At 73.6% G+C, this 44,905-nt stretch carries 45 protein-coding genes, 2 pseudogenes and 1 riboswitch (1 of these 48 cut by a window edge); of the genes and pseudogenes, 23 read left to right on the top strand and 24 right to left on the bottom strand.

The features are described 5' to 3' along the window. The 3 genes in view from ACFXPX_RS11925 to ACFXPX_RS11935 are tightly spaced (at most 23 nt apart) and all read left to right on the top strand, a layout consistent with a single transcriptional unit that may run on beyond the window. Positions 1-45: the 3' portion of an MBL fold metallo-hydrolase gene (locus ACFXPX_RS11925; protein WP_380640838.1), read on the top strand. The gene continues 708 nt to the left of window position 1, outside the view; 45 of the gene's 753 nt are visible here — the last part of the coding sequence; the start codon falls outside the window, past its left edge; its stop codon occupies positions 43-45. A 23-nt stretch (positions 46-68) separates the two neighbouring features. Beyond that, positions 69-713 (top strand): NAD(P)-dependent oxidoreductase, encoded by a 645-nt coding sequence (locus ACFXPX_RS11930; RefSeq protein ID WP_380640840.1) that lies wholly within the window; start codon positions 69-71, stop codon positions 711-713. Between the two features lie 3 nt (positions 714-716). Further along, positions 717-1,940 carry a multidrug effflux MFS transporter gene (locus ACFXPX_RS11935; RefSeq protein ID WP_380640842.1) on the top strand — a complete coding sequence of 408 codons (1,224 nt, stop codon included), beginning with the start codon at positions 717-719 and terminating at the stop codon, positions 1,938-1,940. Between the two features lie 13 nt (positions 1,941-1,953). Here the strand turns inward: ACFXPX_RS11935 and ACFXPX_RS11940 are convergent. The 3 genes and pseudogenes from ACFXPX_RS11940 to ACFXPX_RS11950 all read right to left on the bottom strand — a co-directional run. Next, positions 1,954-2,094: pseudogene (locus tag ACFXPX_RS11940) on the bottom strand (IS5/IS1182 family transposase); the annotation flags it as partial. A gap of 73 nt (positions 2,095-2,167) precedes the next feature. After that, positions 2,168-3,205, bottom strand: a complete 1,038-nt coding sequence (locus tag ACFXPX_RS11945) for a tyrosine-type recombinase/integrase (protein ID WP_380640844.1) — start codon at positions 3,203-3,205, stop codon at positions 2,168-2,170. Positions 3,206-3,674: 469 nt separating this feature from the next. Further along, on the bottom strand, positions 3,675-4,646 hold the full coding sequence (locus ACFXPX_RS11950) for a pirin family protein (RefSeq protein ID WP_380640846.1): 972 nt from the start codon (positions 4,644-4,646) through the stop codon (positions 3,675-3,677). 158 nt (positions 4,647-4,804) lie between these two features. Between ACFXPX_RS11950 and ACFXPX_RS11955 the strand changes: the two genes are divergently transcribed. Both ACFXPX_RS11955 and ACFXPX_RS11960 read left to right on the top strand, forming a co-directional pair. Then, positions 4,805-5,284, top strand: coding sequence for a carboxymuconolactone decarboxylase family protein (locus ACFXPX_RS11955; RefSeq protein ID WP_380398681.1), 480 nt, complete (start codon positions 4,805-4,807; stop codon positions 5,282-5,284). 211 nt (positions 5,285-5,495) lie between these two features. After that, positions 5,496-6,755, top strand: coding sequence for a serine hydrolase domain-containing protein (locus tag ACFXPX_RS11960; RefSeq protein ID WP_380640848.1), 1,260 nt, complete (start codon positions 5,496-5,498; stop codon positions 6,753-6,755). A 36-nt stretch (positions 6,756-6,791) separates the two neighbouring features. On the opposite strand, the gene ACFXPX_RS11965 is transcribed toward ACFXPX_RS11960, so the two are convergent. The 4 genes from ACFXPX_RS11965 to ACFXPX_RS11980 all read right to left on the bottom strand — a co-directional run bounded on the left by ACFXPX_RS11965 (position 6,792) and on the right by ACFXPX_RS11980 (position 11,991). Beyond that, on the bottom strand, positions 6,792-9,422 hold the full coding sequence (locus tag ACFXPX_RS11965; protein WP_380640850.1) for a CHAT domain-containing protein: 2,631 nt from the start codon (positions 9,420-9,422) through the stop codon (positions 6,792-6,794). Positions 9,423-9,456: 34 nt separating this feature from the next. Further along, the gene (locus ACFXPX_RS11970; protein WP_380586341.1) at positions 9,457-10,293 is read right to left on the bottom strand and encodes a hypothetical protein; all 837 of its coding nucleotides are present in this window, start codon (positions 10,291-10,293) and stop codon (positions 9,457-9,459) included. Between the two features lies 1 nt (position 10,294). Then, on the bottom strand, positions 10,295-11,059 hold the full coding sequence (locus tag ACFXPX_RS11975; protein ID WP_380640852.1) for a hypothetical protein: 765 nt from the start codon (positions 11,057-11,059) through the stop codon (positions 10,295-10,297). Positions 11,060-11,238: 179 nt separating this feature from the next. Continuing rightward, positions 11,239-11,991 (bottom strand): acetoacetate decarboxylase, encoded by a 753-nt coding sequence (locus ACFXPX_RS11980; protein ID WP_380524519.1) that lies wholly within the window; start codon positions 11,989-11,991, stop codon positions 11,239-11,241. Between the two features lie 173 nt (positions 11,992-12,164). On the opposite strand from ACFXPX_RS11980, the gene ACFXPX_RS11985 reads away from it, so the two are divergent. The 5 genes from ACFXPX_RS11985 (at position 12,165) to ACFXPX_RS12005 (ending at position 16,803) form a co-directional block, all read left to right on the top strand. Continuing rightward, on the top strand, positions 12,165-13,076 hold the full coding sequence (locus tag ACFXPX_RS11985) for a 3-hydroxyacyl-CoA dehydrogenase family protein (RefSeq protein WP_380586348.1): 912 nt from the start codon (positions 12,165-12,167) through the stop codon (positions 13,074-13,076). A gap of 102 nt (positions 13,077-13,178) precedes the next feature. After that, on the top strand, positions 13,179-13,838 hold the full coding sequence (locus tag ACFXPX_RS11990; protein ID WP_380524521.1) for a TetR/AcrR family transcriptional regulator: 660 nt from the start codon (positions 13,179-13,181) through the stop codon (positions 13,836-13,838). A 50-nt stretch (positions 13,839-13,888) separates the two neighbouring features. Then, positions 13,889-14,623 (top strand): leucine-rich repeat domain-containing protein, encoded by a 735-nt coding sequence (locus tag ACFXPX_RS11995; protein ID WP_380586524.1) that lies wholly within the window; start codon positions 13,889-13,891, stop codon positions 14,621-14,623. Between the two features lie 200 nt (positions 14,624-14,823). Further along, the gene (gene thrS / locus ACFXPX_RS12000) at positions 14,824-16,125 is read left to right on the top strand and encodes a threonine--tRNA ligase (protein ID WP_380640854.1); all 1,302 of its coding nucleotides are present in this window, start codon (positions 14,824-14,826) and stop codon (positions 16,123-16,125) included. Positions 16,126-16,254: 129 nt separating this feature from the next. After that, complete coding sequence (locus ACFXPX_RS12005) at positions 16,255-16,803, top strand: hypothetical protein (protein ID WP_380524523.1); 549 nt, start codon at positions 16,255-16,257, stop codon at positions 16,801-16,803. Between the two features lie 48 nt (positions 16,804-16,851). On the opposite strand, the gene ACFXPX_RS12010 is transcribed toward ACFXPX_RS12005, so the two are convergent. Continuing rightward, the gene (locus tag ACFXPX_RS12010; protein WP_380640856.1) at positions 16,852-17,262 is read right to left on the bottom strand and encodes a VOC family protein; all 411 of its coding nucleotides are present in this window, start codon (positions 17,260-17,262) and stop codon (positions 16,852-16,854) included. A 71-nt stretch (positions 17,263-17,333) separates the two neighbouring features. On the opposite strand from ACFXPX_RS12010, the gene ACFXPX_RS12015 reads away from it, so the two are divergent. Beyond that, entirely contained in the window at positions 17,334-17,795 is a 462-nt protein-coding gene (locus tag ACFXPX_RS12015; RefSeq protein ID WP_380586354.1) for a MarR family winged helix-turn-helix transcriptional regulator, read from the top strand. A 28-nt stretch (positions 17,796-17,823) separates the two neighbouring features. On the opposite strand, the gene ACFXPX_RS12020 is transcribed toward ACFXPX_RS12015, so the two are convergent. Further along, a complete protein-coding gene (locus ACFXPX_RS12020; RefSeq protein WP_380524526.1) occupies positions 17,824-18,495 on the bottom strand; it encodes a C40 family peptidase in 672 nt (223 codons plus the stop codon). A gap of 240 nt (positions 18,496-18,735) precedes the next feature. Here ACFXPX_RS12020 and ACFXPX_RS12025 point away from each other — a divergent pair, with 240 nt between their 5' ends. Continuing rightward, positions 18,736-19,140, top strand: a complete 405-nt coding sequence (locus ACFXPX_RS12025) for a RidA family protein (protein ID WP_380524527.1) — start codon at positions 18,736-18,738, stop codon at positions 19,138-19,140. A gap of 13 nt (positions 19,141-19,153) precedes the next feature. On the opposite strand, the gene ACFXPX_RS12030 is transcribed toward ACFXPX_RS12025, so the two are convergent. Further along, positions 19,154-19,648: an SRPBCC family protein gene (locus ACFXPX_RS12030; RefSeq protein WP_380524529.1), complete on the bottom strand. Its 495-nt coding sequence runs from the start codon at positions 19,646-19,648 to the stop codon at positions 19,154-19,156. Beyond that, the gene (locus ACFXPX_RS12035; RefSeq protein ID WP_380524530.1) at positions 19,645-20,091 is read right to left on the bottom strand and encodes an ArsR/SmtB family transcription factor; all 447 of its coding nucleotides are present in this window, start codon (positions 20,089-20,091) and stop codon (positions 19,645-19,647) included. Before ACFXPX_RS12035 ends, ACFXPX_RS12030 begins: the two co-directional genes overlap by 4 nt. Positions 20,092-20,472: 381 nt before the next feature. On the opposite strand from ACFXPX_RS12035, the gene ACFXPX_RS12040 reads away from it, so the two are divergent. From ACFXPX_RS12040 to ACFXPX_RS12055, 4 genes are all read left to right on the top strand, one after another. Continuing rightward, positions 20,473-21,189 carry a ScbR family autoregulator-binding transcription factor gene (locus ACFXPX_RS12040; protein WP_380640858.1) on the top strand — a complete coding sequence of 239 codons (717 nt, stop codon included), beginning with the start codon at positions 20,473-20,475 and terminating at the stop codon, positions 21,187-21,189. A 343-nt stretch (positions 21,190-21,532) separates the two neighbouring features. Continuing rightward, on the top strand, positions 21,533-22,345 hold the full coding sequence (locus ACFXPX_RS12045) for a BTAD domain-containing putative transcriptional regulator (RefSeq protein WP_380524539.1): 813 nt from the start codon (positions 21,533-21,535) through the stop codon (positions 22,343-22,345). A gap of 145 nt (positions 22,346-22,490) precedes the next feature. Next, positions 22,491-24,584, top strand: a complete 2,094-nt coding sequence (ligA, locus tag ACFXPX_RS12050) for an NAD-dependent DNA ligase LigA (RefSeq protein ID WP_380640860.1) — start codon at positions 22,491-22,493, stop codon at positions 24,582-24,584. A gap of 259 nt (positions 24,585-24,843) precedes the next feature. After that, the gene (locus ACFXPX_RS12055; RefSeq protein ID WP_380524534.1) at positions 24,844-25,635 is read left to right on the top strand and encodes a putative protein N(5)-glutamine methyltransferase; all 792 of its coding nucleotides are present in this window, start codon (positions 24,844-24,846) and stop codon (positions 25,633-25,635) included. Positions 25,636-25,823: 188 nt separating this feature from the next. On the opposite strand, the gene ACFXPX_RS12060 is transcribed toward ACFXPX_RS12055, so the two are convergent. Then, positions 25,824-26,261, bottom strand: a complete 438-nt coding sequence (locus ACFXPX_RS12060; protein ID WP_380524535.1) for a PPOX class F420-dependent oxidoreductase — start codon at positions 26,259-26,261, stop codon at positions 25,824-25,826. Between the two features lie 199 nt (positions 26,262-26,460). On the opposite strand from ACFXPX_RS12060, the gene ACFXPX_RS12065 reads away from it, so the two are divergent. Then, the gene (locus ACFXPX_RS12065; protein ID WP_380640862.1) at positions 26,461-26,907 is read left to right on the top strand and encodes a hypothetical protein; all 447 of its coding nucleotides are present in this window, start codon (positions 26,461-26,463) and stop codon (positions 26,905-26,907) included. Between the two features lie 113 nt (positions 26,908-27,020). Here the strand turns inward: ACFXPX_RS12065 and ACFXPX_RS12070 are convergent, their stop codons facing one another. Together ACFXPX_RS12070 and ACFXPX_RS12075 are read right to left on the bottom strand one after the other, a co-directional pair. Next, positions 27,021-28,445, bottom strand: a complete 1,425-nt coding sequence (locus ACFXPX_RS12070; RefSeq protein WP_380640864.1) for a pyridoxal phosphate-dependent decarboxylase family protein — start codon at positions 28,443-28,445, stop codon at positions 27,021-27,023. A 181-nt stretch (positions 28,446-28,626) separates the two neighbouring features. Continuing rightward, positions 28,627-30,165 carry an MFS transporter gene (locus tag ACFXPX_RS12075; protein ID WP_380640866.1) on the bottom strand — a complete coding sequence of 513 codons (1,539 nt, stop codon included), beginning with the start codon at positions 30,163-30,165 and terminating at the stop codon, positions 28,627-28,629. A 147-nt stretch (positions 30,166-30,312) separates the two neighbouring features. Here ACFXPX_RS12075 and ACFXPX_RS12080 point away from each other — a divergent pair, with 147 nt between their 5' ends. Both ACFXPX_RS12080 and ACFXPX_RS12085 read left to right on the top strand, forming a co-directional pair. Continuing rightward, the gene (locus tag ACFXPX_RS12080) at positions 30,313-30,768 is read left to right on the top strand and encodes a MarR family winged helix-turn-helix transcriptional regulator (protein WP_380398650.1); all 456 of its coding nucleotides are present in this window, start codon (positions 30,313-30,315) and stop codon (positions 30,766-30,768) included. A 157-nt stretch (positions 30,769-30,925) separates the two neighbouring features. After that, the gene (locus ACFXPX_RS12085; RefSeq protein WP_380531390.1) at positions 30,926-31,216 is read left to right on the top strand and encodes a hypothetical protein; all 291 of its coding nucleotides are present in this window, start codon (positions 30,926-30,928) and stop codon (positions 31,214-31,216) included. 122 nt (positions 31,217-31,338) lie between these two features. Here the strand turns inward: ACFXPX_RS12085 and ACFXPX_RS12090 are convergent. After that, a pseudogene (locus ACFXPX_RS12090) lies at positions 31,339-31,545 on the bottom strand (transcriptional regulator); the annotation flags it as partial. Positions 31,546-31,632: 87 nt separating this feature from the next. Here ACFXPX_RS12090 and ACFXPX_RS12095 point away from each other — a divergent pair. Together ACFXPX_RS12095 and ACFXPX_RS12100 are read left to right on the top strand one after the other, a co-directional pair. After that, positions 31,633-32,370, top strand: a complete 738-nt coding sequence (locus tag ACFXPX_RS12095) for a VOC family protein (RefSeq protein ID WP_380640868.1) — start codon at positions 31,633-31,635, stop codon at positions 32,368-32,370. A gap of 184 nt (positions 32,371-32,554) precedes the next feature. Then, positions 32,555-32,824 (top strand): hypothetical protein, encoded by a 270-nt coding sequence (locus tag ACFXPX_RS12100; protein WP_360232567.1) that lies wholly within the window; start codon positions 32,555-32,557, stop codon positions 32,822-32,824. 87 nt (positions 32,825-32,911) lie between these two features. Here the strand turns inward: ACFXPX_RS12100 and ACFXPX_RS12105 are convergent, their stop codons facing one another. The 7 genes from ACFXPX_RS12105 to ACFXPX_RS12135 form a co-directional block, all read right to left on the bottom strand. Beyond that, the gene (locus ACFXPX_RS12105; protein WP_380640870.1) at positions 32,912-35,848 is read right to left on the bottom strand and encodes a poly(A) polymerase; all 2,937 of its coding nucleotides are present in this window, start codon (positions 35,846-35,848) and stop codon (positions 32,912-32,914) included. Next, entirely contained in the window at positions 35,848-37,680 is a 1,833-nt protein-coding gene (locus ACFXPX_RS12110; RefSeq protein WP_380640872.1) for an RNA ligase family protein, read from the bottom strand. Before ACFXPX_RS12110 ends, ACFXPX_RS12105 begins: the two co-directional genes overlap by 1 nt. A gap of 182 nt (positions 37,681-37,862) precedes the next feature. After that, positions 37,863-39,287: a M1 family metallopeptidase gene (locus tag ACFXPX_RS12115; protein WP_380640874.1), complete on the bottom strand. Its 1,425-nt coding sequence runs from the start codon at positions 39,285-39,287 to the stop codon at positions 37,863-37,865. Positions 39,288-39,439: 152 nt separating this feature from the next. Next, positions 39,440-40,711 (bottom strand): hydroxymethylcytosylglucuronate/cytosylglucuronate synthase, encoded by a 1,272-nt coding sequence (locus ACFXPX_RS12120; protein WP_380640876.1) that lies wholly within the window; start codon positions 40,709-40,711, stop codon positions 39,440-39,442. 201 nt (positions 40,712-40,912) lie between these two features. Further along, the gene (locus tag ACFXPX_RS12125) at positions 40,913-41,317 is read right to left on the bottom strand and encodes an ArsR/SmtB family transcription factor (RefSeq protein ID WP_380640878.1); all 405 of its coding nucleotides are present in this window, start codon (positions 41,315-41,317) and stop codon (positions 40,913-40,915) included. Beyond that, positions 41,314-41,760, bottom strand: a complete 447-nt coding sequence (locus ACFXPX_RS12130; protein WP_380398667.1) for an SRPBCC domain-containing protein — start codon at positions 41,758-41,760, stop codon at positions 41,314-41,316. Before ACFXPX_RS12130 ends, ACFXPX_RS12125 begins: the two co-directional genes overlap by 4 nt. 137 nt (positions 41,761-41,897) lie before the next feature. Then, entirely contained in the window at positions 41,898-42,155 is a 258-nt protein-coding gene (locus tag ACFXPX_RS12135; RefSeq protein WP_380640880.1) for a hypothetical protein, read from the bottom strand. A gap of 257 nt (positions 42,156-42,412) precedes the next feature. Here ACFXPX_RS12135 and ACFXPX_RS12140 point away from each other — a divergent pair, with 257 nt between their 5' ends. Next, positions 42,413-42,808, top strand: coding sequence for a hypothetical protein (locus ACFXPX_RS12140; RefSeq protein ID WP_380640882.1), 396 nt, complete (start codon positions 42,413-42,415; stop codon positions 42,806-42,808). Positions 42,809-42,910: 102 nt separating this feature from the next. On the opposite strand, the gene ACFXPX_RS12145 is transcribed toward ACFXPX_RS12140, so the two are convergent. Continuing rightward, entirely contained in the window at positions 42,911-43,366 is a 456-nt protein-coding gene (locus ACFXPX_RS12145; RefSeq protein WP_380531422.1) for a MarR family winged helix-turn-helix transcriptional regulator, read from the bottom strand. Between the two features lie 8 nt (positions 43,367-43,374). Next, a complete protein-coding gene (locus ACFXPX_RS12150) occupies positions 43,375-43,668 on the bottom strand; it encodes a transporter suffix domain-containing protein (protein WP_380531425.1) in 294 nt (97 codons plus the stop codon). Positions 43,669-43,785: 117 nt separating this feature from the next. Then, a riboswitch (SAM riboswitch) is annotated at positions 43,786-43,928 on the top strand. 199 nt (positions 43,929-44,127) lie between these two features. Between ACFXPX_RS12150 and ACFXPX_RS12155 the strand changes: the two genes are divergently transcribed. Continuing rightward, positions 44,128-44,841: an IclR family transcriptional regulator gene (locus tag ACFXPX_RS12155; protein WP_380398676.1), complete on the top strand. Its 714-nt coding sequence runs from the start codon at positions 44,128-44,130 to the stop codon at positions 44,839-44,841. The last annotated feature ends 64 nt before the right edge of the window (positions 44,842-44,905 follow it).

A 44,905-nucleotide genomic window follows, 5' to 3' on the forward strand; every position in this document is an offset into this window, starting at 1 on the left:
GGCATCACCGCGGCCGTCATCGCCGACGGCCGGCCCGTCCTGTGACCATCGGAAACAAGGAGCAACACATGAGGATCGTCCTGTTCGGTGCCAGCGGCAACATCGGCCGGCCCACCACCGAGGAACTCCTGCGTCGCGGCCACACCGTCACCGCGGTCACTCGAGCCGGCCACGTCGACGGACTCGAGCACGAGGCCCTGACCGTGACCACCGGTGACGTCACGGACGCCGCCGCGGTCGCCGGCCTCGCCGCCTCCCACGACGCCGTACTGTCGGCCGTCGGCCCCCGGATCGGCCAGGAGAACGACCGCGCCACGATCGTCGGAGCCGCCCGTGCGCTGATCGACGGACTCCGCCGAGCCGGCGTCACCCGCCTGGTCACCATCGGCGGTGCCGGCAGCCTGCGCACGCCGACCGGCGCCCGGGTCATGGACGACCCGGACTTCCCCGCGCTGTGGAAGGCCAACGCCGAGGCCCAGTCCGAAGCGCTCGACCTCTACCGCGGCGTGCACGACCTCGACTGGACGTACGTGTCGCCCGCCGCGGTCATCGCAGCGGGCGAGCGGACCGGGGCCTACCGCAGCGCCGGGGACACCCTGCTCACCGACGACGACGGCAACAGCCGCATCTCGTACGCCGACTACGCGATCGCCTTGGCCGACACGATCGAGAGCGGCACCGCGATCCGCCGCCGCATCACCGTGGCGTACTGAGCCATGAGCAACGACGCCGCCGGCCGGCACACCCGATCCATCGTCCTGCTCGCAGCGCTCGCGGCCCTGGGACCACTGTCCATCGACGGCTACCTGCCCGGACTGCCGGAACTCGCCGGCGACCTGCGCGCCGGCGCCGCGGCCACCCAGCTCACCATCACCGCCTGTCTGGCCGGGCTGGCCATCGGGCAGCTGATCGCCGGGCCGCTGAGCGACACCTACGGCCGGCGGCGTCCGTTGCTGGCGGGCCTCGCCCTCTACACGATCGCCAGCGCGCTCTGCGCGGTGGCACCCGACGTCCGGACCTTCGTCGGCCTGCGCCTGGTCCAGGGCATCGGCGGGGGGTTCGGCATCGTCATCGCCAACGCCATGGTCCGCGACCGCACCTCCGGAACCCGCACCGCACGTCTCTTCTCCGCACTGACCTTGATCACCGGCCTGGCGCCCGTGTTCGCGCCGGTCCTCGGCGGCCAGCTACTGCGCGTCACGGCCTGGCCCGGAATCTTCGTGGCCCTGGCCGTACTCGGCGCCGTGATGCTGGCGGCCTCCGCCGCAGGACTGCCGCAGACCCGCCCCTCCGCGTCACGCCAGCCGCTGCCGGCTGTCGTCGGGCAACTGCTCAGCGACCGGGTCTTCACCGGGTACGTCCTGGCCAACGGCCTGGTCTTCGCGGCGATGTTCGCCTACATCTCCGGCTCGCCGTTCGTCCTGCAGGAAATCCACGGCCTGTCACCGCAGCAGTACAGCGCCGTGTTCGCCGTCAACGCCGCCGGACTCATTGCGGCCGCCCGGATCAGCGGCCGGCTGGTGGCCCGGGCCGGCGCCCGCGTGCTGCTGCTCGCCGGTCTGCTGGGCGCGACAGCCGGTGGCACCACGGTCCTGGGCGCGGTGCTGACACGGGCACCCCTGCCCGTGCTCCTGATCGGCCTGTTCGTCCTGGTCTCCAGCGTGGGCCTGGTCATGCCGAACGCCGCGGCCCAGGCCCTGGCCGACCACGGCGGACACGCCGGGTCGGCCGCCGCTCTGCTCGGCTTCAGCCAGTTCATGATCGGCGGGGCACTTGCTCCGCTGGCCGGCGCGGGTGGCGCCACCGACGCCTTGCCGATGGGAATCATCGTCGCCGTGCTGCCGGCGCTCGCTCTGCTCACACTCGGCGTCCTCACCCGGTCGATGCCCGGTGAGCGCACTCGCAGGCCGGCTCGCCAAGGACCCGCCGGACACCGGTGACCGCACCGGCACCCACGCGGATCTTCTCCATGACCGGCTCGAACTGGGTGCAGTCCGCCCGCTGTCCGGGTGTGACCAGCAGCGACAGCGGGCGGCAACGGCCATCCGCGCTCAGGTGGACCTTGGTGGTGAAGCCGCCGCGCGAGCGGCCCAGGCCCTCACCCGGAGCACCACCTCCTCCAGATGGCCTGCCAGGCCCGTCCACGCCGGATCGATCCGATGTTCCGTCACGGTCGGCGCGGTGGGCTCAGCCGGCGGTGATGATGCGGCAGACGTCGCCCTCGGTGCGGGTCGCAGGGTCGGCCGGGGGACGCGGGGCGGGTCAGTCCCTCGGGGCCGGCCGGTTCGAGTTCGATGGCGCGGCGCAGCTGTTCCATGCGTTGGGGCAGGGGGTGCCAGCCGGGTTCCGCGGCCATCTCGGTGTTGAGGTCGTGGATCGCGCGGGCGTAGGCGCGGGCGAGGCCCCGGAAGTGCAGGGGCAGGCCGGGGCGGGGGTGGCCGCTGGGGGCGATGCTCACCCACAGGGCGTCGGTGGTCTCGTTGCCCGGGCCGAGGGGTTGGGTGGTGTCGCGTGCGACGAGGTGGCTGCGGACGGTGAGCCAGTGGCGCATCGCGGCCCGCGTGGGGCGGGACAGGCCGACCGTCTCGGTGGCGGGCGTGGTGTGCGGGTTGCGGTGCTGGGGGAGGCGGGTGAGGCGGATCGTGCCGCGGTGCAGGTCGACGTCGTCCGTGCGCAGGGCGCAGAGTTCGCCGGCGCGGCAGCCGGTGTCCAGCACGGTGCCGATGATCGCGAGGATCCGGCTGCGGGAGTCGGACCGGTCGGGGCGGGCTGAGTGTTCCAGGTGGCCGAGCAGGATGCTGCGCGGGCGGGCGGTGACCACGGGCCGGAGCTCGACCGGCGGCGGGTTGCGGTCCGGGAGTATGACGGTGATGCCGGCCAGGGCGCCGAGGATGCGGAGGCAGTCCTCGCGGACGCGCATGGACGCGGGTGAGGCCTGGCCCGGTCGTGCGGCGGGCTTGCGCCGCAGCAGGCCATGCTCGGCGGCTGTGAGGTAGTCGGCGAGGGTGTCCGGCGCGAGGAGCAGGGCGAGTGAGCCGGTGGCCATGGGCGCGATCGCTCCGCGCTCCAGGGCGGTGCGCAGTTCGCCGGCGACCCAGCGCAGTTGCTTCGCCCGAGACCTGCCGGTCGGCGGTTCGCAGGCACGCTCGACGAGGGTGTCCAGCGCCTCGACGCAGGGTGCTGCTGTCGTCGGGGCGTCCGCCATGAGGTCACCCTAGTGCCGGGTCGGGGTGGGTCGGCGGGCTCTTGGCGGTAGAGGGGGGGTGGGAATGTCCCGCAGAGACCGGGTCTAATAACTGGCTTGAAGCAAGATCGTCAGTTACCAAGCGGACGTGACGGTGGCCGTCTTCTCCGGCCCACGCCGCTGCGGTGGTGACCGTCCTTCGGCAACTGGCGAGGGGGCCGTGGCAGGGCGTCCGCCGGTTCTCGCGGCGGAACCCGACGATGACGTCCCGGGCGCTGTGACTGCCCCGGTCGCTTCTGATGAACAGTCAGCAAACTCAGCATTGAGTCAGCATTGGTCCTGTCAGGCCCTGTCGCGGATGGTCGAACGGTGTCACGCGTCGAGTGCCGAGCCGAGTGTCGACAGGAGCGCTTCAAGGTGAGCGCAGGGGACTCCGGCGCGGGGGTGCGGTGGACTTGTTCGCCGCACCCCCGATTGCCTAACGCGTAGGTCAGCGGGTGCGTCCCCGGGGCTTGAGGGGGGTTCCCGGGAGCTCCGGGGCGGGCAGGCGGTCGCCCGGGTAGCCGTGGACCTCGCCAAAGCGGGCAGGGTCCGCGGAGCTCATCCACTCCTCGCGGGCTCGGGCGATGTCTTCGTGAGAGCGGCCGATGAAGTTCCACCACATGACGATCTCCTCCTCGAAGGGCTCGCCGCCGATGAGGACGAGGCGGGCCGGGGCGTCGGCGGTGTTGGTGAGGGTCAGGGTGGTGGCGCCGGGGGCGAGGTAGCCGAGGTCGCCCGGGTGGAGGGCGGTGGTGGCGAGGTGGACCTCGCCGTGGTCGACGAGGACGCCGTGCTCGAAGGCCGGGTCGACGGCCAGGGTGACGGTGGCGTGCGGGGCGAGGGTGAGTTCGGCGCCGAGCAGCGGGGTGAAGGTGGGGACGGGGGCGGTGCGCCCGGCCAGGGTGCCGAGGAAGACGCGGACCTCGGCGCCGTCCAGGGTGACGGGTTCGGGGACGTGGTGGTGGAAGTCCCGTGCCGTGTCGCGGTGTTCGTCGGGCAGCACGACCCAGAGCTGGACGCCGTGCAGCACGGTGGTCGCGGGGGTGGAGACCTCGGAGTGGCAGATGCCGTGGCCGGAGGTCATCAGGTTGAGCTCGCCCGGGCGGACGAAGGCGTGGACGCCGAGGCTGTCCCGGTGCTCGATCTCGCCGGTGAAGAGCCAGCTGACGGTCTGCAGGCCGGTGTGGGGGTGCGGGGCGACGTCCATGCCGCCGGTGTCGGCGACGTCGTCCGGTCCGTAGTGGTCGACGAAGCACCAGGCGCCGATCAGTCGGCGGGAGCGGTGCGGCAGGGTGCGGCGGACGGTCATCGCGCGCGGTCCGCCGAGCGGGACGTCCCGGGGGGACAGCACCTCGACGTACGGGTCCTGCTGGTCCTGCGGCACGGCGGCGGGGCGCGGCTCGGTCTCGGCGGTGCTCACGGCGGTGGTCCCTCCCTGGACGGTGTCGACCGGCGGTGCCGCCGGGCGACGTCGACTACTGGATAGTTCTAGATTCAACTATTATGGCATGGCAGAGTGTCGAACGGCAGCGGGCCAATGATCGCAGTGGGAGTCGAGGAGTCCAGGTGAGTGCTGACATGACGGTGGTTCCGGCGGAGCGGCGGGTGTTCATCGACAAGCAGAGCCCCAAGGCCTACAAGGCGCTGCTCGCCGCCGCCGAGGCGGCCAAGGAGGTCGCGGCCGAGGCCGGGCTGGACCGGCGGCTGGTGGAACTGGTCAACCTGCGGGTCTCCCAGATCAACGGCTGCGCCTACTGCCTGCACGTGCACACCCGGGCCGCCCTGCGCGAGGGCGAGACCACCCAGCGCCTGGGCGTGCTCCCGGCCTGGCGGGACACCGAGCTGTTCACCGCCCGGGAGCGCGCGGCGCTGGCGTTGGCGGAGGCGACCACGAACCCGGCGGACGCGGCCCTCCAGGCGGCCGCGTACGGCCTGGCGCGGGAGGTGTTCACCGAAGAGGAGCTCTCGGCGGCGATCTGGGTGGCGATCACGATCAACTCCTTCAACCGGGTGTCGATCATGAGCAAGCACCCGGTCCGGCCGATGCCGGGGCTCTGACCCCGCGCGGGTCCGGTCCGGTCCGGTCCGGTCTGGTCCGGGGCAAGGGCAGGGGCAGGGGCAGGGGCCGGTCGGCTCCTCCGTTCGGCGTAGTGTCTACGTTGGTGGGAGTACGACCGGTTCCTCCCGGTGGAGGATGACGGATCATCACGTCAGCGGCGAGGCTGTGGACTCGGAGGCGGGCGGGGCCCGCCGTGGACGAGGGGGTCGCATGGCACGTCGTACGGGTTCCTTGACGGTGGTGGCGGCGGCGGTCTGCCTGGCGCTGGCCGGGCCGGTGGTTTCGGCGGGCGCCGCCGAGCCGCCCGCTGCCGTCGCGGCCGTCGCGGCCGAGAATGCCGCGCGGACGGCGAACGCGGCGCGGACGGCGGCGCTGAGGGCGGTGACCGACGCGGGCGCGGCCGCGGCCATCGCCGAGGTCCGCGACGAGAACGGGGTCTGGCGCGCGGGTACGGGCGTCGCCGACCTCGCGACCGGCGCCCCGGTGCGGGTGGACGGCCGGTTCCGCGCCGGGAGCATCACCAAGACCTTCACCGCCACCACCGTGCTGCAACTGGTGGGGGAAGGCCGGCTCGGCCTGGACGACCCGGTCGAGCGCCACCTGCCGGGGCTCGTCCCGAACGGCGGGCGGATCACCGTCCGTCAGCTGCTCAACCACAGCTCCGGCCTGTGGGATCCGACCAACGAGCCGGGCGGGTTGTTCCCGCACACCACGGACCCGGTCGAGATCCGGAACTGGCTCGACCAGGGCGGGCTGACCCGCAGCATCACCCCGGCCCAGGTGGTGGCCGCCTCGGTGGCGCACGCGCCCAACTTCCCGCCGGGGGCCAGGTTCAGCTACTCCAACGTCAACTACACCCTGCTCGGCATGATCATCGAACGGGCGACCGGCCGCAGCTATGCCCAGGAGATCACCGCGCGCATCCTGCGGCCGCTCGGGATGACTGCGACGTACTTCCCCGGCACGGCCACCGACATCCGGGGCCCGCACGCCCACGGCTACTGGACGCTCACCGAGGGCCCGGCCCCGGAGGACCGCAGCGACCGGGACGTCACGGTGGAGAGCGTCACCTGGGCGAACTCCGCGGGCGAGCTGATATCCACCCTGTCCGACCTGAACCGCTTCCACCGTGCCTTGCTGGGTGGGCGGTTGCTGTCGCCCGAGCTGATGCGGCAGATGACGACCACCATCCCGGCGCAGTCCGGCAACGTGCCCGTGACCCTGTCGTACGGTCTGGGGCTGGCCCGGCTGGAACTGTCCTGCGGGCCGGTGTACGGGCACGACGGCGGGATGCCCGGGTTCTCCTCCCAGTTGTGGAGCAAGGGGGATCGGCAGGTCGCGATGTCCGTGACGTCCAGGGGTGACCAGGCGCAGGCGGTGCAGCAGCTCCTCGCGCAGGGCGGCTTCCTGGAGGAGGCCTTCTGCGGCAAGCACCAGGGCGGGGGTGAGGTCCGGCCGAAGCTCGGCTGAGTCGGCCCCGGCTGCCGAGTCGACCGCTGCGCTCCCTCACCACGGAAGCGGCCCGGGGTCGCCGAAGAGCGCGAAGGGTGCCCATGCGACGGGCTCCGGGAAGCGGCGCCGCACGGCCTGTTGGGCTCGGCGCAGCGCCGCGGTCCTGGAGGCCCCGCGACGCAGCGCGCGGTAGAACTCGCACATCAGCTGCACCGTCGGCTCACTGGGAACGTCCCAGACGCTCACCAGGACGGACCGGGCGCCGGCGATCTCGAAGGTGCGGCGAAGGCCGAACACGCCCTCGCCCGGATGATAGGAGCCGAGGCCGGTGACACAGGCGGAGAGCACGACCAACTCGGTGCCGAGCAGGTCGAGGTCGTAGACGTCGGAGGCGGTGAGGACTCCGGGGCCCAGGCCGTCGGCCGGCTCCTGTCCGGCGAGGAAGGTGTTCGCGCCCGCCAGGGCCAGGCCGGTGCAGAGGAGCGGGTCCACGGCAGGGCCCGGGGTTTGCGCCGAGTCGGGGGTGCGTGCCGGGTCGGGAGGCGGGGCGCCCGGCGGGCTGGGCGCGCGGCCAGGGTCCGGCCGTCGGGCGCCGGTCGGGCGCAGGGGCTCGGCCAGGGCGTAGCCGTGCGTCGCCAGGTGGAGGACCAGCGGACTCCGGGCCGTGCGCAGTCGGGATGTCGAGGCGTCCGGGCCGGTGTACAGCTCGGCGCCGATGTGGTCGGCGATCCACCGCCCCTCGGCCCCGGTCTCCGGCAGTGGTGCGAACGGGCCTCCGTCGAGGGCGGTGCCGCCGGCCTCGTAGTCGATGTCGGCGAACACGACCGGCGGCGCCGGGCGGGGCCCGTACCGGCCGCGCAGCAGGTCCCGGCCGGTGGTCAGGAAGCCGATCTCGAACGTGTCGAGCAGTCGGCTGCCGTCGGGCGAGGGGAGGGCGGCGAAGGGGAGGAGGTTGAGGCTCCCGTCCGGCGAGATGAGCAGTCGGTCGACTCCGGTCAGGGCGGCGTCGATCCGCCGGATCAGCACCCGGTGGAGCTCCAGGCCCAGCGCCCGTTCCCCGGTGTCCTGGTGTCGGAGGAACTCACGCCACTGCCGGACGCCCTCGTCCAGTGCGTCGGCGGTGCCGTGGGTGAAGAGCTGCGGCGGCGAGCCCGGGGTGAACACCAGGCTCAGTACGGCGGCTTCGTCGCCCAGCTCCGCCCGGTAGTACTCGACGAGTGCGGTACCGGGCGGGAGGGCGGCGGTCACCGCCTGCCAGGTCGGCAGGGCCGCCGGGGTACCGCCGAGGTCGGTGTCGGGGTTGGGGCCGGTGCCGGGGCCGGGGCCGGGGTGGGAGAGCCGGTCGGCGAGGAGCATCTCCAGCCGGCCCTGCCGGGCCCGGAGGTCGTGGACGTGCCGGTCCGGGTGCGGCCGGAGGGGCTCGCCGTCGAGCGCCAGGCGCCGCAACTCGTGCCGAACGGTGCGGAGTTCGGTGGCGACGGCCGCGATCCCGGGCTCGGGGCCGTTGGACAGCATCGCGTGGTCGCGGGCCACGGCCTCCGCGACGACGGCCTTGCGCCGCAGGACGGCGTTCGCCAGGAGCTCCAGCAGCTCCGCGCCGGGCTCGAAGCCGGTGGCGGCGAGCAGGACGACGACGAAGGCGTCCAGTCTGCCGAGGAGGGTCCGTGCGTAGGCCAGGCGCTGCACCTCGGAGGAGGCGGCGAAGACCTCGAGCAGGTGGGCGTCCTCGATGTCGAGCTGCTCCCGCACCAGGGCGGCGGCCTCGCCGAGCCGCCCGGTTTCGAGGCAGAGCATCCCGAGGCTGAACAGTGAGTCGGTCATCGCCACGCGGTTGGGGTCCGCCAGTTCGCGCCGGCGGGTGATCACGGCGCGGTAGAGCTGTTCCGCCTGGTCCCGCTCGTCCAGGGCGTGGTGCACCAGGGCGAGGAGGTCGAAGGTGTTGAGCTGCTCCTCGGTGGCCGTCGCCGGGGCGAGGTGCGCCGCGGCGGCCCGGGCGTACGCCAACGCCCGGGTGAGGCGTCCTTGGTGGCGGCACCGTTGCCCGATGCTGGTCCGCAGCGAACGCAGCAGTTCCGGTGTGGTCTCCGGGTCGTCGGCGGCCGCCGTGAGTGCCGCGTCCAGGTGCTCGTCCGGGACGTCCAGGCCGTACCGTGCGGTGGCGACCAGGGCCACCGCCGTCCTGAGCGGGGACCGGCGGGGGCGGGCCCGGGCCACATCGGCGGCCCGGAGAGCCAGTTCGAGAGCCCGGGCGAGGTTGCCCAGGCGGTCCTCCTCGGAGGCCTGTTCGATCAGCGTGCGGAAGGTGACATCGGGGTCGTCCGGTTCTCCACCGGCCTGCGGCCGGGCGTCGTGCGCGAGTTCGAGGAGCATCCGGCGGCTCGGGGACCGCCCCTCCTCCTGTTCCAGGGCCGCGAAGTTGCGCAACACGGCGGCGGAGGGCGCCATGCCTGCCGCCGCATCCCGCAGTTCCCGGTAGATCGACCGGGCGACGGCGGGGTCGCCGTGGAGCTGGTGGTAGGCGGCGAGGTTGCCGCGCGCCTCGGCGAGGTGTGCGGCGGCCTCGGGGCCGGCCGCGGTGAGGAGTTCGACGGCTTCGGTCAGGACGGCCTCGGCGCGCGGATCGCCGTCGAGGGCCAACAGCTTGCCCAGGTTGGCGAGGGTGATCCCCAGGTCGATGTCCGGCATCCGCGGGTCACACCGTGCCTCTCGACCGCACCGCTCAGGCCCCTAGGCGCCGGAGCTCGACCGCTTCCTCCAGCAGGGCCCTCGCCGCCGCGTCGTACCCCGCCTTGTGCAGGGTGACGGCGATCTGGTTGAGCGTCCTGGAGAGCTCGGCCGGATTCGAGCCGAGGATCTCCCGGGCGTAGCGTTCCGTGGCCTTCGCGGCCTCTCCCACCTGGCCGGGGCCCTCCGCGCGGCGCAGGGATTCGGTGTAGGCGGCGAGCCAAGGCGGCAGCAGGGCGACCGGTCCGTGCTCCTGGACGTGGTGCACGGCCATGCCGGCGACGGCGAGCGCGTCGGGGTGCGCGCCCGTCTCCTCGGCGATGCCGTGCATCGTGGCCAGGTGGCGCAGGCAGCCCTCGGCGTCCTGCATCCGGTGGCACAACTCCTGGGCCGTGCTGGTGTACTGCCAGGCCTCCTGGTGCCGGGACAGGTGGCGGGCCAGTCCGCCCATCCACTCGTAGCAGGTGGCCTGTCCCACCTCGGGCGGCCGGGACAGGGCCTCCCCGCTGGCGAGGAGCCCGGTCAGCAGGGCGAGTGCCTGCTCGTGCCCGCCCTGCCGGGAGAGTTCCCCGCACCGGGCGAGGGCCCGGTCGAGGGTCTGCGACACGGCGACGCCGGGCAGCGGGACGCCCAGGCGCTCGGCGACCGCGAACGAGGCCCGGCCGTACCGCTGCACCGCGGCCGGGTCGTGGCGGAGTTCTGCCGGTACGGTGAACCGGGCGGGGAAGTCGGCGCGCAGCCGGTCCCCGTGGAGCCGGCAGAGCCGGTCCAGCAGCGCGGAGTCCCCGGCGTCGACGGCTGCTTCGAGCTCGTACCAGAGGTGTCCGGTCATCTCATGCTCCGACGTCCTCGTAGGTGAGTTCCGCGAACACATGGCTCTCGGCCGTCCTGCTCTCTGCCGTCCTGCCCTCCGCCGGCCCGCCGACGGTGCTCCCCGCCGGGCCTCGGCCGCCGAACTCCTTGCGGCCGAACAGCCGGGGGCGTACGCCGGAGACGCGGAACAGCGGCGTGAGGCCGTCCGGGGCGATCACCTTCACGCCGACGCCCTTGGACCCGACGATGCTCAGCCCGGCGGACGCGGAGGCGAGCGGGATCGTCCCCGAGAGCGCCTCCGCGGAGGCGGCGAGGTCGACGCTGGCGCCCTGCTGCTGGGAGACGAGGATCACGGCGGGGCCGGTGGCCACCACCTCGGTCACCACGACCTGGGCGGCCGGCCACCGCCCGGCCGCCGCCAGGTCGAGCACGCGTCGGCCGAGCGCCTCGCGGTCGGCGATCTCGCTGATCCGGCACGACCGCGCCTGGAAGACGATGCCGTGCCGGCGGCTGAACGACACCGCGACGCGGGCGAGCGGTCCGCCGTCGACGTCCGTCGAGACGGCGACCTCGGCGGCCGAGCTGTAGTCCAGGTCCACGCCCCGCTCGCGCTCCCGCACCGCGAACCCGATGCCCACGTCGGCGAGCGAGGTCAGGCGCTCGAACCGGTCCCGGTGCAGGCGGCCGACGTCGCCGAGTTCGAGATGGGTGTTGGGGAGCCAGCTGGACAGGTAGTCGAACTCCGCGCGGAGTTCCTCCGAGTACTGCTCGTGGATCGCGGGCACGCACCCTCCCCCTGGACGCCGGAAGCGCCGGCAGTCGGCATCGTAGGCCAGTGCCCGGACCGGCGGGGTGCAAACGGGTACTCCCAACTTCTGCGCCCGGCAGCGGCGTTGCGGGAGCAACCGGTCCGACCGGTCCGACCGGTCCGACCCGTCCGACCGGCCCGGCGTCGCCGGTGGCATCAGGCGGGGCGGCGCCGCTCCGCGAGGTAGTCGTGCACCGGGGTGACGGGGGAGAGGGTCAGGTCGGTGAGGACGTGGCTCGCGGAGACCACCTCCAGCACCGGCAGGTCGGCCAGGGGTGCCATGACGTGGGCGTTGAGCTGGAGGCGGGCGGGGCCGGTCCAGGCCTCCTTGACCGTGAGGTCGGTGATCCGGGTTCGGACCAGGTCGCAGACCCGCAGGCCGCCGGTGTAGTCGGGGACCACCTTGACCGCGAAGGTCGGCACGCCGATCTGGGCGCGGGCCTCCTCCCGATCCAGCGGCCGCCACTTGTAGGCCATGGTCGCGGTGGCGACCCGCTGGCTGGCGTAGTCCAGGGTGCCGACCAGCGCCCCGGCCTCGGTGAACAGGCGTGGCGAGCCCATCACCTTGGGGTAGGCGCTCAGTTCCCGGCCGGCCGCGGTGGCGGCGAAGTTGTCCAGGTACATCGCGTGCAGGTACTCACCGTGCTCGTCGCCGTGGCGTACGGGGACGACCTGCCCGGCCTCGACGTACGGGCCGTAGCCGTCGACCTCGCCCATCTTCATGATCTCGAAGCGCACCAGCGGCTCGTCGATCTCCAGCGGTTCGGGGACGACCGCGCGCAGGGCCTCCGGGTCGGTCCGGTAGACGACGTTCAGGTACTCGCGGTCGGTGAAGCGGGTGGCGCGCAGCGGGTAGACGGGGGCGGTGAGCGGGGTGGTGGCGTGGCGGACGACCTGGTCGGAACGCATCGGGGGCTCCTCGGGGGTGCGGGTTGTGCGGGGCGGGGTTGTGCTGCCCGCTCAAACGGATACCATGTGTATCGGATACACCATGCATCCGATGGTGGCGGTGAGGCAAGCGCGAACCACACGGCGCAGGCCCGGGCCCCTCGGAGCGCAGTACACCCAAGGAAGTGATCTCGATGTCGTTCACCACCCCCGACCCCACCGGCCGTCCCGTCGCCGTCGTCGGAGCCGGCACCCTAGGGCGCCGCATCGCCCTGATGTTCGCCACCGACGGCGGCGAGGTGCGGATCTACGACCCCTCGGCCGAGCAGCTCGCGGCCGCCGGTGCCTACGTGGCCGAGCAGCTGCCCGCCGTCGCCGCCGGCGTCGGTGCGGGAGGGCCGGGCACCGTCGCCGTCACCGGGGACCTCGCCGAGGCGCTGCGCGGCGCCTGGCTGGTGATCGAGGCGGTTCCGGAGCGCCCCGAGCTCAAGCAGCGGGTCTTCGCCGACCTGGACCGGCACGCCGACCCGGACGCGATCCTGGGCAGCAACTCCTCGTCCTACCCGACCAGCCACTTCGTCGACCGGGTGCGCGAGCCCGAGCGGCTGGTCAACATCCACTTCTACATGCCGCCGACCCAGAACGCGGTGGACGTGATGTCCAGCGGCCGCACCAGCCGGGCGGTCATCGACCTGCTGCTGGCGGAACTGCCGCGGCACGGCGTGTTCCCGTTCGAGGCGCGCCGGGAGAGCACCGGCTTCATCTTCAACCGCATCTGGGCGGCCATCAAGCGCGAGTCGCTCGCCGTGGTCGCCGAGGGCGTGGCCACAGCCGAGGAGGTGGACGCCATGTGGTCCGTCAACACCGGCCTGCGCGGTGGCCCGTTCCGCGCGATGGACCAGGTCGGCCTGGACGTGGTGCTGGACATCGAGCAGCACTACGCGGCCGAACGCCCGGGCCTGCCGGACGGACCGCGCACCCTGCTGGCGGAGTACGTCGGGTCCGGCCGACTCGGCGTCAAGGCCGGGCGCGGCTTCTACGAGTACGAGGCCGGGGCCAGGGACGGGGCCGGGGACAGGGACCGGGAGGGCGCTGCGGCCGCCTGAGGGCTCTCCGGCGGGGCGGGCGGCCCCGGTCCACCCGTAGACTGGGTCCGGGGCCGCCGTCGGCACCGCCGAGCGAAGAACGAGACCCGAGGACCGCAGTTCGTGCCCAAGTCACCCACGAAGCGGCGCCCGCTGACCGTCGCCGCCCTGAACGACAGCGCCCTCGCCCTGTTCACCGAGCACGGCTTCCACGCCACCTCGATCCGTGACATCGTCGCCCGCGCCGGGCTGACCCGGGGCGCCTTCTACTCCAACTACCAGGACAAGGAACAGCTGTTCCTCGCCCTCTACGACCAGCAGATCGACCGGCTGCTCGCCGACCTGCGCAGCGCCTTCACCGCCGCCGCTGCCACTGCCGCTTTTGACAGCGCCACTGCCGCCGCCGCTTCCGGTAGCGCCGCCGCCCAGGACGTGCCGTCCCGGCTGCTGCGCGAACTGGCCGACCGGCGGCGGGTGGACGAGGGCTGGTTCCTGCTCTCGATGGAGTTCACCCTGCACGCCGCCCGGCACCCGGAGGTCGCCCGCAGCCTCGCCGAGCACGAGGCCCGGCTGATCGACGGACTGGTCGAGCTGATCGGGGAGGCCACCGACCACGCCCCGGAGATCAGCCCGCGCGACCTCGCCCGGTTGCTCGTCATCCTGCACGAGGGCGCCACCGCCATGCGCCTCACCGAGGAGGCCCGCGGCGACCTCGCCGAGTTCCCGGAGGACCTGCTGCACCGCGTCGTCGACGGGCTGTTCCACCCCACGGCTCCCCGGTAGGCCTGTCCGGCCCCGCTCTGCCGAGGCGGACAATGGTGGACGTGACAGACATGACGCTCAACCTCTGGCGGCAGCCGCTCGGCCCGGTGGCCGCCGAGGTGCTCAGCTCGGTGTGGGACCGCAACGACCTGACCGTGCTCATCCTCGCCGAAGGCGCGCTCTCCGAAATCCCGCCCGGCATCAGCCGGTTGATGCGGCTGCGCACCCTCGACCTCGGCCACAACCTGTTCACCGAGGTGCCCGCCGAGCTGACCCGGCTCACCTGGTTGCGGGACTTCCTCTACCTGCACGACAACCAGCTGACCGTCCTGCCGGACGACATCGGGAAGCTCACCGAACTCCGCTACCTCAACGTCGGCGAGAACCAGCTCACCGAACTCCCGTTCGCCATTGGCAAGATGACCGAACTGGTCGAACTGCGGGCCCAGCACAACCGGCTCGGCGTCCTGCCCGAGTCCATCGGCGCCCTCGGCGAGTTGCGTGAACTCTGGTTGCGCGGGAACGAGTTGACCGCCCTCCCGGCCTCCTTCGGGCTGCTCTCCGAACTGCGCGAGCTGGAACTGCGGGAGAACGCCCTCGCCGAGCTGCCCGCCGTCCTGGCCGGGCTGCCGCGGCTGCGCCGGATCGACCTGCGCAGCAACGGGATCACCGGACTGCCGGACTGGCTGGCCGACCCGGCCGCACTGCCCGCGCTGGAGAAGCTCGACCTGCGGTGGAACGACGTCCAGGTGTCGGACCGCGTGCGGGAGGCGCTCGCCGAGCGCGGCTGCGCCCTGCTGATGTGAGCTCTCCCATAAAGATCAACGCCAAGGTCCGGGTGCTGCTACCGTGGAAGGCATGAAGCGCGCTGCACTCGCCACGACGACGCCGGAAAGAGTCCCGGCGCGCTGACTGCTGACCTAGTCCGAAGCCCCGGGGCGAGTGCCCCGGGGCTTCGTCGTTCCCGTCCCCACTCGCCCGCGGATCCCGAGTGGAGACCACCCCCATGAACGACCGCCTCGTGAACGACCGCCCCGCTCCCGCGCACGACCGCCCCGCCCCCGCGCACGACCGACCCGCGCACGACCACCGCAAGCTCGGCCGCGAACTCGACCTCTTCGACACCGACCCGCTGATGGGCTCCGGCCTGCCGTACTGGCTGCCCGACGGCGCGGCGATCCGGCACACCCTGGAGGAGTTCATCCGCGGCCGCGAGCGCCGGGCGGGCTACCGCCACGTCTACTCGCCGGTGCTCGGCAAGCGCGAGCTGTACGAGATCTCCGGCCACTGGGACCACTACCGCGAGGACATGTTCCCACCCATGCAACTCGGCTCGGAGGAGATGGTGCTGCGCCCGAGCCTGTGCCCGCACCACGCGCTGATCTTCCGCTCCCGTCCGCACAGCTACCGGGAACTCCCTTTGCGGATGGCCGAGTTGGGTGGCATGTACCGCTCCGAGCTGTCCGGCGTGCTCGGCGGGCTGACCAGGGTCCGGGCGATCCAGCTGAACGACGCGCACGTCTTCTGCACCCCGGAGCAGGCCGCCGACGAGGCCGTCGCCGCCCTGGAGCTGATCCGTGAGGCGCACCGGGCGCTCGGCATCAAGCCGGTCCGCTACCGGCTGTCGCTGCCCGGCGAGGGCGGCAAGTACGTGGCCGACCCGCAGCTGTGGCGGCGGGCCACCGCGCTGCTGACCGACGTACTGGAGCGCTCCGGGGTGCCGTTCGAGGCGGCGGAGGGCGAGGCCGCGTTCTACGGGCCCAAGATCGACGTGCAGATCGCCGACGGCGCCGGGCGGGAGTTCACCCTCTCCACCGTCCAGATCGACTTCCACCAGCCCGAGCGCTTCAACCTGCACTACATCGGCGCGGACGGCGCCAAGCACCGGCCGGTGATGGTGCACCGCAGCGTGATCGGCAGCGTCGAACGGGTGGTCGCCCACCTGATCGAGCTGTACGGCGGGGCGTTCCCGGCCTGGCTGGCACCGGCCCAGGTGGTGCTGCTGCCGATCTCCGACGCCGAGCTGCCGCAGACCGAGCGGCTGCGGCAGCGCTGCCTGGACCTCGGGCTGCGGGCCGAGGTCGCCGGACCGGAGCACGGCAGCCTGGGCGCCCGGATCCGGGAGGCCCGGCTGGTGCCCTACCAGGCGGTGATCGGCGCCAGGGAGGCCGCGGACGGCCGGGTCGCGCTGCGGCTGCGGGACGGCCGCCGGCTGGAGCCGATGGCGGCGGAGGAGGCCTGGGCGCGGATCGGCGCGCTGGTCGCGGACTGTAGCGCCGAGCTGTGGCGGGACGCCCCGGCCGAGTGAACCGGGAGCATACGTACGACTAGTGCGCTGCGCGGTGTGTCGGCGGGGCCGGCGGCGAGGGCCGCCCGTCGAATGGGCGGGGCGGCCGAGTCCCCCGCCGCCGCTGTCCCCACCCTTCCGGAGGTAACCGTGCGCAGACCGCGCAGCTTCGTCGCTCCCGCCCTCGCCGCCTGCCTGACCCTCGCCGGGGCGGTGGCCGCCGCCCCGGCGAGCTCGGCCGGGCTCCGCCCGCTGCCCGTCCCCGAGGTCCAGTACTGCGCGGCCGTCCTCGGCCACCTGCCCGGCGCCGACGGCGCGTCGCCGGTGCTCGGCCGGGCCTGCTCGCCGGACTCCCGCGCCGACGCGCTCGCCCTGGCCGACGGCCGGACCCTCACCCGCGGTGCAGACCAGCCGGCCGACCGGACGCTGCTGCTGGAGGAGTTCAAGGACATCGACTACCAGGGCGGCGTCATCTACTCCTTCTACGGTGACGCCGGCGGTTGCGACGGCACCGGCTACCACCTGGTCAACTACATCGACGTGGCGCTGAGCGTCTCCTCGATGAAGGGCTACAACAACTGCAACGCCGTCCACCTCTGGTCGACCCTCGGCGTGGAGAAGACCACGGACCTCCCGGCGGCCCAGCTGGGCGCCAACTTCAACGACGCGGTCCGCGAACTGCAGGTCTTCCACCGCTGAACGCCCCGGGCGTCGTCGACCGCCGGGAGCGCGCCCCGGCGGTCACGGTCAGTAGGACTGCAGCTCGATCAGGTGGCCCTCGGGGTCGCGCAGGTGGGCGCTGCGCAGGCCGGGACCCCACTCGGGGTGGTCGGTGGCCGGGACGGCGAGGACGCCGCCGTGCCGGAGGCAGAGGGCGAGGGCTTCGTCCACGTCGCCGACCCGGAGGACCAGCATCGCGGTGTCCTGGGTGGGGGTGGCCGGGCGGGCTGGCAGCCCGGTGGTGCCCAGCGTGGCGGACATCGCGGCGCGGTCGAACAGCACCAGGACGGCCTGCTCGTCGACGTCCCAGTTGGCGTACGGGCCCTCGGGCGTGCCCTTGACCAGGGTGGCGCCGGTGAGAGCGGGGAGGACGGCGCGGTAGAAGCCGAAGGTCTCGGCGAAGCGGGTGACGAGCAGGCGGGGGTAGAGGGCGTCCACGGTCGGGCTCCAGCGGGGATCTGAATCAGTGGGTTGACACCCACTATAGGGATCGACCCTAGAATGTCGCCATGGCCTCCGAGAACCCCGCCCCGCCCGACGCGCTGCCGCCGACACTGCTGGGCCTCAGCACCTTCCTGCTCGCCCGGACCGGTCGCACCGCGCGGGCTCGGCTCGCCGGGCAACTGGCCGAACGCGGCCTGCGGCTCTGGGACATGGCCGTGCTGGCGGCCCTCGTCGACTTCGGTCCGCAGGCGCAGCGGGACCTGGTCCGGCGGCTGGGCATCGACCCGAGCGACCTCGCCAAGGTCGCCGACCAGCTCGGCGCGGCCGGGTACGTCGAGCGCAGCCGGGACCAGGCGGACCGCCGGCGGGTCTCGGTGTCGGTCACCGCCGACGGGCGGGCGCTGCTCGCTGAGCTGGAGGCGCGGGCCCGGGCGGTGCAGGACGAGGTGCTGGCCCCGCTCGACCCGGCGGAGCGCCGGGTGCTGCACGACCTGCTGCTGCGGGTGGAGCAGGGGATGCCGGAGTGACACGCTTCCGCGTGATCCACCGGACGGGCTACGTGGGCACCGCTCCGGGGCGGCGGGCGCCGGCGAACTCGTTCGCCCAGCGCGGGATGTCGAGCACGTGCTCGACCCGGGCGATCAGGGTGCCGGTCCGCTCGGCGTGGATCATCGCGCCGTCGCCCGTGTAGATGCCGACGTGGTGCAGCGGGGCGTCGGGGCGGGAGAAGAACAGCAGGTCGCCGGGGCCCAGGGCGTCACGGTCGACCGGGGCGCTGCGGTTGAACTGGGCCACGGTGTAGTGCGCGAGCTCGATGGTGCCGTGGCTGGCGCGGTACCAGCAGTACAGGGACAGTCCGCTGCAGTCGAAGCCGACCGTGCTCTCGCCCATGCACACGCCGTTCAGGTAGCCGTTCTCGCCGTCGCAGAAGCCGAGGCCCGGGCCCAGCCGGTCGCCGCCGCCCCAGGCGTACGGGAGGCCGAGTTGGGTCTCGGCCACCGTGACGACCCGCCGGCCGAGGGCGGCGGCGGGTTCGGTGCCGACGGGGTCGGTGGGCGCAGGGTCGGTGGGTGCCGGGTCGGTGCGGGCGTCGGACGGCGGTGCGGCGTGGGCGGGTTGGGACGCTGCGGCGAGGGCCGGGGTGAGGCCGGCGCCGAGGGCGAGGCCGAGCACCCGCCGGCGTCCGACACCGGACACCCGGTCGTACTCGGGGGGTTGGGGCTCCATCGGTCGACTCCTCCTGGCTGGGGGTGGCCGGTCGCGGCCGACGGTGGTCGATCGGGGTGCCGGCGTGGGTCGGCACCAGGATCGACGTCTGGGGGTGTCGTCCGCCATCACCCACAACGGTGAATCGTGGGCACACGGGCCTTGGTACGGAAGGGGTTTCGCCCGAAATCGGTTTGACGCCCGTTCGTCCGAGGCCAACGATGAGCGCGAACGTTCGGTCGCGATCCCCTCGGAGGCCCCATGAACAGCGCGGTCAAGCTGGTCCGCAACACCCGCCTGACCCAGGCCGTCGACTACGCCTACGCGGCGGTGGTCGACGCCCCGGTCCGCTCGCTCTGGCTCGCCGGGGCCTGCCCGTTGGACGAGGAGGGCCGTACGGTCGCGGTCGGCGACTACGAGGGCCAGGCCCACCAGGTGATGCGCAATCTGATAACCGTGCTGGAGGACGCGGGCGCTGGGCTCACGGACATCGCGCGGACCACCGTGTACGTGGCCTCCGGCAACCAGGCGGACTTGGTGAAGGTGTGGAACGTGTACCGGGAGTACCTGGGGGAGCACGACGCCCCCAGCACGCTGCTCGGCGTCTCGGTGCTCGGCTACACGGACCAGCTGGTGGAGGTGGAGGCGGTGGCCGTGCTGCCCTGACGGACCCGGGTGCTCAGGAGGAGGCGGCGGCGAGCAGGGCGTCCAGCTTCCGGTAGCCCTCGGTCACGCCGCGCTCCATTCCGCTGGCCAGGATCGCGTCCCGGGCCACCAGGTTGTCGACCACCGACAGGACGGTGACCCGGGTGCGGCCCTCGCCGACGGGCTCGAAGACGGCGGTGTCCAGCGAGACGCCGTCCGGCACGCCCTCGAAGGTGAAGGTCTGAACGAGTCGGGTGGCCGGCCGGATTTCGTGGAAGGAGCCGTAGAAGGCGGCGACCTCCTGGCCCTCGCGGTGCACGGAGTAGCGGTAGTGGCCGCCGGTGCGGGCCTCCCACTCGTCGATCTTCAGGTCGAGGTCCTCGGGGCCGAGCCACTGCGCGACCAGCCCGGGCTCGATCCAGGCCCGGAAGACCCGCTCCTGGGGGGCGTCGAACTCGCGGACGATCCGGATGGTGGGCAGGGCCGGGTCCGCCTCGATGCGGGTCTCGCGGCCGGTGGTGGAGGTCATGACGGGTCTCCTTCGGTGGGTGCGGTGGGTGCGGTGAAGCGGTCGGTGCGGGAGTGGGTGCCGGTGTCCGGGGTCGCATCCTGGGTCGGGGCGGTGGCGGCGTTCTCGTCGGTGGCGTCGCTGTCGCCCATGGCCGCGAGGACGGCGTCCAGGCGGAGGAAGCGTTCCTCGGCCCGGCGGCGGTAGCGCTCGATCCAGCTCGTCATCAAGTCCAACACCTGCGGCTCCAGGTGGCACGGCCGCCGCTGGGCGTCCCGGCTGCGGCTGACCAGCCCGGCCTCCTCCAGCACCTTGAGGTGCTTGGAGACGGCCTGCATGGACATCGCATAGGACTCCGCCAACTCGCCGACGGTCGCGTCCCGGACCGAGAGCCGGGCGACGATGTCGCGCCGGGTCGGATCGGCCAGGGCGACGAACGCCCGGGAGAGCTGGTCGACGGCCACGGTGGCACCTCTGTTCTTCCTCAACCGATTGGTTGACAACCACGCTACCCCTGCCCGCCTGCTTGTTCAACCGATTGGTTGTGGAAGTCGCGGAAGCGGAGCTTTGGCAGCTGGTGTCCGGAGGAAGAAACCGTTCATTCGGTTTCTTGGCAGTACTACGAGGCGGCGGTCGCACTGTTCGGCCGATCCATCGGGAGGTGCGACCCCTGATCGCCGAGTCGGGAACTGGCGGACCGTTGACGGCAACTGTGCGGGCAGGTGGGGGAAGAGAGGGCGATTCGGCTGCCTCGTGGGCATCGTCTTGTCGCCCGTTGGGTGCCCGTAGCTAAGATACGGGGTGTTTGGTTTGGTTTTCCCGGAGCGCAGGGCGGGGTGGTTGCGGTGGTACGGCAGGAGCGGGCGCTCCGGACGCGCCGGCTGATCCTGGAGGCCGCGGCGTCGGTCTTCGACGAGTTCGGCTACGAGGGCGCGACCATCGGGGAGGTGGTCTCCCGGGCGGGTGTGACGCGCGGTGCGGTGTACTTCCACTTCGCCTCGAAGCGGGACCTCGCGCAGGGAGTCGTCGAGGAGCAGTTCGTCCAGGACGGAGTGCCGGAACGGAGCTGCAAACTCCAGGAGTTCGTGGACACCGGGATGGTGGTGGCGCACCTGATGCCGCGCGATCCGCTGCTCAGCGCCGGTGCCCGGCTCTCGCTCGGCCAGGACGTGTCCGACGACTTCGGCGGCGGTGCGATCCCCGGCTGGATCGGCCGGATGGAGGCGCTGTTGGTCGCCGCCGGCGACCGGGGCGAACTGCTGCCGCACATCGTCCCGGCCGACACCGCCTGGCTGATCACCGCTGCCTGGACGGGTGTTCAGATCCAGTCGCAGAAGCTCTCCGGCCGGGCCGACCTGGAACTGCGGGTGTCCGGGCTGTTCCAGCACCTGATGCCGAGCGTCGCGGTGCCCGGGGTGCTCGGCTCGTTGCAGATGGGGCCGGACCGCGGGGGGCAGGTGGTCGCCGAGGTCGCGGCGGCCCGGGCGGCGGAGGGTGCTGCTGACGGATCGTCGGCGGGGTCGGAGACGGCGGGTGTCGCGGACGGGGTCGGGGTGGGCTGACCGGCGGGCCGCGCGGTACGGGCGGCAACGGGCCCCGAGGCCAGATGATTTGGGTACAGGTGGCGGCGCGAGGCCCAGGGGGCCGGCGCCGCCTTCGGTTTGTCCGGGGGTGGGCGCGGAGGGTGATCACGTGCGGACGCGGGGCCCCGGTGGTGGGTCGCCCGGTGAAGGTCGGCGCTCGATTCCGTAAAAAACAGCGCGTACGGTTTTGTATTGACAAACCGCACGTGCTGTTTTTCACTGAGGACGGACGGTTGACCCAGGGGTGTCGACTCGGGGTCGGCTGTGGCGGAGGCGCTGCGGCGGAGGGGCCGTGGCGTTCCGCGTGATGGGGGTGGTCATCGTGGAGATCAGGGTGCTCGGGGCGCTGGACGTCCGGGTGTGCGGGGAGTCGGTGGTGCCGACGGCGCCCAAGCCCCGCCAGGTGCTGGGCTTGCTGGCGGTGCGAGCGGACCAGGTGGTCCCGGCCGGGGTGCTGGCCGAGGAGCTGTGGTCCGGCCGCCCGCCGCGCACGGCGCGCACCACCGTGCAGACCTACGTCCTGCACCTGCGTGACCTGATCGACCGGGCGCTCGCCCGGGCCGCTGCGCCCGCCGGGGTCTCCTGCGCCAAGGACGTCCTGGTGACCTCGCCCGGCGGCTACCTGCTGAACAGCGGCAACGGGACGCTGGACGTGCGGGAGTTCGAGCGGCTGGCCGGGGCGGGCCACCGGGCGATGGGCGAGGGCGACCATCCGCAGGCCGCCCGGACGCTCGGCGAGGCGCTGGCGCTGTGGCGCGGACCGGCCTTCGCGGACGTCCCGGCGGGCGGCCAACTCGCCGTTGAGGCGCAGCGGTTGGAAGAGGCCCGGCTCTGCGCGCTGGACCAGCGGATCGAGGCCGACCTGCGGCTGGGACGGCACCGGGCCCTGCTGGCGGAGCTGACCGTACTGGTCGACCGCTACCGCACCCACGAGAGCCTGCACGGCCAGTACATGATCGCCCTGCACCGCTCCGGCCGCCGGGGCGAGGCCCTGGCGGCCTACCAGCGCCTGCGCGCCACCTTGGTGCGGGAGTTGGGCATGGAACCGTCCGCCGGGTTACGGCGGCTCCAGCGGTCCGTCCTGCTGGCCGGCTCGGAGGGGGCGGAGCGCGAACCCGCGCCGGCGGCGCCGTAGCCGGCCCGCCGTCGGCCCACCCGGACGGCCCGGAGCATCCGGTTCGCCCGGAGCAACCGGTTCACTCGGCCGATCGGGTACCCGTGCCCGGGCCCGCCCGCGCCGGACCGGGTCGAATGTCAGTGCGCCTCGCCATGATGGCGGTATGAAGGACGCAGCCACCACGGCCACCCCCGCCACCCTCGCCTCCCCGCAGGCCTACGCCGACGCCGTCGCCACCGCCGTCCGGGCCGCCGGGGCGTACTACGGCGACGGCTCCACCCCGCTCGGGGACGACGAGTACGACGCCCTGGTCCGGGGGATCGAGGCCTACGAGCGCGCGCACCCCGAGCAGGTGCTGCCCGAGTCGCCCACCGGCAAGGTGGCCGGCGGCGCGGTCGTCGGCGACGTCCCGCACAGCACGCCGATGCTCTCGCTCGACAACGTCTTCTCCGCCGAGGAACTGGAGTCCTGGGCCGCCGGGCTGGAGCGCCGGCTCGGCAGACCGGTCGCCGCCTGGTGCGTCGAGCCCAAGCTGGACGGCCTCGCGGTCGCCGCCCGCTACCGGGCCGGCCGGCTGCACCAGGTGCTCACCCGGGGCGACGGCCTGGCCGGGGAGGACATCACCCACGCCGCCGACGCCGTGCTCGGCCTGCCCGCCCGGCTCAGCGAGCCGCTCGACGTGGAACTGCGCGGCGAGGTGCTGCTCACCCACGAACAGTTCGAAGCGGCCAACGCCGTGCGCACCGCCCACGGCGCCACCCCCTTCGCCCACCCGCGCAGCGGCGCCGCCGGCACCCTGCGGGCCAAGGACCGCCCGTACCGGGTCGAGCTCACCTTCTTCGGCTACGACGCCCACGGCCTGCCCGGCCTGCCCGGCCTGCCCGGCCTGGACCACGCCGCGCTGCTCGCCCGTATCGCCGGACTCGGCGCCAACACCGCCGCCACCACCGCGGCCGCGCCCCGCCGCTGCGCCACGCTCGCCGAGGCCGAGCAGCGGATCGAGGAGATCGCCGCGCTGCGCGCCGCACTGCCCTTCGGCATCGACGGCGTCGTGGTCAAGGCGGACGCGGTCGCCGACCAGGAGGAGGCCGGTTCCGGTTCCCGCGCGCCGCGCTGGGCGGTCGCCCGCAAGCTCCAGGCCCAGCACAAGGTCACCCGGCTGCTCGCCGTGGAGTGGAACGTCGGCCGCACCGGGATCATCGCGCCCCGCGCGGTGCTGGAGCCGGTGGTGATCGACGGCGTCACCGTCACCTACGCGACCCTGCACAACCCCGCCGACATCGAGCGCCGCGGACTGATGCTCGGCGACCAGGTGTTCGTCTACCGCGCCGGCGACGTCATCCCGCGCGTCGAGGCGCCGCTGGTGGACGAGCGCACCGGCGCCGAGCAGCCGATCGCCTTCCCCGAGGCCTGTCCGCGCTGCGGCGATGCCATCGACCGCTCGGAGCAGCGCTGGCGCTGCGTGCGCGGCCGCGGCTGCCAGGCCGTCGCCTCGGTGATCTACGCGGCCGGGCGCGACCAGCTCGACATCGAGGGCCTCGGCGGCACCCGGGCCGTCCAGTTGGTCGAATCCGGGCTGGTCGCCGACCTCGCCGACCTCTTCACCCTGACCAAGGAACAACTGCTCACGCTGGAGCGGATGGGCGACACCAGCGCGGACAACCTGCTCGCCGCGATCGAGACCGCCCGCACCCGCCCGCTGAACCGGGTGTTCTGCGCCCTCGGCATCCGCGGCACCGGCCGGACGATGTCGCGCCGGATCGCCGCGCACTTCGGCAGCATGGCCGCGATCCGGGCCGCCGACGCGGAGGCGCTGGCGGGCGTGGACGGCATCGGAACGGAGAAGGCGACCGTGATCGTGGCCGAACTCGCCGACGTGGCGCCGCTGTTGGACCGACTGGCGGAGCAGGGCGTGGGGACGGCGGTCACCGAGCCGCTGGTCGCGGCGGCTGATCCCGCTGCCAGTGCGGCGGGCGAAGGCGCGGAGACGGAAGGTGCGGTGGCCGGTCCGCTGGCCGGGCAGAGCGTGGTGGTCACCGGGAGCATGACCGGCGTCCTGGCCGAGCTCTCCCGCAACGCGATGAACGAACTGATCGAGCGTGCGGGCGGCAAGGCCTCCTCCTCGGTGTCCAAGCGCACCACCCTGCTGGTCGCGGGGGAGAAGGCGGGCTCCAAGCGGGCCAAGGCGGAGGAGCTCGGGGTGCCGGTCACCACCCCGGAGGACTTCGCCGTCCTAGTCGCCGACTTCCTCGGCTGATCGCGCGGCCGACCGCACGGCTCAGCGGCCGGTCGGTGGGCCCGGTCGGTGCGGTAGGGTGGCCGACGCTGTACACGACGAACACGACCGAGAGCCAGGGAGGTGAGACCCATTACCGGTATGTCCGAGCGGGTGCTCCCGGAGCGCGGCCGTGCGGGCGCATCGCGCGCGTAGCGCGGGCGCGCCGACGCGGTGTCGGCCCTGGCGGGAGCCCTGACGGAGTCCTCCGTTCTCCTCCCGTCCTGCCCTAGGAATCCCCTTGTCGGTCTTCTCCTCCGCCGCTCTCCGTTCCTCCGTCGTCTCCCGACTGCGCGCCGCCGGCTGCGTGTTCGCCGAGGACGAGGCCCGGATCCTGCTCACCGCCGCCGCCTCACCCGCCGAACTGGCCGCCATGGTCCGGGCCCGCGCCCAGGGCCGACCGCTCGAACACGTCGTCGGCTGGGCCGAGTTCGCGGGTCTGCGGATCGCCGTCGACCCCGGCGTGTTCGTCCCGCGCCGCCGCAGCGAGTTCCTGGCCGCCGAGGCCGCCCGACTCGCCGGCCCCGGCGCCGTGGTGGTCGACCTGTGCTGCGGCAGCGGTGCCCTCGGCGCCGCCGTGGCGGACCAGGTCGACCACCCGGTCGAGCTGTACGCCGCGGACCTCGACCCCGCCGCCGTCCGCTGCGCCCGGCGCAATCTGGCCGGGACGGGCGCGCGGGTCTACGAGGGCGACCTCTTCGCGCCCCTGCCCGAGGCACTGCGCGGACGGGTGGAGGTACTGATCGCCAACGTCCCGTACGTACCGACCGCGGACGTCGAGCTGTTGCCGCCCGAGGCGCGACTGCACGAGGCCCGGCCCGCGCTGGACGGCGGTGCGGACGGGCTGGACGTGCTGCGCCGGGTGGCCGCGGTCGCGCCCGGGTGGCTGGCGGCGGGCGGGGCGCTGCTGTTCGAGACCAGCGAGCGGCAGGCGGCCGGTGCGCTGGAGGTGGCCCGGGCGGCGGGGTTGGCGGCGGAGGTGAGCCGCGAGGAGGAACTGGACGCCACGGTCGTCACGGCGACCCGGAACTGACCGTCGTCGGCGGGTGGTCGCCTGGGGGCGCCTGGGGGTTGTCGGCCCCGGGAGGCGGGTGGTCGTTCGGGGGCGCTCGTCCGAGGGCGGTCAACGGCCCGGCCACCGTTCCCCTGTGACGGTGGCCGGGCCGGGCTGGTCGGTCGCCGGTCGCCGGTCGCCGGTCACCCGGTCATCCGGTCATCCGGTCAGATCCGGGCGCCGTACACGTGGTCGACCGGGATGGTGAGCAGTACCCGGCGGTCGGCGACCATGACCCTGCGGTAGTCCGCCCAGTCGGGGTGCTCGCCGGCGGCCCGGCGGTAGTAGTCGACCAGGGCCTCGACCTCGGGACCGTCGGGGTCGAGGCCCGGTCCGGTGAGGGTAGCGGTGCCTTCGGCGGTGGCCCAGGAGCGGCCGTCCGGTGCGGTCACCTCCAGGCTGACCCGCGGGTCCCGGCGAAGGTTCGCGGTCTTCGCGAGTCCCTCCCGGGTGGAGATCAGGAGGACGTTCGCCTCGCGGTCGTAGTACGGCAGCACCGGCGAGAGCTGGGGCCGGCCGTCGGCCTTGATGGTGGCGAGGATGCCGAGGCGGCTCTGCGCGAGGAGGGCGTACGGGTCGTACGGAGGGCGCGTGGTGGTGGTCATGGGAGCATCATCGGGCTTCACGCCGGTGTGAAGGGCGGGACCCGGCAGGTGTGTTGCGCCGCTGGCGCCTGGTTGGCCCCGAAAGATGAGGATCTGCGGAATCGCCGGTGGCCGCCGCCGTGCCGCGGCTAGGGTCGGGAGCCGACAGGGCGTGACGATCCGTCACCGAGTGCTGGTCCGAACCGAGGGAGCACACGCGATGGCTGCCGACTACCGGCCCAGGGAAGTGCTGGAGTTCTCCGACGACCTGCACCACGAGGACGTCCTCTCCTTGCAGGCCTTTCTGTCGGCCCGTCTCGGCGAGGTGGTCGAGGCCCAACCCGAGGGCAGCGCCGGCCGTTTCGCGGCCGAGCGCCTCGCCGATGTCACCCGCCGCGACTGCGTCCACCTCGGCGACCTCCTCGTCGCCTGGCGCGAGGTGGTGGTCGAGGACCGGATGGACGTTCCCGGGGAGACCCAACGGCTCCGGCAGGACGTGATGGTGTGGTGGGAGCGGCTGTGCGGAACGGCCGACGGCTTCCGCGACCACCCCGACCACAGCCCCCGGTGGCGGGCGCTGCGCTTCCTGAACCTCGCCCATGCCGAACTGATGGCCGGTCTGACGGACCTGTCGCGGGGCGGGTACGGGGACGGGGCGCACCCGTGAGCTTCTGAACGCCCGAACGCCGGAACGTCCGCACGCCGGAATGCCCGAACCCCGGAACGTCCGAACGCCTGGAACCCCGGCCACCCTACGGGCGGTGACCGGGGTTCCAGGGCTCAGGCGCCGGGCGGGGTCCGGCCGGCGTGGGCCGAGGTGATCACGGCGGTCGCGGCGGAGAGCGCGGCGGCCGTCCGCCGCACGTCCGCCTCCGTGGTGCGCCAGTTGCTGAACGCCGCGCGCAGGGCGGGCAGGCCGGCGTAGCGGGTCGGGGTGAGGAAGGCTTCCGCGGAGAGCTCGGAGGCGAGGGCGGCGAGGCGCTCCGGGGTGGGGTCCTCGGTGAGGGTGAAGCACACTACGTTGAGGCGGACCGGCGCGAGCAGCCGCAGGCCGTCGATCGCCTCGACCGCCGCGCCGAGCGCGCGGGCCCCGGCGACATTGCGCTCCACGATCTCGCGGTGGCCGGCCCGGCCGTAGGCGCGCAGCGTGAACCAGGCGGCCAGGGCGCGCAGGCGGTGAGAGTTCTCCGGGGTCAGGTGCACCAGGTCGGGGTGGTCGCCGACCGGGCCGAGGTAGGCGGCGGCGTTCTGGAAGACCCGGGCCTGGAGGTCGCGGCGGCGGGTGAACTGCACGGCGCTGTCGTAGGGCACGTTGAGCCACTTGTGCAGGTCCACGCAGACCGAGTCGGCGCGGTCGAGCCCGGCGACCAGCTCGGTGTGGTGGGGGGAGAGCGCGGCGAAGGCGCCGAAGGCGGCGTCCACGTGCAGCCAGAACGGGTACCGCTCGCGGAGGGCGGCGATCGCCCGCAGGTCGTCGAAGTCGACGGTGTTCACGGTGCCCGCGTTGGCGACCACGACGCACGGGCCGTCGGCCCCGGCGAGGGCCCGCTCCAGGGCGGCCACGTCCACGGCCTCCCGGCCGGGCAGGGCGGGGACGGCGGTCAGCGCGGTGCGGCCGAGGCCCAGGACGGACAGCGCCTTGGCCACGCTGGAGTGCGCACTGCCCGACAGCACCCGGACCCGGCCCAGCGCGGCGACCCCGTCCTCGGCCACGTCGACCCCGAGGCGTTCGCCCAGCCACTCGCGGGCGATCGCCAGTCCGACCGTGTTGGACTGGGTGGCGCCGCTGACGAAGGTGCCGCTGTGCGCGGGGGAGAGCCCGAACAGCTCGCGCAGCCAGCCGACGGTCTCCCGCTCCAGGTGTTGACCGGCGGGGTCGAGCGAGGAGTTGGAGTTCTGGTCGGCGGTGGCGGTCAGCCAGTCGCCCACCAGCGCGGCCGGGGTCGCCCCGCCCGTCACGAAGCCGAAGTAGCGCGGCCCGGCGCCGGCCGACAGCCGTGGCTCCCAGCGCTCGCCGAACTCGGCCAGGGCCGCCCGCAGTCCGTCGGCGTCCTCGCGCAGCGGCTCCGACGGTGTCGGTCGGCCGGCCTCCTCCGGGATGACCGGCCGGTCGTCGAGCCCGCCGAGGAAGTCGACGGCCCGCTGCCGGGCCTCCTCCAGCAGGGCGGGCAACTGGTCGAGGTCGGCGGCGAGTTCGCGGTGCATGGGGTCTCCGTTGATCGGTGGTCAGGCCGAGGCTAGTGGCGGACGGAGAGGGTGTCGCGGGCCAATTCCGTGCCGGTGGCCCGGGCGGTCGTGGGGCGGGACCGCCCGGGCCACCGGGGGTCGGGGCTGGGGCTGGGGCTGGGGGCTTGGGCCGCTCGGGCCGCTCGGGCGCGGGCCGGGCTCAGGCGGTGGCGGTGTTCTGCGCCTCGTCGGCCCTCGGGTCGGCGGCGGGCCGGTCGGGCGCGGTGGCGGCGATCGGCGGGGCGGGGATCGCGGCGGCGACGGCGGCCGCGAGCAGGGCGACACCGCAGCCGAGCACCAGGCCGACCCGGAATCCGCCCTCCGAGGGCAGGGTGCGGCCGCCCAGGGTGGTGGTCAGCTGGGACAGCACCACGCCGACGACCGCCGCCGACACCGAGGTGCCCAGGGAACGCATCAGGGTGTTGAAGCTGTTGGCGGAGGCCGTCGAGGACAGCGGCACCGCGCTCATGATCAGGGCGGGCATCGCGCCGTACGCCAGCCCCACGCCGCCGTTGGAGACGAGGGTGGCGGTCAGCACGCCCCAGGTGGAGCCCATCAGCGGCAGGGCGAGCCCGTAGCCGGCCGCGATCGCGAGCGCGCCGACGACCAGGGTGAACTTGGGACCGCGCGCGGCGGAAAGGCGTCCGCCCAGCGGGGAGACGAGCATCATCATCAGACCGCCCGGTGCCATCCACAGGCCCATCGCCAGCATCGACTGCCCGAGGCCGTAGCCGGTGGCCTTCGGCAGTTGCAGCAACTGGGGCACGATCAGCGCCTGGGCGTACATGCCGAAGCCGACCAGGACGGACGCGGCGTTGGTGAGCAGCACCCGCGGGCGGGCGGTCACCCGCAGGTCGACCAGCGGCGCGGTGACCCGCAGTTCCCAGCGGGCCCAGAGCAGCAGTACGGCCGCGGCGGCGGTGAACAGGCCGAGGGTGCGGGTGCTGCCCCAGCCCCAGTCGCCGCCCTTGGAGACCGGCAGCAGCAGGCAGACCAGGCCGACGCTGAGTCCGGCGGCACCGATGAAGTCGAAGCGGGTGGCGCTCGGTCGGGTGGCCGCTGCTGGGGCCTGGGTCGGTGCGGGTGCCGGTGCTGGTGCCGGTACGACCGTCCGGATCATGCCGATGATGACGACGGTCAGGACGGCCGTGCCCCAGAACAGGGCGCGCCAGCTGGCGTAGTCGGCGACGGCGGCGGCGATCGGCAGGCCGAGGCCGCCACCGATCCCCATCGAGGCGCTGACCAGGGCGATCGCGGAGCCGAGCCGCTCGGGCGGCAGGACGTCGCGCAGCAGGCTGATGCCGAGCGGCACCAACCCCATGCCGATGCCCTGGAGGGCGCGTCCGGCGATCATCGGCAGCACGGAGGAGGAGAGCGCGCACAGCACGGAGCCGAGCAGCAGCGGGACGCAGGAGGCGATCAGCATCGTCCGCTTGCCCAGGAGGTCGCCGAGGCGCCCGATGATCGGGACGAAGACGGCGGCGGAGAGCAGCGTCGCGGTGATCACCCAGGAGGCGTTGGACGGGGTGGTGCGCAGCAGTTGGGGCAGCTCGCTGATCAGCGGGGTGACCAGGGTCTGCATGATCGCGGCGACGGTGCCGGTGAAGGCGAGCGTGGCGACGATCGGACCGGTACGGAGGGTGGGGGCGGGGCCGTCGATGGCGGGCCTCCTGGGGCTCGGCGGGCGAATGTGCTCCATGCATGAGATGTGCATCATGCACATCGCTGGGAGCATACCCCTCTTGTGCGCCGTGCACATCATGTGGGCGCTGCACTCCTCTGGCATACTGATGGTCGCGATCAATGAGGAATCCGCAGGTCGAGCGGGCGATGGAAGGACTTCGACATGACCAGCCCCACGCACCAGGTCGCCCTTGAATTCCTGGTGTTCGCCCGTCACCGCGACCTCGGCCAGGTCGGCAACCGCCCCGAGGGCAGCCAACTCGAGCGCAGCGCGTACATCCTGCTCAGCCGGGTCGAGGCCCAGGGGCCGATGTCCATCGGCCAGCTCAGCGATGCCTTCGGCCTCGACGTCTCCACCCTCAACCGGCAGACCGCCGGGCTCACGGGCGCCGGCCTGCTGGAGCGCATCCCCGACCCCGACGGCGGGATGGCCCGCAAGTTCCGCCTCACCGACGAGGGCCGCCGCCGCCTGGACGAGGAACGCGGCGCCCACGTCCGCGCCCTCGACCTGGTGATGTCCGACTGGTCGGACGCCGACATCGCCGGCTTCGCCGACTACCTGCGCCGCTTCAACACCGGCATCGAACGCCTCGACGGCCGGCCCTGGCCCCGGCCCTGAGGCCGCACCCCGCAGGGCGGTTCACGGGGACGGCGGCCGCTGGTAGGGCCACGTCGGCGACGTCGAGTTCCTGACCGCCCGGCTCGCACACCCAGAGGTACGTTCCAGCGGTAGTGCTGGAACGAACCGTCGGTTCGCGGTCGGCAATAATGCCCTGGTGAAGACCTGGACGGACCGTCTCCCGCAGATACCCTTCCCCTACCACGCGCTGCCGCCGGACGGTCCCTGGCTGACCCAGGAGGAGACGGCGTCCTACCTCGGTGTCGGGGAGTACCACCTGAACACGTTGACGTGCGTCACCCACCGGATCGACATGGTCCGCACCACCACCGACAAGAAGTTCGCCTGCACGCGTGCCAGCGTCGAGGCCGAGAAGGAGTGGCGCGACACCGCCAAGCCCTGGCGGAAGATCCTGCGCCTGCTCCGGGACAGCCTCAAGCAGTTCTGAGGACGGCCTCGCCGAGGCGGCCAGCTTCCGCCTGGTCAAGTGATGCCTGGCCGTGCCCGGTTGTGGGCCGTGGGCGGGGTGCGGCGTCGGGGGCGTCAGCGGCGGGGGAGTTCGGCGGTTCGGACGGGGCTGTCGACCAGGCTGCGGCTGACGGCGCCGACGGCGGCCGCGCCCTCGGGGGTGCCGGAGAGGTCCGACTCGCGGAAGCTCCAGCCCTCCTCGGAGGAGACCTGCCACCAGCGCTCGCGTCCGTCGCCGCTCCGGGTGGCCGCCTCGGTGGCGAAGCCGTGCTCGGCGAGCTTGCGCAGGTGGTAGCTGACCAGGGAGGGCGGATCCGAAAGGAATGTTGCGCAATGAAAAACTGCGCAATGAATATTTCTGATCTTTCCGGAGCGGGGCCTTCTAGGATCTTCGCCATGGCGACGAGACTCGTGCAGATCAACATGAAGGCCCGGGACGATGCGGCGCTCGGCCGGTTCTGGGCGGAGGCGCTCGGCTGGGGCATCGACAGCGAGGCGCCCGGCGTGACTAACCTCGAACCCGTGGGCTTCGCCTATCCCGACCCGGCGGCGGTCTGCATCGACCTGGTCGTCAGCGAGGAACCCAAGACGGTGAAGAACCGGGTCCACCTCGACCTGGCCACCACCTCGGCCGCCCACCAGGCGGAACTGGTGGCGCGCTTGAAGGGCCTCGGTGCCACGCTCGCGGACGTGGGGCAGGGTGACGTGCCCTGGATGGTCATGGCCGATCCGGAGGGCAACGAGTTCTGCGTCCTGGAGCCCCGCGAGGTGTACCGGGACACCGGGCCGGTCGCCGCGGTGGTGGTCGACTGCGCCGACCCGCGAGGAATGGCCGGGTTCTGGGGGGAAGCGATGGACTGGACGGTGCACGAGGTCGCCGACGGTTTCGCGTCGATGCGTTCCGCCCGGGGGGTCGGCCCGTACCTGGAGTTCATCCGCACGTCCGATGCCAAGAGCGGGTGGAATCGCGTCCATCTCGACGTCAGCCCCTACCGCGGGGACGACCCGGCGGCGGAGGAGGCCCGGCTGCGCGCCCTCGGTGCCACCGACCCCGGGATCGACCAGTCCTCGATCTCCTGGAGGATCCTGGTCGACCCGGAGGGCAACGAGTTCTGCCTGCTCAGTCCGCGCTGAGGCGCGGTGGGGGTGCCGGTCGTACTCGGGCCGCCGGCCGGCAGCAGGGGGCCGGGTGACGGGGCCGGGCGGTGGACGGTTCACCCCCGATTGGATTGACGCGAACATGACGTGCGTCGTTGTCGGGCCCGGAACCGCGGTGCCAGGATCGGCGCACTGTCCGTACGAACCAATGGGAGAACCCATGAGGATGCGTACCGCTCTTCCCGTCGCCCTGCTCACCGCGGTCGGCCTGTTCGCCGGCGTCAACACCGCCACGGCGGCGGGCGGCGGCTACCCCGGCTTCCAGTGCTTCAAGACCGCCGACCGCGACGTGTACTGCAGCGACGCCAAGGTCAAGAACCACGCCACGGGCGCCGCCTGGATCGCGTCCTGCCCGGCCGACGTCGTCGCGCACATCAGCGGCAAGCCGTACATCGCGGCCTCGCGCCCCGCCTCGGCGCACAGCTGTTGATCCTCCGCAGGAGCTGACGAGCCCGCCCGGTGGACATCCGCCGGGCGGGTTCGGTCGTCTCCGGGCTCGGTGGCCCCGGGGGCCGGGTCAGCGGGTGAGGGTCGGGACGGCGCCGCCCTCGACGTGGTCGACCCGCACGCCCGGCAGGCCGCGGGACCAGGCGGCGGCCACCGCGGCGAGCTCGGCGCGGGGGAGCGGGGCGGGGCCGAGGCCGATCGGGAAATGGGTGCGGCCGTCGCCGGTCCGGTACGGCTGGGGCCAGGCGTGGAGCCCGGTGGCACCGGCCTCCTCCAGGGCGGTGAGGAGGCTGCGGAGGCGGCCGCGCGCCGGGCCGACGGACTCCTGGTCGGCGGAGACCACGGCCCAGGCGGCGTGGCGGCGGTGCAGCGGGGGCGGGGTGAGCAGGGCGGGCCAGGGGTCGGGGTCGGTGGTGGTGAGTTCCCAGGCGCGGTAGAGCTCCTCGGTGAGTTGGTCCCTGGTGTCCGGTCCCACCTGGGTGGTGCAGCTGCGGACGGGGGTGGAGGGGGTGAGCACGGTCAGCGGGCCCCCGGCTGGTCCGGAGCCGGAACTCCCGGGGGTTTCCCTGGCGGTGGCCTCCGCGGTGGCCTCCGCGGTGGCGGGTTCTGCGGTGAGGGTGACGGGTTGGCGCCAGTCCCAGGAGGCCCAGGTCTCGGTGAAGCGCTGGAACAGGTCGTCCTCGGGAGTGTCCGGCAGGTCGAGGACGGTCCGGGCGGCGAGCACCGACCAGGCCAGCGAGGGCAGTTGGCCGAACGGCGCGCCGTCCAGGCCGCGGGCCCGGGCCCAGGACTTGACCTGCCGGGCCAGTCGGACGAACCGCGGCCGTTGCTCGCCGAGCGCGGAGCGGATCGCCTCGGCGTCGGTGACCGCGCTCAGCGCGACGGCCGCCGCCTCGCCCAGCTCGGTGCGCCGGGCGACCGCCTCGGCGGGGTCGAGGGTGCCGGTGAACACCACGACGAGGTCGACGGTCAGCCCGTCCGCCTCCAGCCGCAGCCCCGGCACCCGGGCGCCGCGCACCTCGCGGAGCCGACGGGCCTGCGGCATGGCCGTCGCCACCCGGGCCAGCACCCCGGGAAGGTCCGCCGGGCCGGGCAGCGCCGCCACCAGGTCCAGGTCGCCGCCGTCCAGCTGGCAGCCGAGCCGCCGCGAGCCGACCTGGTGGACGACCCCCCCGGGCAGCGCGGCGGTCAGTCGGCGGGCCAACTCGTCCGCGACGGCGGTGCGTTGCGAGGGCTCGGGGTGGAGAGACACCGTCGGCTCCGCCGGGAGCACCCGCACCTGGCCCGTTCCCAGGGTGACCACCGCGCGCGGGCGCATCGGCTCCTCGCCCCGGCGGGACAGCACCACCAGCTCACCGACCAGGGCGTCCGTCCCGCGCAGCCGGGCGGCGCAGTCGGCGGCCACCCGCTGGGGGTCGTCGCTGCGCCCGAGGCTCAGGTGCGGGGTGTACCCCTCGGCGCGGCCCCGGCAGCGGGGGAACCGGCCTTCGAGGGCGTGCCGCAGTGCCGCCCAGGCTTCGGCCGCAGTGGCGGCCGGGTCCAGCCAGATCGTCGCGTCCTCGCGGTGGCCGAAGGTGTGCACGCCCTCCAGCCGGGCGGTGAAGGGGGCCACCTCGGCGGCGGCCGCGCCGAGCAGCGGCAGCGCGCGGTCGAACGCGGACTCCGGCACGAAGCCGAACAGCAGATTGACGTGCGGGGGCCAGCGGCGCAGCTGCGGGTCGTACGCGGCGCGCAGTTCCTGGATGGGCGGCCACAGCTCCTCGGGCGGGAGCCAGGCGACGGCCGTCCGGGCGGTGGGCGCGGCGTCCAGGGAGTCCGGGGAGGCGGCACCGTCGAGGGCGAGGGCGAAGTCGACGACCAGGCCGTAGTGGTCGGAGGGGTGGAGGCCGTCGGCGGTGGGCCGGTCGCCGAGCAGGGCGGCGGCGGTGACAGCGGCCCGGTCGGCGCGGTACAGGACGCGGTCGATCCGGCCCGGGCGGCCGGTGAGGGAGGAGACGGCGGCGAGCGGGTTGACGGTCGGGTCGAAGGTGGGGGTGTCGTCGCCCCGGCCGTGCACCTGGGTCCAGGCGTCCCGGAGGCCGAGTGCGGCGGCGGGGCCGTCCGGTCCGGAGCGGGCGTCGTTGAAGTCGCCGAGCAGCAGCAGTTCTCCTTCGACACTGGCCAGGCCCTCGGCCAGCCGGGTGAGTTCGGCCTGGCGGCGGGCCGGGCCGTCCGTCGAGTGGTCGCTGCTGAGGTGGACGGCGGCGACGGTCAGCGGCGCGTCGGCGGCCCGGACGGTGACGGCCGTGACGGCCTTGTGCGGGCCCAGCGCGTGCCGGCCGGCCTCCAGGACGGGGAGACGGCTGAGCACCAGCAGGCCGTACTCGGGCACGTCGCGGCCGGAGGGGTCGGTGCCGAGGACGTAGCGCTCCCGGACCCAGGGCTCCGCCAGCAGCTGGACGACCAGGGCGGGCTCGACCTCCTGGAGCGCGATGACGTCGGCGTCGGCGGCCGCCAGCTCGGCGAGCAGCAGCGGTCGGCGGCGGGCGGTGGCGATCCGGTCGGCGTCGTAGCGGTCCCACAGGGTGTTCCAGGTGACCACGCGCAGGGTGCCGGTGGCGGTGGGAATGTCTGTGGTGGTGGTGGTGGTGGCGGCGGCGGCGGCGGTCGGGCCGGTTCCGCCCGTGGTGCCGTCCGCGGTGTGGTGAGGCTGCCAGCCGCCGTCCGGCCGCCAGGCGTACGGGGTGGTGGCGGTGAAGAAGGGCGCGGGCAGGTGGCGCGGTTCGGCGCGGTGCCCGGCCTCGGTGGTGTCGAGCTCGTCCACGCCGGTGGAGCGGTCCCACACCACGACGCCGTCGGCCTCGACCTGGTACACCCGGTGCCAGGGGATCTCGCCGGACGCCAGGAAGGCCTCCAACGGGACGCGCGCGATGCGGTCGTCGCGCTGGCGCACGCCCAGGGTGAACCGGGCCGGGTCGAAGCGGGCGTCCCAGCGGATCCGCTGGCAGACCTGTTCGATGGGGCGCATCAGTCCTCCTCGGAGTCGAGCGTGCCCGCCGTGTCCTCCACGGTGCCACCGGGGCCGACGTACCAGGTGCGGTGCGCCTGGCCGGGGTAGGGCGGGTTGAAGCGGTGCAGTTGGGCGGAGAGCACCTCGGGCGGTACCGGGTGCGGGCGGACGGCGTTGCGGCGCAGCAGTTCCTGCTCACCGACCAGCAGCACCACCTGGGTGACCAGGGCGTCACGGCGCCGGGCGGTGCCGTGGACGTGGGAGCGCTGCTCGCGGTTGAGCGAGGTGGCGTCCCAGACCACGGTGGCGGCCCGGTCGGCCAGGGCGGAGTCCAGTCGGGCCATGGCGGTACGCAGCACCTCGGGGTTGTTGCGCTGGTCGGCGCGCGAGCCGCGGGCGGCGCGCAGGTCGTCCAGACTGATCCGGGCCGAGACGGCGGGCAGGGCGGCCGCGAAGGTGCTCTTGCCGCTGCCGGACGGGCCGCTCAGGTGGACCAGCCGCGGGAAGCGGCCGTCGCGCCAGCGCCAGGTCGCGGCCACCGCCTCCTCGACGGTGCTGATCCGGCCGAGGGCGTAGGCCTCGCGGGCCTGGGCCCAGCAGCGGTCGGCGGCGTCGGGGCCGTTGGGACTGTCGGCGGCGAGGTCGGCGAGGGCCTCGCGCAGGCCGGTGCGCAGCCAGGCCAGCGGGTCGGGGTCGAGCAGTCCGGCGTCCTCGGCGTGCAGGGCCGACCAGGCGACCTGCTCGCGCTCGGCGGGCCCGGGAGCGGTGGCCGCGGCCACCGCGTGCAGCACCCCGAGGTCAGCGGCGCTCGCGAGCCGGACCAGCCCGGCGCGGCGCTCGGTGTCCGGGTACGGCTGCTGGAGGCCGGGGTGCAGTCCGACCAGGTCGGCGACCCGGCGGGCCAGGGGCAGGCCCAGGCGGTCGGCGAGCCGGGGTGCGAGCGACTCCCGGCGGGCGGAGCGCAGCGCGGTGGCCAGCACGCCGGCCAGGCGGGCGTCGCCGGTGCGGCCGAGCTCGTCGAGGCGGGCGGAGACGTCGGCCAGCTCCTCCGACCGGCGGTCGGGGCCGGGTGCGGTCGGGGCTCCGGGCACGGGTGCGGGTGTGGGTGAGGGTGCGGGTGCGGGTGTGCGGGAGCTCACGGGCGCAGTGGTGAGTTCGGGCAGGTCCAAGGCCTCGGCCAGCAGTGGGAGTTCGGGCAGTCGGCCGGACCGGATGTCCCAGAGCGGGGCGTCGGGACCGAGGCCGTTCTCCACCACGGCGGCGTACATCCAGTGGGTGTCGGTCCGTACGTGCTGCGGGCGGACCCACTTGGCGACCCGCACGCCGAACTCGCCCCGGGGGAAGCCCCGGACGGTCCGGACCACGTAGCCCTCCTGGCGGTCGAGGTCCAGGCGCAGGGCGCGCAGGGCCCGTTCGTCGAAGCGGCCGCGCCAGAGCACCCGGGGTGTGGGGATGCCGAGGCGGCGCAGGAAACGCACGGTGGCGTCCCAGTCGAGGCACTCGTCCCGGTCCGTCCAGACCGAGAAGCCGTAGAACCAGCTGTCCAGGTCGGTGTACGGGATGGAGTGCCGGGCGAACAGGTTCTCGCCGCAGATCCGCCAGCCGTCCGGGATGCGGGCGCCGACCCGGTTCTGCAGGCCCTTGACCCAGGCGCGGGAGGGGTGGTGGGCGGAGTCCAGCGAGCGGGCGTGCAGCCCGTCGGGGTAGAGGGTGGTGTTCTCGCCGTCCAGCTTCTCGGTGACCACGACCTCCGCCCCGGCTAGGGCGGAGACGTCCCCGGTCCGTACGTCGTCCGCCGCAGCCCCCGGTGACCAGGGGAGATGCGGCGTCCGGGGGTAGTGCACACGCATGCTCGGCTCCCTGAACGTCCTTGATCCGGCGGCCACTGTAGGAGCCGCTGGGACGGGAGGGCCACCGATTAAAGCTGCTGGTGGGGGCTTTGACGGGACTGCTGCCGGGGGTTCGGTCGGGTGCGGGAACGGGAGGGTGCGGGAACGGGAGGGGCCGGGAGGTGGCCGGTGCGGGTCGGGGATCAGTCGATGCGGTGCTCCTGCCAGAAGGGCGTCAGGTCGACGGACGTCGCGGCCTGGGCGGCGGCCTTGAACTCGGCGGTGGTGGAGACGCCGAACCAGTGGGCGCGGACGTAGTCGTGCAGCAGCGCGGACATCGTGTCCGTGCCGATCAGCCGGCGCAGTTCGTGCAGGGCGCAGGAGCCGTGGTCGTAGATGACCGCCTCGTAGCGGTCGGGGTGGGTGTCCCAGTAGCTCATCGGATTGGTGAGGCGTTCGGCCGGGCTCCGGAAGGGAGTCGCGGCGGTGCAGCCCTCCTTCGTCCGGCCCATCTCGACGTCCATGGCGTACTCGGCGAAGGACTCGTCCAGCCAGGGTGCGCGGTACTGGTCGTCGCCGACGATGCCGTACCACCACTGGTGCGCCAGCTCGTGGATGACGGCGGAGGGTCGGATCCGGTCGAGGACGAAGGCCGGGTACTCCATGCCGCCGAACTCGAAGGCGTCGTCGAGGACGGTGGCGACGTCCCCGTACGGGTAGGGGCCGTAGCGGGCGGAGTGGTCGTCGATGGTCCGCAGGGAGAGGTCCAGCATCGCGCGGGCGTCCTCGGCGGAGACGCTGCTGACCGAGTAGACGGCGACCCGGACGCCGTCGCCGGACCGGCCCTCGATCCGGTGGAAGGGCCCGGCGGCCCAGGCGAACTCGCGGACCTGCCGGGCGCCGATCCGGGTGACCGTGCGGCCCGGGCCGCCGGGGGTGTCGACGGCGGTGCCGGTGGCGGGCACCAGGACCTCGGTGGGGTGGTCGAGGGTGACGGCGAAGTCGGAGGCGAGGCCGTAGAACGACTCGCCGAGCTCGCTGTACGGGTCCAGGTGCCAGCCCGATCCGTCGTGGACGGCGAGGACGGGCAGGGCGTTGCCGATGAAGCTGAACGCGCCGTCCCGGCCGAAGCGGTCGAGGCCGTCGGGGACGTCGACGCCGAGGTCGAACTCGACCGTGTCGGAGGCGCCCTGGTGCAGCGGGTGGGCCAACGGGACGCGCAGCGCGGTGCAGTCGACCTCCGCGGTGCCGTCCAGACCGGTCACCCGGACGGACGGGGTCGCGCAGCCGCCGCGGAAGTTGTCCCAGAGGCGCAGGTAGACCTCGTGCAGGGGCTCGGGCGAGGTGTTGGTGAAGACGATCCGCTCGTGGCCGCGCCAGTGAGCTCCGGTGGCGTCGCTTCTCAACTCCACGGTGTAGGCGGGGGCGCCGGGGGTGCGGGTCGGGTCGGAGGGGGCGCGGCCGGGTGGCGCGGCGCCCACCGAGAGGAGCACGGTGAGGACGGCGATCAGGGGGAGGAGGCGCCGTGCGCGGGAGGGCGCACCGGGCCGGTCGAGGAGTCGTTGGACGGTGGTGGTGAACCGGGCGGACGTGACCGGCCGGAAGGGTGGGCCGGTGGACTTCATCATGGAGGACCTCGGAAACCTCGGGGACGTCGGAAGCAGGGCCGCAGGCGTGGGTGCCGGAGGGGTGGTCGGCGCGTCGCCGGCACCGAGCCTGAGAACGGCCCCCACCGGCCCGGGGACACGCGGCAGCCCTCCGTCGGGGTGATCCGGCCTGGTCAGCGGAGTGGCTGGTCGGCTTCCGGGGACTCGGCCAGTAGCCGCAGCAGCGCGTCGGCGACCTGGGCCGCACCGGCCGTGCCGACCGCGCTCGTCAACGCCGTCCAGTCCGGGGCGGGAGGAGTGGTGGCAGCCACGGAGGCCAACTGTCTGAGCTTCTCGACCAGGCCTTCCCGTACGGCCGCGGCCGTACGGTGGCGGCCGAGGTCGGCGGCGCGGGCGATGCCGCCGTGGATCAGGTCGAGGGCCTTGCCCGCGCCGTGGGCGCGCAGGGCCAGTGCCTCCTCCTCGTCGAACACCTCCGGTGGCCAGCGCAGGCGGACGTCGGCGCCGAGTACCCGGCTGTGGAAGCGGCCGTTGAAGATCTGGCTGAGGTTCTGCGGCGGCAGGCAGAGCGTGGGGGTGCCGAGCTGCCCGGCCTCCAGGAGGGTGGTCAGCCCGGGGGAGGTGAGCAGGACGTCGCAGTCGGCGAGGCGGTGCAGGAAGTCCTGGTGGCGGAGGGCGCCGACGGTGGTCACGGGCGGGTGGGCGCAGGAGTCGACCAACTGCGCGGCCAGCCAGGCCGGCAGGTTGCCCGCGATGTGCACCTCGGTGACCCCGCTCGCGGTCAGTGCCTCCAGCGCGGCGGGCAGCACGAGCTGGGGATAGCTCGCCCAGTCCGTGAGGTGGGGCGCGCGCAGCCCGCCGAGGTTGAGCAGGGCGCGCCGAGGGTGGGGCGTGGGAGGGCTGCTGCGGACGGTGCCGCCGTCGGCGATCACGGCGTCCACCCAGCGCAGCCGGTGCACGTCGGCCAGCACCCCGGCGCCCTCCGGCGGCAGTTCCACGCACCGCTGGGCGCAGTACACCTCGGCGTCCAGCGGGAGGTCGGGCCGGTCGCCGTCCGTCCAGAGGAACGGCAGGCTGTCCACGAACACCACCGGCACCCCGCAGGCCCGCAACGCCTTCGCCAGCACGCCGTCCAGTACCACCAGTGCCGCCTCCACCCGCTGCGCCCGGACGATCCGGTCCAGCTCCTGGTCGGACCGCTCGTCCGGGAGGTCGAACCAGCGCTCCACCGGCTGTTCGGCGAGCAGCGGTCTGCCCAACCCGGAGGCGAGGCCGATGAATCTCAGCCGCCTGCTGCTGTGGGCCCGGAGGGCGGACAGGACCGCGCTCAACTTCCCCGAACTGCCCCAGCCGCACTCGACCCCGGCCACGGCGACCGTCGTGGTGCCCGCCGTCGTGCCCGCCGTCGTGGTCCCTGCCGTCGTGATCCCCGTCCTCGCCCGCATCCGTGTCAACTCCCCCGCCCGTACCGGATCTTCTGTCGCTCCGCATTCGTACCAGGCCCTCGGAGAAGGGGCGGTTCGACTACCTACGGAAAAGCGAGACCTAACCACCCCGAAAGGTGAAGTTCCCGCTCGGTGCATTGACGGACGGACGGAGGGGCGGAGGGATGGGCAGGCGGGTGACCGGCCGCACTCAGGCCTAGCTCATGCCCTTCCGTGAGGCTGTTCCGGTGGGCGTGACGCGTGGTCACGCGTGGTCCGGGAGTCGTGCTCCGCGGCCTCGGCGAGGCGCTTGATGTGCGCCAGCCGGCGGTCCCAGTCGGCGGCGAGCGAGGCCATCCAACGCGCCGTGGCGTCGAGCGCCGCGGGCCGCACCGTGTAGCGCACCTCGCGCCCGATGCGGTCGCCGCTCACCAGCCCGGCGGCGTCCAGGACGGCGAGGTGCTTGACCACGGCCTGGCGCGAGACGGGGAGGTGCCGGGCGAGCGTCGTCGCGGTGGCCTCGCCCTGCGCGGCGATCAGTTCGAGCAGCCGGCGTCGCGTCGGGTCGGCCAGGGCCGTGAGGACGGTGTCGACCGCCTCGGCGGCGCCGTGGGGTTCGTCGGTCACGTGGCGGGCTGTTCGGCGCGCGTCCTGAGCGCGTCGAGCTCCTGGCGCCAGCCGCCGGTGTTGTCCTCGACCGCCTTGCCGCGCAGTTCCTCGGAGCCGGCCAGTGCCGCGAAGCCGCTCTCGACCACGCGCAGCCGCGTCCTGCCGTCCTCCGGGGTCAGCGTGAACTCGACGAGGGTGCTGTTGTCCTCGCGCAGTTCCTCGCCGGGGAACGCGCTGGCCCAGCGGTAGGCCAGGTAGGTCGGCGGCTCGACCTTCTCCACGCGTACCGGGAAGTCGCCGTACTCCGGGTTCCTGGCCACCAGCTCCTCGCCCTCCCTGGCCACGGTGCCGGGCAGGCTCGCCTTGTCGGCGACCCAGAAGCCGGGCTCGGCCACCAGGGACCAGACCCGCTCCAGGGGCGCCTCGATCAGGGTCTCGCGTTCGATCCGGTCCTCGCTCATGAGGGGGCTCCTTCGCTTGCGGACAATGGATGCAACTCCAGAGTTGCACGTCGCACCGCCGGGTGCAACCCGAGGGTTGCACCTCGCGAGGGCTCGTCGCGAAGGGGCTCGGCCCTCGCCCTGCCGCGCCCGGCCGGCTACCGCCAGGGGGTGGCCTCCTCGATGGCCGCGAGCAGGCGGGTGTGGACGGCGGTGGCGGCGGCGCGGGTGGCCGGGTCCTGGTCCTTCAGCAACGGGGTGATCAGCTCGGCGGCCGCGGCGAGGACCGGCACGGGCACGGTCGCCTCGCGCAGGTGGAGGAGCTGGGAGGCGGCCCGCTCGCCGGGCGTGGCCTGGGTGCGGGCGTCGGGGATGAGGGCGGTGAGGCCCCGGGGGAGCGGCTGAGTGCTGGTCACCCGCCCCATTCTTCCGTGCCCCGACGGCTGCCGGCCCCATGGCCAGCCCCCATGGCCGGTCGGCACGGCCGGTCGGTGGCGGCCGCGCGGGCAGGCCCCGGTCGAGATAACTCCTCGTCGGGCGAAGCGCTCGATGCCATGCTGTGCGAATGTCTGACGCATCGTATGAAGAGAATGTCGCTCCGATACCCGCCACGGAGGCGGCTCCGCCGGAGCCTGCGCAGGAGCCCCGGCTCCGGCCCTGGAAGGCCCCGGCGGTGTTCGCGGCTGCCGGACTCGTGGTCGGCGCCGGCGCCGTCGGACTGGCCTGGGGCCTGTCCGGACCCGGGGACGACGAGCCCTTCACGCTGGTGGGCCAGGCACGGATCAGCACCTCCGACCCCACCAAGTCGGGTACCTGCAACGGTGCCAGGGGCTTGGACGACGTGGACAAGGACGCCCTGGTGACCGTTCGCGACGCGGCGGGCCGGGTGGTGGCGACCGGCACCCTGGGGCAGGGCGAGTACCACGACTCCGCCTGCCGGTTCCCGATCGTGCTGCCCGACGTGCCGGGCGGTTCGGACTCCTACTCGGTGCAGGTGCTCTGGCACCCGAGGACGAAGGTCACGAACGAAGAGGCGCGGACGGGCGGCCTCGTGATCGATCTCAAGTGATCGGCCTGCACTGATCGGCCCCAAGTGACCGGCGCCAAGTGACCGGCTCCAACTGATCGGTCCCGACTGATCGATCCGGAGTAGCGGCCACGGCGGGTGACGTCAGTCCTCGAACACCCGCCTCAACTTCCCGAGTGCGGACTCGATCTCCGCCATGTCCGCGGCCGAGAGCTTCGCGACGTAGGCGTCGTGGAGCTCCCGCTCGTACCGGAGCACGGCCTGCCGGTAGGCCGCGCCGCGGGCCTCCAGGCGGAGGACGTGGACGCGTCCGTCCTGGGGGCTGCGCTGCCGGGAGAGGTAGCCGTCCTCCTCCAGGCGCGCCAGGTGCTGGCTGACGGCGCCCCTGGACACGCCCAGGCGCTCGGCCAGGTCCTTGGGGGTGATGCCCGGGTCGGCCACGATCCGCCCGAGCACAAGGTGCTGTTGGGCGGTGAGCCCGAAGTCGCCGTAGCGGGGCGCGTGCCGTTCCGAGAGGAGCCACAGGTCCGCGAAGAGCCGGTCGATCCGGGTGATGCGGGCGTGCAGGTCGGCGCTGTCGGGTCTTTCTCCGGTGTCCATCGGGCCCGTCAGTCCGTGGTCGGCGGCTGCTCGGCGGCGCGGCTGCGCCTCCTGAGCCCCAGGCGGGACCGGACCGCCCGGACGGCCTCCTTGCCGACGCCCGCCATGCCGATGAGGGCGCAGGTCTCGGCGACCACGAGCGTCCCGCCGAAGGCGGCGGCCTTGGTGCCGGACTCCAGCGGGAGGAAGAGGATGACGAGGACGGCCACGTAGGTCAGGGCGCTCAGGATGAGGAGCGCGATGCCGATCCTGAACCTGAGCGGCTTCTTCGGGGGTGCTGAGGTCGCCGGGGTCGCAGTCATGGAAATAGTTTAGAAATCTAAATCATCCGTGGTCAAGGACCCCGGTGGGCTCCGGGTCGAGGGGCGGTCGGGAAAGGGTTTGGCGGGGCGGCCGGGAAATCTTGTATGGTTCTTCGCGAATCATCCAGAGGGGTGGAGGGACCGGCCCTACGAAGCCCCGGCAACTCCCCGTTCGACCCGGCGTCCGAAGTACGCGCCGTGCCGTCCGGGGTCAGTGCCAAATCCGGCCTGTCGCCAACGTGGCGCGGGGAAGATGAGGAGACACGGTGCTCTCAGTGCTGTCCTTCGCCCGGGCGCTTCCCGCCCCGGCCCTTTCGCGTACCCGTTTCGTGCTCGGCGCAGGCGATCTGCTGTTCCCGCAGGCCTGTTTCCGCTGACCACCCCGCTCCCACCCCACCGGAGCGCCCGTGAGCCGTACCCACCCGTCGCTCACGGGATCTGAGACTGGAGTACCCGTCCATGGAGAACACGAGCGGCGTCGGCGTGCTCGACAAGATCACCTCGATCCTCGGCACCCTGGAGGCCGGTCCGGCCACCTTGGCTGGGCTGGTCGACGCCACCGGGCTGGCCCGGCCGACCGCCCACCGGATCGCCGTCGCGCTGGAGCACCACCGGCTGCTCGGCCGGGACCTCCAGGGCCGGTTCGTCCTCGGCCCGCGCCTCGCCGAGCTCTCGGCGGCGGCCGGTGAGGACCGCCTGCTGGCCGCGGCGGGCACGGTCCTCACCCACCTGCGCGACGTCACCGGCGAGACCGCCCAGCTGTACCGCCGGCAGGGCGAGGTCCGGATCTGCGTGGCGGCCGCCGAACGCCTCTTCGGCCTGCGGGACACCGTGCCGGTGGGCCTCGCGCTGCCGATGAAGGTCGGGTCCGCTGCCCAGGTCCTGCTGGCCTGGGAGGAGCCCGAGCGGCTCCACCGCGGACTCCAGGGCGCCCGGTTCACCGCCACCGCGCTGAGCGGGGTGCGGCGCCGGGGGTGGGCCCAGTCGATCGGCGAGCGCGAGCCCGGCGTGGCCTCCGTCTCCGCGCCCGTGCGGGGCCCGGCCGGCCGGGTGGTGGCCGCCGTTTCCGTCTCGGGGCCGATCGAACGGCTCAGCCGGCACCCGGGGGCCCGCCTCTCCCAGGCCGTCATCGAGGCGGCGGGCCACCTCACGGACGCGCTGAACCGGCCCTGACCGGGCCGTCGGCTGACGTGGGGTGACCGGCCCGGGGCCCGGCCCGGACCGGACCCGAGCGCTC

Origin of the sequence: Kitasatospora sp. NPDC059146, from assembly GCF_042786665.1 — a bacterium.
Taxonomy (GTDB): domain Bacteria; phylum Actinomycetota; class Actinomycetes; order Streptomycetales; family Streptomycetaceae; genus Kitasatospora.

Coding starts and splice junctions, on each gene's coding strand:
- ACFXPX_RS11930 (WP_380640840.1), top strand. CDS start 69: ATGAGGATCGTCCTGTTCGGTGCCAGCGGCAACATCGGCCGGCCCACC.
- ACFXPX_RS11935 (WP_380640842.1), top strand. CDS start 717: ATGAGCAACGACGCCGCCGGCCGGCACACCCGATCCATCGTCCTGCTC.
- ACFXPX_RS11945 (WP_380640844.1), bottom strand. CDS start 3,205: ATGGCGGACGCCCCGACGACAGCAGCACCCTGCGTCGAGGCGCTGGAC.
- ACFXPX_RS11955 (WP_380398681.1), top strand. CDS start 4,805: ATGACGGTGGTTCCGGCGGAGCGGCGGGTGTTCATCGACAAGCAGAGC.
- ACFXPX_RS11960 (WP_380640848.1), top strand. CDS start 5,496: ATGGCACGTCGTACGGGTTCCTTGACGGTGGTGGCGGCGGCGGTCTGC.
- ACFXPX_RS11965 (WP_380640850.1), bottom strand. CDS start 9,422: ATGCCGGACATCGACCTGGGGATCACCCTCGCCAACCTGGGCAAGCTG.
- ACFXPX_RS11970 (WP_380586341.1), bottom strand. CDS start 10,293: ATGACCGGACACCTCTGGTACGAGCTCGAAGCAGCCGTCGACGCCGGG.
- ACFXPX_RS11980 (WP_380524519.1), bottom strand. CDS start 11,991: ATGCGTTCCGACCAGGTCGTCCGCCACGCCACCACCCCGCTCACCGCC.
- ACFXPX_RS11985 (WP_380586348.1), top strand. CDS start 12,165: ATGTCGTTCACCACCCCCGACCCCACCGGCCGTCCCGTCGCCGTCGTC.
- ACFXPX_RS11995 (WP_380586524.1), top strand. CDS start 13,889: ATGACGCTCAACCTCTGGCGGCAGCCGCTCGGCCCGGTGGCCGCCGAG.
- thrS (WP_380640854.1), top strand. CDS start 14,824: ATGAACGACCGCCTCGTGAACGACCGCCCCGCTCCCGCGCACGACCGC.
- ACFXPX_RS12015 (WP_380586354.1), top strand. CDS start 17,334: ATGGCCTCCGAGAACCCCGCCCCGCCCGACGCGCTGCCGCCGACACTG.
- ACFXPX_RS12020 (WP_380524526.1), bottom strand. CDS start 18,495: ATGGAGCCCCAACCCCCCGAGTACGACCGGGTGTCCGGTGTCGGACGC.
- ACFXPX_RS12025 (WP_380524527.1), top strand. CDS start 18,736: ATGAACAGCGCGGTCAAGCTGGTCCGCAACACCCGCCTGACCCAGGCC.
- ACFXPX_RS12030 (WP_380524529.1), bottom strand. CDS start 19,648: ATGACCTCCACCACCGGCCGCGAGACCCGCATCGAGGCGGACCCGGCC.
- ligA (WP_380640860.1), top strand. CDS start 22,491: ATGAAGGACGCAGCCACCACGGCCACCCCCGCCACCCTCGCCTCCCCG.
- ACFXPX_RS12060 (WP_380524535.1), bottom strand. CDS start 26,261: ATGACCACCACCACGCGCCCTCCGTACGACCCGTACGCCCTCCTCGCG.
- ACFXPX_RS12065 (WP_380640862.1), top strand. CDS start 26,461: ATGGCTGCCGACTACCGGCCCAGGGAAGTGCTGGAGTTCTCCGACGAC.
- ACFXPX_RS12070 (WP_380640864.1), bottom strand. CDS start 28,445: ATGCACCGCGAACTCGCCGCCGACCTCGACCAGTTGCCCGCCCTGCTG.
- ACFXPX_RS12075 (WP_380640866.1), bottom strand. CDS start 30,165: ATGGAGCACATTCGCCCGCCGAGCCCCAGGAGGCCCGCCATCGACGGC.
- ACFXPX_RS12080 (WP_380398650.1), top strand. CDS start 30,313: ATGACCAGCCCCACGCACCAGGTCGCCCTTGAATTCCTGGTGTTCGCC.
- ACFXPX_RS12095 (WP_380640868.1), top strand. CDS start 31,633: ATGGCGACGAGACTCGTGCAGATCAACATGAAGGCCCGGGACGATGCG.
- ACFXPX_RS12100 (WP_360232567.1), top strand. CDS start 32,555: ATGAGGATGCGTACCGCTCTTCCCGTCGCCCTGCTCACCGCGGTCGGC.
- ACFXPX_RS12105 (WP_380640870.1), bottom strand. CDS start 35,848: ATGCGCCCCATCGAACAGGTCTGCCAGCGGATCCGCTGGGACGCCCGC.
- ACFXPX_RS12110 (WP_380640872.1), bottom strand. CDS start 37,680: ATGCGTGTGCACTACCCCCGGACGCCGCATCTCCCCTGGTCACCGGGG.
- ACFXPX_RS12115 (WP_380640874.1), bottom strand. CDS start 39,287: ATGATGAAGTCCACCGGCCCACCCTTCCGGCCGGTCACGTCCGCCCGG.
- ACFXPX_RS12120 (WP_380640876.1), bottom strand. CDS start 40,711: ATGCGGGCGAGGACGGGGATCACGACGGCAGGGACCACGACGGCGGGC.
- ACFXPX_RS12130 (WP_380398667.1), bottom strand. CDS start 41,760: ATGAGCGAGGACCGGATCGAACGCGAGACCCTGATCGAGGCGCCCCTG.
- ACFXPX_RS12145 (WP_380531422.1), bottom strand. CDS start 43,366: ATGGACACCGGAGAAAGACCCGACAGCGCCGACCTGCACGCCCGCATC.
- ACFXPX_RS12150 (WP_380531425.1), bottom strand. CDS start 43,668: ATGACTGCGACCCCGGCGACCTCAGCACCCCCGAAGAAGCCGCTCAGG.
- ACFXPX_RS12155 (WP_380398676.1), top strand. CDS start 44,128: ATGGAGAACACGAGCGGCGTCGGCGTGCTCGACAAGATCACCTCGATC.